The 55,176-nt window shown below is 62.0% G+C and carries 59 protein-coding genes and 2 pseudogenes (2 of these 61 running past the window's edge); 24 read left to right on the forward strand and 37 right to left on the reverse strand.

The window, feature by feature from the left end:
- Positions 1-886: pseudogene (locus tag RhoBH5_RS10345) on the forward strand (DUF222 domain-containing protein); it begins 419 nt to the left of the window's first position.
- 81 nt (positions 887-967) lie between these two features.
- Here RhoBH5_RS10345 and RhoBH5_RS10350 read toward each other — a convergent pair.
- From RhoBH5_RS10350 to RhoBH5_RS10365, 4 genes are all read right to left on the reverse strand, one after another.
- Positions 968-1,666 carry a type 1 glutamine amidotransferase domain-containing protein gene (locus RhoBH5_RS10350; protein WP_030537402.1) on the reverse strand — a complete coding sequence of 233 codons (699 nt, stop codon included), beginning with the start codon at positions 1,664-1,666 and terminating at the stop codon, positions 968-970.
- A gap of 139 nt (positions 1,667-1,805) precedes the next feature.
- Positions 1,806-3,239, reverse strand: a complete 1,434-nt coding sequence (locus RhoBH5_RS10355) for a lipase family protein (RefSeq protein WP_143173062.1) — start codon at positions 3,237-3,239, stop codon at positions 1,806-1,808.
- Positions 3,240-3,384: 145 nt separating this feature from the next.
- Positions 3,385-4,077 carry a TetR/AcrR family transcriptional regulator gene (locus RhoBH5_RS10360; RefSeq protein WP_081377511.1) on the reverse strand — a complete coding sequence of 231 codons (693 nt, stop codon included), beginning with the start codon at positions 4,075-4,077 and terminating at the stop codon, positions 3,385-3,387.
- Between the two features lie 58 nt (positions 4,078-4,135).
- Positions 4,136-4,306, reverse strand: coding sequence for a hypothetical protein (locus RhoBH5_RS10365; RefSeq protein ID WP_007735738.1), 171 nt, complete (start codon positions 4,304-4,306; stop codon positions 4,136-4,138).
- A gap of 153 nt (positions 4,307-4,459) precedes the next feature.
- On the opposite strand from RhoBH5_RS10365, the gene RhoBH5_RS10370 reads away from it, so the two are divergent.
- On the forward strand, positions 4,460-4,873 hold the full coding sequence (locus tag RhoBH5_RS10370) for a hypothetical protein (protein ID WP_003942828.1): 414 nt from the start codon (positions 4,460-4,462) through the stop codon (positions 4,871-4,873).
- A gap of 15 nt (positions 4,874-4,888) precedes the next feature.
- On the opposite strand, the gene RhoBH5_RS10375 is transcribed toward RhoBH5_RS10370, so the two are convergent.
- From RhoBH5_RS10375 to RhoBH5_RS10385, 3 genes are all read right to left on the reverse strand, one after another.
- Positions 4,889-6,163, reverse strand: coding sequence for an RNA polymerase sigma factor (locus RhoBH5_RS10375; RefSeq protein ID WP_042922905.1), 1,275 nt, complete (start codon positions 6,161-6,163; stop codon positions 4,889-4,891).
- A gap of 3 nt (positions 6,164-6,166) precedes the next feature.
- On the reverse strand, positions 6,167-6,595 hold the full coding sequence (locus tag RhoBH5_RS10380; RefSeq protein WP_007735729.1) for a YciI family protein: 429 nt from the start codon (positions 6,593-6,595) through the stop codon (positions 6,167-6,169).
- A 161-nt stretch (positions 6,596-6,756) separates the two neighbouring features.
- Positions 6,757-7,350, reverse strand: coding sequence for a hypothetical protein (locus RhoBH5_RS10385; protein ID WP_270008237.1), 594 nt, complete (start codon positions 7,348-7,350; stop codon positions 6,757-6,759).
- 93 nt (positions 7,351-7,443) lie between these two features.
- Here RhoBH5_RS10385 and RhoBH5_RS10390 point away from each other — a divergent pair, with 93 nt between their 5' ends.
- On the forward strand, positions 7,444-8,415 hold the full coding sequence (locus tag RhoBH5_RS10390; RefSeq protein WP_030537407.1) for an alpha/beta hydrolase: 972 nt from the start codon (positions 7,444-7,446) through the stop codon (positions 8,413-8,415).
- A gap of 9 nt (positions 8,416-8,424) precedes the next feature.
- A complete protein-coding gene (locus tag RhoBH5_RS10395; RefSeq protein ID WP_270008238.1) occupies positions 8,425-9,504 on the forward strand; it encodes a helix-turn-helix domain-containing protein in 1,080 nt (359 codons plus the stop codon).
- A 22-nt stretch (positions 9,505-9,526) separates the two neighbouring features.
- Here the strand turns inward: RhoBH5_RS10395 and RhoBH5_RS10400 are convergent, their stop codons facing one another.
- Positions 9,527-10,426 (reverse strand): LysR family transcriptional regulator, encoded by a 900-nt coding sequence (locus RhoBH5_RS10400; RefSeq protein ID WP_270008239.1) that lies wholly within the window; start codon positions 10,424-10,426, stop codon positions 9,527-9,529.
- Between the two features lie 140 nt (positions 10,427-10,566).
- On the opposite strand from RhoBH5_RS10400, the gene RhoBH5_RS10405 reads away from it, so the two are divergent.
- From RhoBH5_RS10405 to RhoBH5_RS10415, 3 genes are all read left to right on the forward strand, one after another.
- Positions 10,567-11,973 (forward strand): FAD-binding oxidoreductase, encoded by a 1,407-nt coding sequence (locus RhoBH5_RS10405; RefSeq protein ID WP_270008240.1) that lies wholly within the window; start codon positions 10,567-10,569, stop codon positions 11,971-11,973.
- Between the two features lie 14 nt (positions 11,974-11,987).
- Positions 11,988-12,635 (forward strand): histidine phosphatase family protein, encoded by a 648-nt coding sequence (locus RhoBH5_RS10410; protein WP_270008241.1) that lies wholly within the window; start codon positions 11,988-11,990, stop codon positions 12,633-12,635.
- A gap of 62 nt (positions 12,636-12,697) precedes the next feature.
- On the forward strand, positions 12,698-13,828 hold the full coding sequence (locus RhoBH5_RS10415; RefSeq protein WP_245361509.1) for a winged helix DNA-binding domain-containing protein: 1,131 nt from the start codon (positions 12,698-12,700) through the stop codon (positions 13,826-13,828).
- A gap of 5 nt (positions 13,829-13,833) precedes the next feature.
- Here RhoBH5_RS10415 and RhoBH5_RS10420 read toward each other — a convergent pair whose 3' ends face one another.
- The 5 genes from RhoBH5_RS10420 to fepB are packed head-to-tail and all read right to left on the reverse strand — an operon-like array spanning position 13,834 to position 18,687.
- Positions 13,834-14,676 carry a siderophore-interacting protein gene (locus tag RhoBH5_RS10420; protein ID WP_042448187.1) on the reverse strand — a complete coding sequence of 281 codons (843 nt, stop codon included), beginning with the start codon at positions 14,674-14,676 and terminating at the stop codon, positions 13,834-13,836.
- A gap of 21 nt (positions 14,677-14,697) precedes the next feature.
- Positions 14,698-15,522, reverse strand: a complete 825-nt coding sequence (locus RhoBH5_RS10425) for an ABC transporter ATP-binding protein (protein WP_007735712.1) — start codon at positions 15,520-15,522, stop codon at positions 14,698-14,700.
- Positions 15,523-15,546: 24 nt separating this feature from the next.
- Positions 15,547-16,602 (reverse strand): FecCD family ABC transporter permease, encoded by a 1,056-nt coding sequence (locus RhoBH5_RS10430; RefSeq protein ID WP_270008242.1) that lies wholly within the window; start codon positions 16,600-16,602, stop codon positions 15,547-15,549.
- Positions 16,599-17,681: a FecCD family ABC transporter permease gene (locus tag RhoBH5_RS10435; protein WP_442972455.1), complete on the reverse strand. Its 1,083-nt coding sequence runs from the start codon at positions 17,679-17,681 to the stop codon at positions 16,599-16,601. The genes RhoBH5_RS10430 and RhoBH5_RS10435 overlap by 4 nt, the downstream gene beginning before the upstream one ends.
- Entirely contained in the window at positions 17,674-18,687 is a 1,014-nt protein-coding gene (gene fepB, locus RhoBH5_RS10440) for a Fe2+-enterobactin ABC transporter substrate-binding protein (protein WP_270008244.1), read from the reverse strand. Before fepB ends, RhoBH5_RS10435 begins: the two co-directional genes overlap by 8 nt.
- A 105-nt stretch (positions 18,688-18,792) precedes the next feature.
- Here fepB and RhoBH5_RS10445 point away from each other — a divergent pair, with 105 nt between their 5' ends.
- Entirely contained in the window at positions 18,793-20,409 is a 1,617-nt protein-coding gene (locus tag RhoBH5_RS10445) for an AraC family transcriptional regulator (protein WP_270008245.1), read from the forward strand.
- On the opposite strand, the gene RhoBH5_RS10450 is transcribed toward RhoBH5_RS10445, so the two are convergent.
- On the reverse strand, positions 20,397-20,774 hold the full coding sequence (locus RhoBH5_RS10450) for a VOC family protein (protein WP_003943112.1): 378 nt from the start codon (positions 20,772-20,774) through the stop codon (positions 20,397-20,399). The genes RhoBH5_RS10445 and RhoBH5_RS10450 overlap by 13 nt on opposite strands.
- Positions 20,775-20,874: 100 nt before the next feature.
- Here RhoBH5_RS10450 and RhoBH5_RS10455 point away from each other — a divergent pair, with 100 nt between their 5' ends.
- The 3 genes from RhoBH5_RS10455 (at position 20,875) to RhoBH5_RS10465 (ending at position 22,485) form a co-directional block, all read left to right on the forward strand.
- Complete coding sequence (locus RhoBH5_RS10455) at positions 20,875-21,600, forward strand: TetR/AcrR family transcriptional regulator (protein ID WP_007735703.1); 726 nt, start codon at positions 20,875-20,877, stop codon at positions 21,598-21,600.
- On the forward strand, positions 21,597-22,034 hold the full coding sequence (locus RhoBH5_RS10460) for a hypothetical protein (protein ID WP_058226793.1): 438 nt from the start codon (positions 21,597-21,599) through the stop codon (positions 22,032-22,034). The genes RhoBH5_RS10455 and RhoBH5_RS10460 overlap by 4 nt, the downstream gene beginning before the upstream one ends.
- 88 nt (positions 22,035-22,122) lie before the next feature.
- Positions 22,123-22,485, forward strand: a complete 363-nt coding sequence (locus RhoBH5_RS10465; RefSeq protein ID WP_225320185.1) for a hypothetical protein — start codon at positions 22,123-22,125, stop codon at positions 22,483-22,485.
- A gap of 7 nt (positions 22,486-22,492) precedes the next feature.
- Here RhoBH5_RS10465 and RhoBH5_RS10470 read toward each other — a convergent pair whose 3' ends face one another.
- The 3 genes from RhoBH5_RS10470 to RhoBH5_RS10480 are packed head-to-tail and all read right to left on the reverse strand — an operon-like array spanning position 22,493 to position 25,994.
- Positions 22,493-24,148, reverse strand: a complete 1,656-nt coding sequence (locus RhoBH5_RS10470; protein WP_231915209.1) for an AMP-binding protein — start codon at positions 24,146-24,148, stop codon at positions 22,493-22,495.
- Positions 24,145-24,609, reverse strand: a complete 465-nt coding sequence (locus RhoBH5_RS10475) for a MaoC family dehydratase (RefSeq protein WP_270008246.1) — start codon at positions 24,607-24,609, stop codon at positions 24,145-24,147. The genes RhoBH5_RS10470 and RhoBH5_RS10475 overlap by 4 nt, the downstream gene beginning before the upstream one ends.
- 14 nt (positions 24,610-24,623) lie before the next feature.
- Complete coding sequence (locus tag RhoBH5_RS10480; RefSeq protein WP_270008247.1) at positions 24,624-25,994, reverse strand: MFS transporter; 1,371 nt, start codon at positions 25,992-25,994, stop codon at positions 24,624-24,626.
- 219 nt (positions 25,995-26,213) lie between these two features.
- On the opposite strand from RhoBH5_RS10480, the gene RhoBH5_RS10485 reads away from it, so the two are divergent.
- Positions 26,214-26,912, forward strand: coding sequence for a TetR/AcrR family transcriptional regulator (locus RhoBH5_RS10485; RefSeq protein ID WP_225320187.1), 699 nt, complete (start codon positions 26,214-26,216; stop codon positions 26,910-26,912).
- A gap of 38 nt (positions 26,913-26,950) precedes the next feature.
- Entirely contained in the window at positions 26,951-27,802 is an 852-nt protein-coding gene (locus RhoBH5_RS10490) for a PHP domain-containing protein (protein WP_073512494.1), read from the forward strand.
- A gap of 298 nt (positions 27,803-28,100) precedes the next feature.
- Here RhoBH5_RS10490 and RhoBH5_RS10495 read toward each other — a convergent pair whose 3' ends face one another.
- Positions 28,101-28,628, reverse strand: coding sequence for a CinA family protein (locus tag RhoBH5_RS10495; protein WP_054781115.1), 528 nt, complete (start codon positions 28,626-28,628; stop codon positions 28,101-28,103).
- Between the two features lie 77 nt (positions 28,629-28,705).
- Positions 28,706-29,854, reverse strand: coding sequence for a glutamate--cysteine ligase 2 (locus RhoBH5_RS10500; protein WP_007735690.1), 1,149 nt, complete (start codon positions 29,852-29,854; stop codon positions 28,706-28,708).
- Positions 29,855-30,014: 160 nt separating this feature from the next.
- Between RhoBH5_RS10500 and RhoBH5_RS10505 the strand changes: the two genes are divergently transcribed.
- The gene (locus tag RhoBH5_RS10505; protein ID WP_007735689.1) at positions 30,015-30,320 is read left to right on the forward strand and encodes a hypothetical protein; all 306 of its coding nucleotides are present in this window, start codon (positions 30,015-30,017) and stop codon (positions 30,318-30,320) included.
- Positions 30,321-30,377: 57 nt separating this feature from the next.
- Here RhoBH5_RS10505 and RhoBH5_RS10510 read toward each other — a convergent pair whose 3' ends face one another.
- From RhoBH5_RS10510 to RhoBH5_RS10525, 4 genes are all read right to left on the reverse strand, one after another.
- Positions 30,378-30,647 carry a DUF7218 family protein gene (locus tag RhoBH5_RS10510; protein WP_118605858.1) on the reverse strand — a complete coding sequence of 90 codons (270 nt, stop codon included), beginning with the start codon at positions 30,645-30,647 and terminating at the stop codon, positions 30,378-30,380.
- An 87-nt stretch (positions 30,648-30,734) separates the two neighbouring features.
- Positions 30,735-32,903: a catalase gene (locus tag RhoBH5_RS10515; protein ID WP_270008248.1), complete on the reverse strand. Its 2,169-nt coding sequence runs from the start codon at positions 32,901-32,903 to the stop codon at positions 30,735-30,737.
- 142 nt (positions 32,904-33,045) lie between these two features.
- Positions 33,046-33,282, reverse strand: coding sequence for a microaggregate-binding protein 1 (gene mbp1 / locus RhoBH5_RS10520; RefSeq protein WP_003943084.1), 237 nt, complete (start codon positions 33,280-33,282; stop codon positions 33,046-33,048).
- 302 nt (positions 33,283-33,584) lie between these two features.
- Positions 33,585-34,049, reverse strand: coding sequence for a hypothetical protein (locus RhoBH5_RS10525; RefSeq protein ID WP_225320190.1), 465 nt, complete (start codon positions 34,047-34,049; stop codon positions 33,585-33,587).
- A gap of 281 nt (positions 34,050-34,330) precedes the next feature.
- Between RhoBH5_RS10525 and helR the strand changes: the two genes are divergently transcribed.
- Positions 34,331-36,553 carry an RNA polymerase recycling motor ATPase HelR gene (gene helR / locus RhoBH5_RS10530; protein ID WP_270008249.1) on the forward strand — a complete coding sequence of 741 codons (2,223 nt, stop codon included), beginning with the start codon at positions 34,331-34,333 and terminating at the stop codon, positions 36,551-36,553.
- Here the strand turns inward: helR and RhoBH5_RS10535 are convergent.
- Entirely contained in the window at positions 36,515-37,276 is a 762-nt protein-coding gene (locus RhoBH5_RS10535) for an IclR family transcriptional regulator (RefSeq protein ID WP_003942865.1), read from the reverse strand. The genes helR and RhoBH5_RS10535 overlap by 39 nt on opposite strands.
- Positions 37,277-37,345: 69 nt before the next feature.
- On the opposite strand from RhoBH5_RS10535, the gene RhoBH5_RS10540 reads away from it, so the two are divergent.
- Genes RhoBH5_RS10540 through dmpG form a run of 3 tightly spaced genes read left to right on the forward strand, consistent with a single transcriptional unit; the run spans position 37,346 to position 40,139 of the window.
- A complete protein-coding gene (locus tag RhoBH5_RS10540) occupies positions 37,346-38,173 on the forward strand; it encodes a 2-keto-4-pentenoate hydratase (protein ID WP_007735684.1) in 828 nt (275 codons plus the stop codon).
- Positions 38,170-39,114 (forward strand): acetaldehyde dehydrogenase (acetylating), encoded by a 945-nt coding sequence (locus RhoBH5_RS10545; protein ID WP_003943168.1) that lies wholly within the window; start codon positions 38,170-38,172, stop codon positions 39,112-39,114. Before RhoBH5_RS10540 ends, RhoBH5_RS10545 begins: the two co-directional genes overlap by 4 nt.
- Positions 39,111-40,139, forward strand: coding sequence for a 4-hydroxy-2-oxovalerate aldolase (dmpG, locus tag RhoBH5_RS10550; RefSeq protein ID WP_007735683.1), 1,029 nt, complete (start codon positions 39,111-39,113; stop codon positions 40,137-40,139). Before RhoBH5_RS10545 ends, dmpG begins: the two co-directional genes overlap by 4 nt.
- A gap of 111 nt (positions 40,140-40,250) precedes the next feature.
- Here the strand turns inward: dmpG and RhoBH5_RS10555 are convergent, their stop codons facing one another.
- Both RhoBH5_RS10555 and RhoBH5_RS10560 read right to left on the reverse strand, forming a co-directional pair.
- Positions 40,251-41,072 (reverse strand): alpha/beta fold hydrolase, encoded by an 822-nt coding sequence (locus RhoBH5_RS10555; protein ID WP_030537432.1) that lies wholly within the window; start codon positions 41,070-41,072, stop codon positions 40,251-40,253.
- A gap of 120 nt (positions 41,073-41,192) precedes the next feature.
- On the reverse strand, positions 41,193-43,019 hold the full coding sequence (locus tag RhoBH5_RS10560; protein WP_030537433.1) for a sensor histidine kinase: 1,827 nt from the start codon (positions 43,017-43,019) through the stop codon (positions 41,193-41,195).
- A 75-nt stretch (positions 43,020-43,094) separates the two neighbouring features.
- On the opposite strand from RhoBH5_RS10560, the gene RhoBH5_RS10565 reads away from it, so the two are divergent.
- Positions 43,095-43,469: a response regulator gene (locus RhoBH5_RS10565; protein WP_223304479.1), complete on the forward strand. Its 375-nt coding sequence runs from the start codon at positions 43,095-43,097 to the stop codon at positions 43,467-43,469.
- A 27-nt stretch (positions 43,470-43,496) separates the two neighbouring features.
- On the opposite strand, the gene RhoBH5_RS10570 is transcribed toward RhoBH5_RS10565, so the two are convergent.
- Entirely contained in the window at positions 43,497-44,153 is a 657-nt protein-coding gene (locus RhoBH5_RS10570) for a response regulator (protein WP_030537435.1), read from the reverse strand.
- Positions 44,154-44,509: 356 nt separating this feature from the next.
- Here RhoBH5_RS10570 and RhoBH5_RS10575 point away from each other — a divergent pair, with 356 nt between their 5' ends.
- The gene (locus RhoBH5_RS10575; RefSeq protein WP_054188324.1) at positions 44,510-44,971 is read left to right on the forward strand and encodes a DUF6389 family protein; all 462 of its coding nucleotides are present in this window, start codon (positions 44,510-44,512) and stop codon (positions 44,969-44,971) included.
- Positions 44,972-45,033: 62 nt separating this feature from the next.
- Here the strand turns inward: RhoBH5_RS10575 and RhoBH5_RS32660 are convergent, their stop codons facing one another.
- The 3 genes and pseudogenes from RhoBH5_RS32660 to RhoBH5_RS10585 form a co-directional block, all read right to left on the reverse strand.
- Positions 45,034-45,126, reverse strand: coding sequence for a mycothiol transferase (locus tag RhoBH5_RS32660; protein ID WP_370852753.1), 93 nt, complete (start codon positions 45,124-45,126; stop codon positions 45,034-45,036).
- Between the two features lie 79 nt (positions 45,127-45,205).
- Positions 45,206-45,364, reverse strand: a pseudogene (locus RhoBH5_RS32665) (mini-circle protein); the annotation flags it as partial.
- Positions 45,365-45,497: 133 nt separating this feature from the next.
- On the reverse strand, positions 45,498-45,974 hold the full coding sequence (locus tag RhoBH5_RS10585) for a hypothetical protein (protein ID WP_030537437.1): 477 nt from the start codon (positions 45,972-45,974) through the stop codon (positions 45,498-45,500).
- 375 nt (positions 45,975-46,349) lie between these two features.
- Between RhoBH5_RS10585 and RhoBH5_RS10590 the strand changes: the two genes are divergently transcribed.
- Positions 46,350-46,721: an SdpI family protein gene (locus tag RhoBH5_RS10590; RefSeq protein ID WP_168798815.1), complete on the forward strand. Its 372-nt coding sequence runs from the start codon at positions 46,350-46,352 to the stop codon at positions 46,719-46,721.
- 44 nt (positions 46,722-46,765) lie between these two features.
- Here the strand turns inward: RhoBH5_RS10590 and RhoBH5_RS10595 are convergent, their stop codons facing one another.
- From RhoBH5_RS10595 to RhoBH5_RS10610, 4 genes are all read right to left on the reverse strand, one after another.
- The gene (locus RhoBH5_RS10595; protein ID WP_054188326.1) at positions 46,766-47,800 is read right to left on the reverse strand and encodes a HEAT repeat domain-containing protein; all 1,035 of its coding nucleotides are present in this window, start codon (positions 47,798-47,800) and stop codon (positions 46,766-46,768) included.
- Positions 47,801-47,813: 13 nt separating this feature from the next.
- Complete coding sequence (locus RhoBH5_RS10600) at positions 47,814-48,479, reverse strand: HEAT repeat domain-containing protein (RefSeq protein ID WP_185744475.1); 666 nt, start codon at positions 48,477-48,479, stop codon at positions 47,814-47,816.
- Positions 48,480-48,561: 82 nt separating this feature from the next.
- Complete coding sequence (locus RhoBH5_RS10605) at positions 48,562-49,032, reverse strand: DUF2269 family protein (protein WP_003943264.1); 471 nt, start codon at positions 49,030-49,032, stop codon at positions 48,562-48,564.
- 34 nt (positions 49,033-49,066) lie between these two features.
- Positions 49,067-49,741: a DJ-1/PfpI family protein gene (locus RhoBH5_RS10610; RefSeq protein ID WP_065351620.1), complete on the reverse strand. Its 675-nt coding sequence runs from the start codon at positions 49,739-49,741 to the stop codon at positions 49,067-49,069.
- Between the two features lie 205 nt (positions 49,742-49,946).
- Here RhoBH5_RS10610 and RhoBH5_RS10615 point away from each other — a divergent pair, with 205 nt between their 5' ends.
- Positions 49,947-50,891: a GlxA family transcriptional regulator gene (locus RhoBH5_RS10615; protein ID WP_003942841.1), complete on the forward strand. Its 945-nt coding sequence runs from the start codon at positions 49,947-49,949 to the stop codon at positions 50,889-50,891.
- An 8-nt stretch (positions 50,892-50,899) separates the two neighbouring features.
- On the opposite strand, the gene RhoBH5_RS10620 is transcribed toward RhoBH5_RS10615, so the two are convergent.
- Complete coding sequence (locus RhoBH5_RS10620; RefSeq protein WP_270008250.1) at positions 50,900-51,952, reverse strand: ABC transporter substrate-binding protein; 1,053 nt, start codon at positions 51,950-51,952, stop codon at positions 50,900-50,902.
- Between the two features lie 162 nt (positions 51,953-52,114).
- On the reverse strand, positions 52,115-52,786 hold the full coding sequence (locus RhoBH5_RS10625; RefSeq protein ID WP_270008251.1) for a DNA alkylation repair protein: 672 nt from the start codon (positions 52,784-52,786) through the stop codon (positions 52,115-52,117).
- Positions 52,787-52,932: 146 nt separating this feature from the next.
- On the opposite strand from RhoBH5_RS10625, the gene RhoBH5_RS10630 reads away from it, so the two are divergent.
- Positions 52,933-54,279 carry an APC family permease gene (locus RhoBH5_RS10630; protein WP_007735660.1) on the forward strand — a complete coding sequence of 449 codons (1,347 nt, stop codon included), beginning with the start codon at positions 52,933-52,935 and terminating at the stop codon, positions 54,277-54,279.
- Between the two features lie 25 nt (positions 54,280-54,304).
- Positions 54,305-54,673: a hypothetical protein gene (locus tag RhoBH5_RS10635; RefSeq protein ID WP_064113535.1), complete on the forward strand. Its 369-nt coding sequence runs from the start codon at positions 54,305-54,307 to the stop codon at positions 54,671-54,673.
- Positions 54,674-54,723: 50 nt separating this feature from the next.
- Here the strand turns inward: RhoBH5_RS10635 and RhoBH5_RS10640 are convergent, their stop codons facing one another.
- Positions 54,724-55,176, reverse strand: the 3' portion of a protein-coding gene (locus RhoBH5_RS10640; protein WP_270008252.1) for an SDR family NAD(P)-dependent oxidoreductase. 252 nt of this gene lie beyond the right edge of the window; 453 of the gene's 705 nt are visible here — the last part of the coding sequence; its start codon lies beyond the right edge, outside the window — the gene reads right to left on this strand; the stop codon is at positions 54,724-54,726.

Here is a 55,176-nt window from a genome sequence, read left to right on the forward strand (position 1 = left end):
GGCTGCGTCGGGTGTGGAGGCGACGACGACGAAGGTGCGGAACGTGATCGCGACGTTGGAGAGGTTGTTCGAGTCGGATGAGATTCCGCCCGCCGAGGATGTCGATCTCAACGAGTTGCGGATCGCGTCGACGCTCAATGGTCGGGTGGTGGTGCGTGGTGATTTCGACGCCCTGACCGGTGAAATGTTGTTGTCGGCGTTGTCGAATCTGACGATGCCGACCCCCGCTCCGGATGGAACCCCGGATTCTCGGTCGGCGGCGAAACGCACTGCGGACGGGTTCACCGAACTGATCCGGCGTTAGCTGGACTGCGCCAAGACCGGTACCGATGGTGGTCAGCGTCCGCACGTGAACGTGCACATCAACGCTCGGGATCTCGCTGAGCATCGGGACTGCGCCGCGACACCCTCCACTGCTGATGGTGAAGAGTCTCTGTCGGATCTCGATGTCGGGCACATGCCCTGGCTCGGGCCACTCTCGGTGTCGCAGACCAGGCTTCTCGGGTGTGATTGTTTCCTCTCCACCGTCCTGCTCGACGATCACGGCGCGCCGCTCGATGCGAAACCAGGGAAGAGGTTGGTCACCGCCGAACAACGCGTCGCCCTCATCGCCCGAGACAAAGGCTGCGCCTTCCCGGGCTGCACATGCGTGCCCGCCTGGACTGATGCGCACCATATCCGGCACTGGGCGAACGGTGGCCCGACGGTGATGAACAACCTGGTCCTGCTGTGCCGTTCACATCACCGGCTGATGCACCGCAAATCCGGGTTCGTCGGGAAATGGGCGATTCGGATCGGTGTCGACAACAAACCGTGGTTCATCCCGCCACCCTCGATCGACCCCGGACAGCAACCCAGGCCGGCGAACACCACCTTCAAAACCTGAGAGGTCAAACCTCTTTGGCGACAACAGAACACGGACCAGCGCCGCATCGAGGAGACCTCGATGCGGCGCCAAAAGACATGCTCAGCCCAAGTCGGCGACAATCCGCTCGGCGAGAGGCCGTGACGACGCCGGATTCTGACCGGTGTAGAGCTTGCGGTCCACCACGACATAAGGCGACCACGCCTCAGCCTTCGAGAATTTGCCGCCCAATTCGCGTAGGCGAGTTTCGAGCAGCCACGGAGCCTTGTCCGCCAGACCAGCCTGCGTCTCCTCCTCGTTGGTGAACGCGGTCAGCTGATAGCCGTCGAACAGCCAGCTTCCATCGGGTCTCTGGGCCGGCAGGAGTGCCGCCGGCGCGTGACACACCGCCGAGACCACCTTGTCCGCGTCCAAGAAGTTCACGAGAAGCTCACCGAAGGATGCCGACACCGCAAGATCCTCCATCGGTCCGTGCCCACCCGGTACAAAGACCACGTCGTAATCGGCAGCATCGGCGTTCTCCAGAATCTCCGGCGAATCGAGCACCGGCTGCAGATCGGCGATGTACTTGCGCATACGGTCGGCGCCTTCTTGCCCGCCGTTCACCTCGGGCGCCAGGCTTCCCTCGTCCACAACGGGAGCTTTACCGCCAGGCGTCGCGATCACGATCTCGTAGCCGGCGTCGACGAAAACGCGATGCGCCTCGACCAGTTCTTCCGCCCAGTACCCGGTCGGGTGGGGTGTTCCGTCCTTCAGCGTCCAGTGATCTGCAGAAGTGACCGCAAACAACAGCTTTGTCATCGCGCAACCTTTCGTCGGTAAAAGGAACCCCTTGGTGACAAGACACCATCTTCAAGGCCCGATCAATGAAATAACGTCCAGTCAGTGCAACACGCTGCCCTTGTGAGAATTCCTCACCACCGCAGAATCACGTCACCCGTCAGGTCCCGATCGGCTTGCCGAACAGTCCCGCGACGAGTTCACCAACCGCATCCACCCAGACTGGCCAGGTCCTCTGATCAAGCGCCATGGATCCAGCGTCGAAGGTGCTGCATCCCTGCTGAGCAGGCACACCAGCGAACCGATCACGAAGCCACAGTAGAGCACTCGGCAATGCGACGACTTCCATGCTGACGTGCTCACTGAAGTGGTCTCTGGTGTAAACGACACTCGCAGAAGGATCTTGGCAATAGGTATCGACAAGTTTGTTCACCGGGCCAACAGGCACCAACCAGTCGGGATTCGACTGATAGATGTACATCGGCACGTCAGGAACCGACTTACCCATGGCAGCTCGGGAGAGCGCAGCTCTCACCGTGGGGTGTTGGACGGGATCTCCCGGGACATCGAGGAAGCCCTTGATATTGAGGAAGGGCACTGCAGCCGACGTCCAGAGCATGCACAGGTTGTCCTTGGCAGCGAAAAGCGCTCGGCCGGCAGGGTTTATGTGCTGATCGATGAAGCCTGCAAGTTCAGGATCTTCTCGGCTCACTCCGATTACACCGGCAGCGACGATCCCGGCCCCTAGAGCGTTGTTGGCATTGTCGAGCAAAGCGCCGAGATCCGCGGCAACACCACCTTCGGCGACTCCGACGATATTCAGTTCCGGCGCGTACTCCTGCCGTATTTCAGCTGCGTGACCGGTAGGAATCGATCCACCCGAGTAGCCGAGCAGCCCTACGCGAGTTGACCGCCCTTGCAGCTCCATGGGTTCGAAGTTCTCAGCAGCACGAATACCGTCGAGCGTGATCCGGGCCGCGACGGGGCCGGAGGCGAAGGAAGAATTGGGTCCCTGATGATCGGGCACCGACAATGCCCAACCCTGCGCCAGTGCCGCCTGCACTTCGAGGAATTGAGCCCCACCGGTCGCAGCGCCCGTCACCAGCCACGGCAACGCGCCTTGCTGCATGACATACGAAGGTGCGCAGTAGTTTCCGAGTGAATCCTCTGCCATCTGAAAGGACAGCAGCGGGCGCGGGCCCCCATCGCGAGTGTCGCCACGCGGCTTGATAACTGTGGTGACAGCAGGAATCGCCTCGCCCGCAGCATTATTGGATCGATACGAGATCTGCCACGCATCCACGTTGGTCGGAATCAGGTTGAGAGTACCGAGATTCACCGCACGAGCGGCGATGATCTCACCCGGTTCCCTGGATTCGACGACCTCGACAGGCGGTTCATAGAAGGCCTGGTCCAGTTCAGGCAAAGGCGGTGCGACTGCAGGCGGCAGGGCAGGCTGGACCTGAATTTGGGCGGGAACACCTTCATCCGGGGCCGCTGAGGCAGGTGCCGAAAGTCCGATCTGCCCGATTACTGCAATCACGGCAATTGCGAGGCCCCCGCGTTGTCGGTCAGTTGTCCAGCGTCGTCCCATACCAATTCCTCCCCGGAAAAGCACAGATTGCCTTGTGTTGCCGCAGTTCTCATCACGAGCACACAAGTTAGATGCGAGTGTCTAACACATTGAGGACGAGAGTAGAGCGTTGTGGGCTGGATTACAATCCCCTGGTGTTCGTGACCTATTCGTCGGTGTGAAGGGGCGCGTCGTCGATCAACGCATTCAAGAGCACCGTCATCAGATCGACCAGTACCGACACGGGAGGACGAGGCTCCGCAGTGCTCCACTGGTGCACCAGCGCGGTAAGCGCGCCGATGAAGGCGGTGGACGCCCACCGGTAACCACCTGGCGGTTCGTAATCTTCGCCCACGATCCCTTTGATGATCGACTCGAAAAATGTTGCCCAGACCGAACGTTGGTCCACACGATGCTTTTCCACCCGGGGACTGACACCTACGACGTCGATGAAGGCAACGTGTGCGCGTCGTGGGTCACTTCCGACCGACTCGACGAAGGCGGCCATGGCCGTCGCTGCCTTGTCACGGAGATTGACCGAAGGCTCTGCATCGAGTGCGTCGACCATTGCAATTCTGGCGTCGAGTTGGATCTGGTCATACAGCGCGAGGAGTAGATCCTCGCGACTACCGAACTCGTCGTAGAACTGCCTTCTGGCCAGACTCGCGGACGCGCAGATATCCGCCACCGAACTTCCGGCATACCCCTGGTCTGCAAACACGCTGAGAGCAGCATTCAAAAAGAGGGAACGGCGTTCGGCCTTGCGAGCCGCGACCGACCTTCCGCCGTAATTTCTGTCTGTTTCAGCGATTGCCACGTCTGCCAGAGTATGCGGCATCGCGCCGCACACAAAACGCATCTGACCTGCTGCGAAGTTCCTTCACCACCACTACCGGCGCATCGGCACTGCAGCACGATCAGGCCAATACGAAGGCCACGGCAAAAAGTGTCCAGGCGGCAGCGAGAACCGTTGACGCCGCAGTAACTGCCCCGGTCACGGCAGGTCGAGTGCTGCGGTTGCGCGCGGCGATGATCCCGACCGTCATCAAAGTCAATGCCACCAGGAACGACAAAACCACGATTTTCACCAGCAACCCCTTCGACGACGGTCAACAGAACCGGAGACTATTTAGATAGTACACAAATAAATCGTGCATTAATTAAACTCAAAGTCTGTCAGGGATTCTTGACAGAATTCAACAGCGCCTGTCAGGCTAGTCCTGACGAAAGGAGAACTTCTCATGGAAGACCTGATCGAACGCGCCCTGACTGCGAAGATCGAGACCGCCGCGATCACCACGGTCAACGCCGCGATCACCGAGGCCGGCACTCAGGCAGACAAGATTGTCGGAACAGATCCTTTACCTGGCAGCCCTGAGTGGGAGGCAGAACAGGACACCGACATCCCGGCGCAGCGTCAGATGGCGTGGCAGTTGGCCTGTTTCCGGATTCAGCTCGCCGCAGGTATCGATTCGACGGCAAGCGTCATGAGCCTGCGTAGATTCGGCGCAACATGGTCAACCATCGGCCGCGCAGCGGGAATGACCCGTCAGTCCGCGCATGAACGGTGGGGTCGACGTGTATCGGACATGCTCGATCCCTACGGAGTCGGGATGCCGCCTATGGTGCCGAATGATGATCCGACTCAGCCCTGACTAACAATCGCGTGACTACCGATCCGGCAGCAGCGCATCGGCTTTCGCGACCAGCACAGCGCGCTCACGCTCGTTCCCGGCCAGCCGAGCCGCTTCGAGGAGTTCGGTTCTAGCCTCCTCGGATCGGCCGAGCTGACTGAGCAACTCCCCCCGAACGCTGGGAAGCAGGTGGTAGTCGGCCAGTTCACCTGAAGCGACAAGCTTGTCGACGAATTCGAGCGCGGGGCCAGGACCGTATGCCATGGATACCGCCGCCGCATGATTGAGGTCGACCACGGGCGATGGCGCCAGTTGCGCCAGAGCCTCGTAGAGGATCACTATCTTCTTCCAATCGGTGTCTTCGAAAGTTGCTGCTCGCGCATGACATTCGGCAATCGCCGCCTGCAGGCCGTACGGGCCTCGTCCACGCCCGACGGCGTCAGCTCGTTCCAGCGCGGCAAGCCCACGCGAGATCTGTAGGCGATCCCACCTCGTCCGATCCTGGTCAGCCAGCAGGATGGGTTCACCGGTCGAGGTTGTCCGAGCGCCGAATCTCGAGGCTGTCAGCTCCATCAAAGCGACAAGGCCGTGTACCTCGGACTCCCTGGGGACCAATTCGGCGAGTATTCGCGCGAGCCGCAGAGCCTCAGCACTGAGCTCCGCCCGCATCCACTCGTCCCCGGAACTGGCTGCATAGCCTTCGTTGAACACCAGGTACAGCACTCCGAGGACCGCGCTCAATCTGCTCGAAAACTCTTCTCGCCCTGGAACTTCGAAAACCGCTTTCGAGGCGGTCAGCGCCTTCTTCGCGCGGACTATCCGCTGCTGCACCGTCGCCGTCGGCGTGAGGAACGCTTTCGCAATCTCTTCCGTGGTCAAACCGCCCACCACTCGAAGCGTCAACGCCACCTGCGCTTTTCGATTCAACACGGGATGGCAGGCGATGAACATCAGGCGAAGGACATCGTCGTCGATGCGGTCCGGATCCCAGCTGACGTCGTCGAAATGTGAAGCGTCGTTCTCGAGTTCACGCGCAAAGTGGGCGTAGCGCTCGTCCAACCTCTCACGTCGTCGCCACCCGTCGATTGCTCGTCGTGTCGCCACAGATGTCAGCCAGGCAGCGGGGTTTCTCGGAACCCCCGTCGCGGGCCACTGCTCGACGGCTTCGAGCAGAGCCTGCGCGGCCAGATCCTCGGCGAGATCAAGATCTCCGACGGTGCGAGTCAACGTGGCGACAATCTTCGCGGATTCGATACGCCAGACCGCGTCGACAGCCTTTCTCGTTTCTTCTCGCACCGCCTCGTCGGTCATGGTTCAGCCTGCGACCGGACGATCGGTACCGAGCTCTTCACGCCAGCCGGCCTCTTTCTGGATGTACTCGTTGTCCTGATCGAAGTCCGACATCTCGCTCACGCGGCGTACCTCGAGCTTGCTTCCCGGCCCGAGCGGGCAGCGCTTCGCCCATTCCAAGGCTTCGTCTTTGGTCGACGTCTGAATGATCCAGAATCCCGAGAACAACTCCTTCGTCTCCCCGTACGGGCCGTCGGAGACCAGCGGAGGATCGGACTCGAAATCGACGATGAATCCCTCCTCCATCGCCAGTCCCTCACCGGCCAGCAAGACACCTGCCTTGATCAGGGACTCGTTGTACTGCCCCATCGCCGCGATGATCTCGTCGAAGTCCATGTCCTTGGATGCTTCGATGGCCTCATCGGTGGAACGCATGATCAGCATGTACTTCATGAGAATCTCCTTCGTTCGTGGACCGCTCTGTTCGGTCCCTCTGCTTACACGTCGAACGGCGCACTCACCGATCGACAAACTTCCGCAACAATTTTTCCGAGTACATAACCGCCGGTCGCGATACGCTGCCCACGGTATCGGCGGACGGGCCGTCGGGCCGGTCAGAAGTCGAGAAATCCCGGTACAACTTCGCGAACGAGCCCGGTCGCGTCAGTGCTCCCGTAGAAATACACCGACCCGTAACCGAATAGGTACTCCTCTACGAAATCGGGGTGGGACTCGGCAACCACCGGCCACCCCTCTTCGTTGATCTGGAACAGGAAGCTGTGTCCATCCGCCTCAACGGCATCGGCGTAGGACGGTTCGTTCTGAATGAGCACCGGTTGCGGAGCTATCAACACCAACGGCATCACCTCGTCGTCCGATGGAATCCTGATCAACGCCGCGCTGCCAAGGCCCGCATGGCTGCCCGCCGATTCCGCACTTCGTGACGACGGCAAGTGCAGGACTGCCCTAACCCCGATGTCCGGGTATTCGAGGTCGTCGTCGCCGATGGAGAAACCTCGACGGATGAAGATCGAAAGCTCTCGCACGCCGAGCCACGGCGCCGTGTGTGCCTCGAGCGTCAGAAGGTACTCGTGCGACCGCAGAATCGCCTGACCAGCGAAAACCTGCGGAGGTCGTCCACCAATCCGTGCCCCACTATTCGAATCGCTCGAACCCACCCCGAGATGTACCCTGTCCACCGGCGTCATCCTAGGGAGATCCGACGGGTGTCGGAGGGAGACTCTCCGATTTCCTACAATCCGCTGGTGACGTAGGCCACAATCAGGCTCGATGATGGGTGCATGACAACATTCCCGACTCTCGACCCCGAACTTGCCGCGGCACTCACCATGCTCCCGAAGGTGGACTTCGCTGACCTCCCCAACGCACGGGCCACCTACGACGCTCTGGTCGGCACCATGTTGGCCGACCTGTCATTCGACGGAGTCACGCTTCGTGAACTGTCGGCACCCGGCCTGGACGGCGATCCGGAGGTCACGATTCGTTTCTTCACCCCGGACAACACTGCCGGCCCTGTCCCCGTTCTGCTCTGGATCCATGGCGGCGGATTCGCAATCGGCACCGCAGAATCCAGCGATCCATTTTGCGTCGAGGTGGCGCGGGAACTCGGATTCGCCGTTGCGAACGTGGAGTACCGCCTCGCCCCCGAAACCCCCTTCCCCGGCCCCGTCGACGACTGCTACGCCGCACTCCTCTACATCCACGCCCATGCCGAGGAGCTGGGGGTCGATCCACGCCGCATCGCAGTGGGAGGGCAGAGCGCAGGCGGTGGACTGGCCGCAGGCACTGTCCTCAAAGCCCGTGACGAGGGCGTTGTGCCCGTGGCCTTCCAATTCCTCGAAATCCCTGAACTCGACGACCGCCTAGCGACGGTCTCGATGACGAACTTCGTCGACACCCCCTTGTGGCACCGCCCTAACGCCATCCTGTCGTGGAAGTACTATCTCGGCGGGTCGTATTCCGGTCCCGAAGATCCTGACGTGTCCATTTACGCTGCGCCGTCCCGGGCTACCGACCTCACCGGTCTGCCGCCGACCTACCTGTCCACCATGGAACTCGACCCGCTCCGCGACGAAGGAATCGAATACGCCCTTCGGCTGCTGCAAGCGGGAGTCAGCGTCGAATTGCATTCCTTCCCCGGAACCTTTCACGGGTCGGCACTGGTCGCGACCGCCGCGGTCAGCGAAAGAGGTGCCGCCGAAGCCCTCACTGCGCTCAGGAGAGGGTTGCGTTCGCTCTCGCCGGTCTCGTAGCGTTGCGAGATGCAAGGACTGATGTACCGGCTTGCCGAGCTCGATGCAGACTCGGCAGGCCTGGTACGTGTCATCGATTACTTCGACGCCCTCGTGCGGCACGGCTCCGACACCGCGTCTTTGCTTCGTGCGAGCGCGCAGTTGGCGGACTGCGTCGTGGGTATCGAGATCGTCGAGCGCGGCAGAAGCAAGAAGAATTTGCGCCGTTGCGATCCGCGCGGCCGATGGTCACCCGATCCTCAGCTCCCACCGAGCATGACCAGAAACATTGCCGTAGACGACGAGGTTCTCGGAACGGTATGGATCGAACGACCCGGGGCCAGCTTGCCACTCGACGAAATGCTCGTCGACCGGATGGCCCTGACCGCAGCGATAATTCTGCAACCGCGACGCCTGCCTACCGAAGCCGAGCACACTCGAAATCTGTTGTTCCCGATGGATGAACTCGCGGTGCTCACCTCCTGCGCCGGTCTCGGTGTCGAACCCCATACCCCAGTCCGCGTAATGGCAACCAAGGCAGTCTCAGGCACGGCCGAAGGTGCTGCACACCTTGTCATTTCGCCAGATTGCACACCTGGCAAAGCCGTTGGGATAGACGCTGACGGCGAGTATCTGAATCTCGTGACGGGTTCGTTCGCACCCACACCCGAGCTGTCCGAGGCCGCGCTGTCGTCATTCATTCGCGCCGGAATATCTTTGACTGCTCCCGCTTCCGAAGTGAGCACAATACTGAGCACTGCACGATTCGCTCGAGCACAGGCGTCGGCAACAACACCGATCGTGAACGCCGACAATCTCGGCGCCCTCAACCTCCTGGCGCCGGGACCACACATCGATCACTCGCGAATACCGGATCTGGTTCGTGCCGAAGAGATCGGCGACACCAAACAGGGATTAGAACTACTCGAAACCTTGAGGTCATACCTGCAGTCCGGAACCTTGAGGGCCGCAGCCGATTCCATGCATCTTCACCACAGCAGCGTCGCGCACCGATTGGCGAAACTGTCCCAGCACGTCGGATTCCACGTCGACGCCATCGAGAACCGAGCACGCGCAACGGCCATGATGCTGGTCCTCGATGGCGGATAGGACCCACCGCGCATCACAGGCACTACGCAGTGGTTGACGATCTTTCGCGTTGAGCGAGCGCAACAAACGGCGCAAGCGCCGGATTCGGATTATCCGGGCGGTAGGTCACTGCCACGTCGAGAGTTGGTTGCTCACCGGCGATCTCACATAGATGGACACCCGGGATGCGGAGCATCCGCGCTCTGCCCTGGGGGATCGGCGCAATACCCACCCCGTCCGAGACGGCATGCAGCACCTGCTCGTCGTCGGCCTCGAATCGAACGATGCTGGGCGCCCCGTTTGGCCAAAGTTGTTCGAGCGTACGCAAATACATCCCCGGGGCGTTGGCCTCCGGCCAGAACACAACGGGGACGTCCACCAGATCTCCGAGTTCGAGCGTCGCTCGATCTCCGAACGGATGATCCACGGGAACAGCGACCAGGATAGGTTCGGTATCGAGGACGATCAGGGGAAGTTCTCGATCATCTTCATCGAGCGGCGGGCGAACAACCGCGATGTCGACGGCTCCGTTTCGGACGAGGTCGACAGTCTGCGCCGAAGTGCCACGATGAACGACAACTTCGACGCCCGGGTAGAGCCTTCGATAGGTGCTGACCAGATCCGCGACTGCGCCGCCCGCCCACGAACGGGTGTACGCGATGCGCAGTTCTCCGTCCACACCGCGCGCGGCCAACCGAATTCGTTCGACAGCCCGGTCCGCACACCCGATCAAAAAGCGCGCCTCTCGTACCGCCACCTTGCCGGCTTCCGTGAAGGTGAACTGCGGACCCCGACGATCCACCAGCGGAACTCCGAGTTCGCGCTCGAGAACCTTGATCTGTTGACTGAGGGCCGATTGCGCGACGTGGACGTTCGCAGCGGCTCGAGTGAAGCTCCCATGATCCGACAGAGCGATCAGATAACGGGCACGCTGCAGGTTCATACGGCGATTATAAGAAAAACAGATGGTGGTGTCACTACTTGGTCTTGGACACGGCATCACCTGAGGTCGGAGGATCGAGTTCACGTTGATCCACCGTCTGTCTCCCGAAAATTGTCACCCGAACGATCACAAGGTTGCACATGAATCCCCGAGCACTCACTGAACCTGCAACAGACGCGAGGCTTATCGACGCCCTCGCAGAGGTCGTCGGCCACACGCATGTGCTTACCGATCCCGAACTGATCGAGGGCTACACACGTGACTGGACGGGACGTTGGATCGGCGACGCGATCGCGGTCATCCGCCCCGGCAACACCTCCGAAGTGTCTGCGGTTCTTCGAGCATGCTTCGACGCGGGGGTTCCCGTCACACCGCAAGGCGGCAACACCGGACTGGTCGGTGGTGGAATCGCCTCGACTGGGTCCGTGGTGCTGAGTACCAGACGTCTGGAGACGATCGAAGCCGTCGACCCCATCGGTCGGACAATCGCAGCCGGCGCCGGCGTGACCGTTGCTCGCGCCGACCTGGCCGCATCGGCACACGGTCTCCGCTTCGGAATCGATTTGGCATCAAAGGAATCCGCGACACTCGGCGGCATCGTCGCAACCAACGCCGGTGGGACGCGCATGGTCCGATACGGAAATACGCGCGCACAGATACTCGGTATCGAAGCCGTGCTCGCGGACGGTTCGGTGCTGAGTAGATGGACTCCACTCGTCAAAGACAATGTCGGATACGATATTCCAGGGCTTCTTGCCGGCAGCGAGGGAACGCTCGCAGTCATCACCAAGGTCCTGATGAAGCTGGTCACCCCGGCGACCGACACCCAGGTCGTGCTCGCAGGTGTGCGCGACGTCGATCAAGCGCTTCATTTGTGTAATCGCGTGCGTCAGAGCGGATTGACCGTCGAAGCCGCCGAAATCATGACTGACGACGGCATCTCCCTTGTCTGCGCACACACCGATGCCCGTCGCCCGTTCGGCACCCCTTCACCGATGTACACACTCATCGAGGTGTCATCACCGCGCGAGACGGAAGAGTCGCTCCTCGAAGTACTCTCCGACTCTGCCGACCTCATCGAGGACGCGACGGTCGAGCCTGGGCCCGCTCGAAAACTGTGGACTCTGCGGGAAAGCCATACCGAAAGCATCAGCGCGTCGTCGACGACGCCGGTAGTCAAGCTCGACATCTCCGTCCCCTTGTCCGTGATGGGAATGTTCATCGACAACCTCCGAGAAAGCCTGGCACAACGATTCCCCCTCGTGCGACCAATCCTGTTCGGGCACTTCGCCGACGGAAACATTCATGTGAACCTTCTGGATGCCGAGCCGAGGGTCGCACACGAACTGACCGATATGGTGTTCCGACTCGTCGCCGCCCACCATGGAAGCATCAGCGCCGAGCACGGGATAGGCCGCGCGAAGTCGCCGTGGATATCGCTGGGGCGCACTGAAACCGACATCGCCGCAATGCAGTTGATCAAATCGTCCTGGGATCCCCGTGGAATCCTCAACCCTGGAATACTGTTGCCGGAAAAAGTCGGGTAAGCAAAAGGGGTCTCGTGCAGGATCTTTACGTCGTCACTCATCCTCATGCCGAACACACAGCGCAGGACGTAGTCGGCGGTTGGCACAATTCGGTTCTCACCCCCGCTGGTCGGCGCGATGCAGGTTTGATCGCCGAAGCGCTGAAACGACGACGCACCGGAACTTCGCGCGCGGTCCGCATCACCTCGTCCGACCTCGAACGGTGCACCGAGACATCCACGATCATCGCCCGGACACTCGATGCTCCGGCGACAACAGACACTCGATTGCGCGAAATCAGCTTCGGAGAAGCCGAAGGACGCCCGAACTCGTGGCTGGCCCAGCGGCAGGTCCCGGCCCCTGACAACAACCGCCTCGATCACCGTGGCCCCGTTGCCGGTGCCGAGACCCGCCGCGACATCGCAGCAAGGGTTCACGAATGCATGCGCGAACTGATGGACGATCTCGATCACGATCACGATCACATCGTCGTAACCCACGGCTTTGCACACACATTCGTCGTCTCCGCCTGGCTACAGATTCCCGTCGACGCCGCAGGATTTGCGACCTTCGCGACCACCCCGGGTGCAATCACACATCTCCGACACGACGACTACTGGCGCAACCGAACCCTCGTGCAACTAGCTGATACGACGCACCTGGACTGTGGCACGATGGCCTGATGCGCCATGTCTCCGACGACGAACGCCGTGCTCGCATAGGAGTACGTCATGCGCTGGAGCCAATGTTTCACGTCGATTCGCCGGAAGCTGCCACGCGGGCGATGACGGTACTGCACGCCACCGAGTCAGCGACGGTCTATCTGTCTTGCTGGGCGAGGGTTCGGTCCGTGGACGCCGCCGACGTCGACCGCGCCCTGTACGACCAACGCAGTCTCGTGAAGCAATTGGCAATGCGCCGCACACTCTTCACCTTTCCCCGCGACTTGCTGCCGGCCGCGTGGTCGAGTGCGTCCGCCCGCGTCGCGAACACCGAGCGGGCACGAATGGCCAAGGATGTCGTCAAGGCCGGACTCGCCGTCGACGGCAACGACTGGCTCGATCGCGCACGGACGGAAGTGCTGAAGTTGCTCACCGATAGGCCTGAAGGGCTTTCAGCGGTAGAGATTCGTCAGGCCGTGCCGATGATCGACGTCAAGGTCGAGGGTTCGGCAGGTGAAATCTGGTCGGCACCCAGGGTTCTCACGCATCTCGGGGCGACCGCAGACATCATGCGCGGCACCAACACCGCCCGCTTCCCCGTCTCACGCCCACTGTGGACTCTCACTCGACACTGGCTCGACGACGCCCCCTTCGATCTCGAATCTGCAGACGGCTATCGAGAAATGGTCCGCCGTTGGCTCTACACCTTCGGACCGGGCACGGAAGACGACATCGTCTGGTGGCTGGGCTCGACGAAGACGGTCGTCCGGGCCGCCCTCGCCGAACTCGACGCCGTTGCAGTCTCACTCGACGGAGGCGACACCGGCTGGTTGCTACCCGATGACGTCGCCACGGTGCCTGATCCAGGTCCTTGGGTGGCACTCCTACCGGTGCTCGACCCGACGGTCATGGGGTGGAAGAACCGTGACTTCTACCTCGGCCCGCACCGCAACCAACTCTTCGACACCCGCGGTAATGCCGGCGCCACCGCTTGGGTCGACGGTCGCGTCGTGGGGTGCTGGATCCAAGACGAAACCGGTGTGGTGCACGTCCGATTGCTCGAGACCGTGTCAGCGTCTGCGCGACGTTCTCTCGATGCCGAGGCGGCGCGCCTCACCGAGTGGCTGGGCGGCGTCAGAATCGGCACGGGGTACGTCTCACAGGCGATGAGGCACGACGTTCCCGAACCTCCCGCCGGCACTAGTTCCCGGTGATAGCGTCAGATACCGATTGCCAGATCGTCGATGTCTGCGAGCGTGCCGCCGTTTTCGAGGATGCTCGTGTAGTTCCGAAGTCGGTTCTGATCTATCTCGGTAGTGCTGACCCCTCGCTTCCAGTACCCGAAGACAACTACATCGTCCTTCGCCAGGCCGACTGTCTTGCGGAAATGCGCTCGAATGGCTCGCATCTCGTCCCGTTCCCCGGCACCCCACACCGCGTAGTCTCCTGGGTTTTCGAGTTCGACGGCGTACTCGGCGAGGCCATCTTCGACATGGTGCAGCTCGAGGCCGGGGATCACGGGTAGTTCCGCGAAAGCCTCGGCGTCACCGGTGGCGACCCAGCCGACGCCGGTCAGTCCCTCGGGCCACTGAAGCAGAATCGAATAGAGGGCAGGTATCGCGGTGTCGTCGGCGAACAGTGCGACGCGGCGCCCGGCGATCTCGGGAACGAGGAAGTGCGGGCGAGGACCGGTGAGTGAGAACGTGTCACCCACACGCAGGTCGGCGGCCCACCTCATCATCGGGCTGGTGTGGCCGTGCAGCACTACGTCGAAGGTCATCGAACTGCTCGGCGCGTTGCAGGTGCGCACCGTGTAGACGCGAGAGACGTCGCCGTACTGTGGACCGAGCTGGATGCGAAATGCGACGTTGGGCCGCAACCAATTCGGGTCGTCCGCCGACGAAGTCAACTGGACGGCGATGCGCAAGATGCTCTCGGTCGGCCGTTCGACGCGTTCGACGACGGCAACCACGTCGTTGAGACCGCGGTCGTGGTCTTCTCCGCGTGGCGCCTTTGCCGACGCAGACGTTTCAGTTTCTTCAGGTCGAGATGCGGTAGTCATTGATATCTCCTGATCGGTGGTTCAGTTGTGGACGGGTAGCTGACTGACAGGTCTTCGATCACGCGGAACAACAAGTGGCCGTCCGGTTTCCGGGTCTTCGAGAACCAGCGCCTCGAGGTCGAAGACTTCGCGCAGTAACTCAGGGGTGAAGACGTCCGAGGCACTGCCCTGCATGACAATTTTTCCGGACCGCATGGCAACTACGTGCGTGGCATATCTGGCCGCGAGGTTCAGGTCGTGCAGGACCGCGACCAATGTTCGACCGGACTGGTGGAGTTGGGAACAGAGGTCGAGAACCTCGATCTGGTGTGCGATGTCGAGAAAGGTGGTCGGTTCGTCGAGCAACAACACCGGGGTGCGCTGCGCAAGCGTCATGGCGATCCATACCCGCTGACGTTGTCCCCCACTCAGCTCGTCCACCAATTGGTCTGCTGCATATCGCATTCCGACTTCATTCAGGGCCTCGGAGACAACATGCTCGTCTTCGGGTGACCACTGGCGCAGCATGCTCTGATACGGATATCGGCCGCGGGATACGAGGTCTGCGACACTGATCGCTCCAGGAGAGAGCGGGGACTGTGGCAACAGGGCGATTCGCCGGGCGACTTCTTTGGTTCGATAGGACCGAATATCGTTACCGTCGAGCACAACACGACCCGATCGAGGTGCGAGCATTCTGCCGAGCGCACGCAACAATGTCGACTTGCCACACCCGTTCGGTCCGACGACGACGGTGAACCCTCCATCGGGGATCTCGAGACTCAACTCGTCCACGATGGTTCGATCGGCGTACCGTAGTTCGATCTTCTCGGCACGCAGCCGCGATGTTGGGGTGGCAGTAGTCATGAATCTCTTTCGTAGCGAGTTTTTTCAGGCCTGACGAGCGAGCAGCCAGATCAGATAGGCACCACCGAGCAGACTGGTGACGAGACCGACCGGAGTGCGGAGACCGACCTCGACCGCTTGCGCGATCAAGTCGGCGCCCGCCAGCAGAACTGCGCCGAGCAGGAAGGAAGTCGCGACAAGAACACCGCTGCGCCGTGCCAACCGTCGTGCGATCTGGGGAGCGGCGAGCGCCACAAATGCGATGGGGCCGGTGGCCGCGGTCGCCGCGCCGGTGAGCGCGACCGCAAGCAGAATGCCGGCAAATCGGTATCGCTCCACGGAGATCCCGAGCGAGGACGCAGCGTCGTCGCCCATCTCCATCATGGTGACGCGCCGGGACACCACGACGAGAGCAGGAACGAGAACACCGACGGCGATCGCAACACTGACCGCGTGTGGCCAACCGCGCCCGGTCAGCGAGCCGGCCGTCCACTGCTGCACAACGGTGGCGTCGTCGATATCCGCACGCACCACCAGGAACGACATCACGGCGCTCAGCATCGCGCCCACGCTGATACCGACCAAGACAAGTCGAAGACCGCCGCTGACGCCGTCTTTGCGTGCCAGCGCGTACACCAGAAGCGCCGTCAGCATGCCGCCGAGAACAGCGGCGCCCGCGGTCTGCAGTACCCCGCCTCCGAAGAAGACGATCTGAACCACGGCTGCAGTCGCAGCGCCGGTGGTGAAACCGATGATGTCCGGCGAGCCGAGAACATTGCGCGAGAGCGTCTGGAAAACCGCGCCGGCCACACCGAGGCTTCCGCCCACGCCGATCGCCGTGATCAGCCGCGGCAGCCTGCGATTCTGGACGGACCGAACCGCCGCTGGGGCGCCTTCGCCGTGCAGGGCACGCCATACTTCACCCAAGGACAGATCCAGGGTTCCATACATCAGCGTGGCAAACGAGAGCGCCGCCAATGCCGCACTGATTGCCACGGCTACGAACAGCACTCGCGGAACTATCCGCCACGAGTACGACCCGATTCGAACCACCCAACCGCGGAACAGCGGTGGAACCGGCTGCGCTGCAATCGCATTCACAGCGACGCCACCCGCCGCGAGCGAACAAGCGCAACAAACAAGGGGCCACCGAGCACCGCCACGGCGATCCCCGTCTGCAGATCTCCCGGCGCTGTGGCAACGCGACCGAGAACGTCGGCCAAGAGCAGAAATGCCGGGGCGACAACGAGCACGCACGGCAGAAGAAATCGCAGATCCGGCCCGACGACGCCGCGCACGATGTGCGGCGCAGCCAGGCCCACGAATCCGAGCGGTCCAGCCGCCGCAGTTGCGGCCCCTGCCAGCAGGATGACTGCGACAGCGGATCCGACCCGTGCGGGTCCGGTGCTGGCACCGAGCCCTTTGGCGACATCCTCGCCGAGCGCGATTGCGTTGAGTGGACGAATCAGCAACAACGACAACACGATACCGACGATGACGAAGGGCAGAACAGTGACGATCACGTCTCCGCCGCGGCCTTGCAACGAACCCACTGCCCAAAATCGGAACTGATTGAATGCGGCCTCGTTGCTTATGAGAACCATGCTGGTGAGAGCCGTGATCGCCGTCGCAACAGCGGCACCGGCAAGCGCCATGCGCGCTGGGGTCGCGGCGCTGCGATGCGCCGACCCCAACATGTACACACCTACCGAGGCAACGGCCGCGCCGGCAAGCGCGAACCACAGATAGCCGCCGACCGAAGTCACCCCCAGATAGGCAATCGCAATGACGACTGCTGCTGATGCTCCGGCGTTCACACCGAGTAGTCCCGGATCGGCTAGAGGGTTGCGGGTGATCGACTGCATCAGCGCGCCGGCCAGTCCGAGCGCGGCCCCGACCACAAGCCCGAGAATTGTTCGAGGCAAACGTGATTCGATCACAATCAGGTGCTCGTTGTTACCGGCGTCGTAGGAAAGAACTGCATCGAGGACAGTGGAGACGGGGATGTTGCGTGAGCCGATGACGAGTCCGCCGACGGATGCCAGCACGATTACAACGATGGAGACGAGGACCAACAACCCCGCACGCGCGGCCGTCCCGGACCTCAGTGGCGCTTCGGTCCGGGACTGCAGTGGCGCTTCGGTCCGGGACTGCACAGAAACACCCACGCGGTCATCCACCGAACGTGGACACCAGCGACTCGACCGTCTGCTTTGCACTGAAGTAGTCGAGACGGAAGGCTGCCGTTCCCATCGCGTATACCCGATCACCCTTGACCGCAGGTTGATTCGCAAGGAGCGGGTCGGCCGCGAGTTGCTTCTCCACGTCCTTGGGCCCCATCGAGACGGCAAACAGCGTCTGCGCCCCGTCTAGTGCGGCAGACATGTTTTCGGAGCTGACGATCGCGACGCCGGAGGCACCCCGCTTGTCCGGAGCGACAAACTGCTCGGCGGGCTCGGCATAGGTGAAGCCGAGCGAGGCCAGCAGATTGCCCTGCGGGCTGTCGGCTCGGAACGTCCAGACACCGTCGGCACCCATGTAGACCAGTGCCGTCACCGGCTGCTCGGGAAGTTTGATCTTCGCGGCTTGGGTGGTGACCCAGCTGTCGTATTCGTCGACGGTTTTGGCGGCCTCGCTCTCGAGTCCGGTGACAGTCCCGAGCTGATCAGCGAGCTCCTCCCAGGAGCTGGCGCCGTAGTCGAGAAGAACAGTGGGTGCGATGTCGCTCAGCTGTGAGTAGGCATCGAGTGTCGAGTCGCCGCCGTTGGCGGAGCCGATGATCAGATCGGGCTCGAAGGTCTCGATCGCGTCGAGGTCCAGCTCGAGATTTCGGTAGAGCACCGCGACGCCACGATCAGCCGCCACGCCCGACCACTGGGAGAAAAACCCCTGGTCATCGGTCATTCCCGACGGCGTTGTCGCCGCACTCGCGACCACCGGCGCTCCGATCGCAAGCAGCGTGCCGGTCAACGACGGCGAGGTGGACACGATCCGAGTCGGCTTTGCAGTGATCTCGGTACTGCGGCCGCCGTGATCGACGGTGCGCGGCCAGCCCTCGGTGGCCCCGGAGGTTTCCTGGGCGCCCTCGGTTCCGGTGTCACTACCTGACGAATTCGAGCAGCCGGCAAGAGCGAGGGCGACGACCGCGGCGAGTACTGCCGCCGTCGGGCGTAGAGATCTGCGCATGAGTATGTGGCTTTCTGAAGATACGAGAGTGCGCCGCTGCGAACGCAGTCGGCAGAGGTAAAGTTAGCCATACTTAAGTCCCAAGGGTTGTCCAGGAGCGCCAACGTGTTACCACTATCGGGAAGGTCGGACGCAATCGACTTGGGGCCGATCCGCGCCTGCCGCACCGAGCCAAGCATCGGCCGCTCACCCCTGTTGTTCTGGGTTCTCGCAGGCAGTGGACGCGTCAGGACCGGATCGACCGTCTACGAGGTGCCGGCAGGCGAGTTGTTGTGGATCCCGGCGGGCGTGCGATATTCGATGGAGACGGACTCGGATTCCGTCGCGTTTCCCATCCTGCTTCCGCCCTCGAACGGCGTCAGCGCCGGGCCGGCTACCGTGACGCGTCTGCGCGTTCCGCCCGGATGGGAAGACAGACTGATCCACGAGTTCGTTCACAACCTGGGCTATCTGCGCGGCGACGCTGCACACCCGTCGTCCTTGTTCGAAATGATTACCCGGGCCGACGACGGGGCCACCTCGCTGCCGCAATTGCCGCAATCACGGGAAGCGTTCGAGATCGCGCACGCCCTGTTGCGAACACCTGGCACCGACGACACCGAGGCACAATTCGCGAAGCGTGCCGGGATCAGCATTCGAACGCTCCAGCGGTACTTCGTGGAAGAAACCGGCCTCACCTTCACGCGCTGGCGGCTTCGAGCTCGGATCGCCGCGTCGTTGGAGTACCTGAAGCAGGACCGCGAGATCGGTTGGATTGCAAACGAAGTCGGCTTCGAAACGGGCAGCGGATTCACGCGCGCGTTCCGGTCCCAGATGGGAGAGAGCCCGAGCGACTATCGCCGCCGGGCCCTCTCCGGTCCAACCGATCGCAGCGTGGACACCGACAACGATCAAGCATTGGTCCGCATGCTCGCAGAGCCCAGGCAGCCCGGGGAAACAGCGCCGCCGATACCGGCCAATGCGACGTGGCCGCGCGTCAACGGCGCCCACGTCGCCGTGTGGGTCTACCGAGGCCAAGCCCGGGTGGACGTCGCGGACCGCAGTTGGGAACTGTGCACCGGAAAGGCCATGATTCTTCCTGCAGGCGTCCTCAATACCGTCACGGTTCCGACTGGTTCACTGCTTCTGCCGCTCGGCTTCCGTTCCTCGAACGGGTCGACCGTATCTGCCGACGCCCTCGAGACCGTGCAGTTCTCCCCCGCTGACGAGTTGGCATTGCTGCACACTTTCGTCGCCGCATACACGCCCTTGCGCCCGCACGGCCACGACAGTTCCGCAGCATTCGACATCATCGCCACCGGCCCTCTTGCACAACCGGTTTCGAACACCTCGCCCGCCGATTCGATTGCCACACGACTGGCAGCGACGATCGCCGCCCGGCCGGCCGACCCTCGCACTCTGGACGAGTGGGCGCAAGAGTTCGGTACCGACGCGGCCAGGCTGCGCCGGGAGTTCCGTATCGAAACCGGCACCACGTATCCGCAGTGGCGATCGCTTTCACGGATGACCCAGGCACGCACCCAACTCCAACTCGGGGTTGCACCCGGCACGGTGTCGAGGAACCTGGGTTACGCGCACCTGCCCGCATTCAGCCGAGCGTTTCGCACTGCGCACGGGATCTCACCGCAGCGCTTCCAAGCCCAGTCCGTCGAACGCGCCCTCTGGTTACGTTCTGTGCCGCGCGCCGCGGAGCCGAGCGCTCGGGTTCTTCACACCCACTGAACGAGTTGCCACACGATTCCGTTGGGGTCGACGAACTGGCAGTAACGCTCACCCCACGGTTCAGTCTCCGGTTCGGTGACGACGGAGGCACCTTCAGCAGCGATGCGGGCGAACTCGGCGTCGACATCGTCGACCACGAATGCAATGAGCAAGCCTTGACCGGCCGGACCTGCGACGAAGTCGGGCTTGAACGTCCCGAGCCCGGTGCGCAGGAAGACCACGTTGACCCCGGCATCCGGATGATTCAGGGAAACGAAGCCGTCATCGGCCATGGCCTCGGTGAAACCGAAATGGGTTTTCGCGAAGTCTGCCGATGCGTCGGTGTCGGCGACGTTCAAGGACAGAGCAGTGCTGGTGATTTTCATCGTGGGCCTCCCATGATCGATAAACTTTATGCAGTGCATACAGTATGCACCGTATAAGGTATACCACCGTTGAGGTATTCCCGATTTCTGGAGACGACTGATGGCACGCGAACTGATCGACCTGCTCTGGCGCGATCACCCCCTCGCACCGAAGGGTGGCACCCGCGGCCCGCGAGCGAAGGTCACCACCTCACAGGCGGTCGACGTCGCGATCTCCGTCGCGAATACCGACGGCCTCGACGCCGTGACGGTCCGCCGATTGGCCGCCGAACTCGGAATCTCGGGCATGGCGGTGTACACCCACGTCGGATCCCGCGACGATCTGCTGGTGCTCATGGTCGACGCCGTACACGGACACAGCCCACTCCTGCCGTACGGGAACATGACCTGGCGCCAACGTGTGCGTCGGGTCGCCGAGGAAGAACTTGCCCTCTATACGGAGCATTGGTGGCTCCTGGACATCTCCGATCAGCGCTCCGCGTTGGGTCCGGGAACTATCGCGAAGTACGACCACGAACTTCACGCCTTCGACGGCACGGGACTGAGCGACATCGACCGGGACTCCGCCCTGACATTTGTCGCCGACTTCGCCCGATCCTCGGCGCAAGCGCGGCGCCCTGACCCCCGAGCAGCCGACATGGCCGAGGTGTGGTCGTCCTGGAACCAGCGTCTGGCTGCTTATCTCGGCGACGACTTCCCGCTGGCGCAGCGAGTCGGAGGGGCGGCCGGCGAGGCCAAGAACTCCCCGTACAGCCCCGAGGCGGCCTGGGAGTTCGGGCTGGACCGGGTACTGGACGCCCTGGACGGCCTCATTCACATCGAATGACATTCCTGCAATTCGTGGGAGACAATGTGTCCGTGCAGCGTTTCGGTTGGTCTCGACGGTCCGACGGCGACCCTTCGGTGTTCGAACCGCGAGAGCTGTTGCACGCCTACGAGAATCGATCGACCCGAGAGGTACGAGATTCCGGCGAGCTTCTCATCGAGATTCCGCTGAGCGACGCGAGCATCGTCGAGATCACCGTTCTTGATGCCTCTGCGGGCTGGATCGACTCCCGCGTGCGAGGACTCTGCAGTTCCCTGGACAAGATCGACCGCCGGGCTCAACGCGTACTTCGAGGGGGATTCAGCATCGGCTGGATCGAACTCGAATCGGAGCGCCACGGCGTCATCGACTACTGGGAAAACGGGGTCAACAACGAATACCCCATCTCCATCGTGTGGAACGGAAACTCCTGGGAAGAAGCGGCAAGCACCTAGCCTCGAAATCGGCGGCATATATCTGCGAAGACGGGGTAGACGAGTAGATACCAGCGGCACATCGACTCAACTCCAGGCGTGGTGGACAATGTTTCTCAGCGACCAGTCAATTCGTCACCACACCCGCCGTTTCGGAGCAGCTCTCTCGCCTTCACACAAGTGGCCTCCGCCCACCGAAACACAGCGCATCGCACGCTGGAGTGAGCGGTCTGAGATGCTCGGCGCGCTGTCGGTACTCCTGTTCTGGGCTTTCGGCTTCGGCATCCTGCTGGGCGTCGGCGCGATCACAACAGGAATCTTCGCGCTCCGACGTCACCCGAAGAAGTCTGGCGGGCATCTGCTCTCGAATGCCCGCCAGCTGCCATGGGATGCAATAGTCGGCCTCTTCACCGGATTCATCGGTCTGGCACTGAGCGGCTGGTTCTTCGTGGTGGTCCTACCCAACATGTAGCCCTCTGCTAGCCGAGTCCGTTCGCGGAGGTGGCCAGCACTCGGAGTTCACGTCGGAGGATCTTGCCGGTAGTGGTGAGCGGCAAGCTGTCGATGAACGTGATCTCCCTGGGGTACTGGTAGAAAGCAAGGCGACTTTTCACGTGGGTCTGCAACTCCTGACGGAGCTCCTCCGAGGAGTTCGACCCCTCGGACAGTACGACAAAAGCGTGAACCGCTTCGCCGCGCAACGGATCCGGAACACCGATGACACCTGCCATGGCTACCTCGTCGTGCGAGAGCAGGCACTCTTCGATCTCTCCGGGGCCGATTCGGTACCCCGCGGACGAAATGACGTCATCGGCACGTCCCTGGTACCAGAAGTTCCCGGCGTCATCAGTCCGACCCAGATCACCGGTGTGAATCCAACCGTCGTACACCTTTTCATCGGTCTTCGACGGCTGGTTCCAATATCCGAGGAACTGTCCGGGATTGCCTGCCTTTACACAGATCTCGCCTACCTCACCAATCTCGACCGGCTCGCCGAGCGGATCGAGTAGGGCGATTTCGAAGCCGGGAAAGGCCCGACCCATCGAACCGCTGGCGGGGTTCCACTTCGAACGCGAAGTCCCGATGGTCAGATTCATTTCCGTCTGCCCGTAGAACTCGTTGACAGCTACGCCGAGAGTGCTCGCAACCCAGGCTTGCAGCGCGTCACCGAGTGCCTCACCACCGGTTCCCAATGCCCGCAGCTGAATACCACGCGCAGCAGTCTTGTCGATGCCGATGCTTCGCATCTGCTTGAGGGCAGTGGGAGGAATGAAGGCGCCCGTCACCTTGTGACGGCTCAGAATCTCGACCGCACGCGAAGGCGTGAATTTGTCGGGCGTCGCAACTACGGGGCACCCCAACGCAAGTGCGGGGAACAGTACGTCGAACAAACCACCGATCCAGGCCCAGTCTGCCGGCGTCCAGAAGACGTCTCCCAGCTGCGGAGCATTGTCGAACGCCGTCCGCATACCGGGCATGTGCGCCAGGAGAATTCGGTGCCCGTGGAGCGCGCCTTTCGGATTCCCGGTCGTCCCTGAGGTGTAGATGATGATGGCATGTGAATCGGGGCCCGTGGCTACCAGTTCACTACTTTCTGCGGCATCGTCGACGAGGCTGTGGAAATCGAGGATTTGCACGGGCGTCGAATCGGAGAGCCGATCGAGCCTTCCGACCACGATTACGGCTTCGAGACCCGGTATCTCACCGATTCCGTCGGCAACTCTTTCATAGCAGTCCTTCTCGACCACAAGAACTTTCGCGCCGGAGTCACGCATCCGATGTACTAACGCATCCGATCCGAACTTGACCGAAAGTGGAACGGTGACCATTCCGGATCGGAAGGCGCCCAGATGTGTCGCCAGAACCTCGATTCCCTGTGGGACCATCACACCGACGCGATCGCCCGAGACCAGGCCGAGATCCGCGAGCACGGTCGCGAACTTTCGGCTCATCGTGGCGACTTCACCGAATGTGTACCGCGCCCAGTGCCCACCGGTGTCTACGACGAGGGCCAGATCATCGGGATTCTGTACATCGACACATGCGTGCGCAATGTTGAAGTGCTCTGGCACAGCCCATTCGAAGTGTTCTGCTTCGAGGTCCTGCCACCATGACATATGCCGCCGAGAACTCACCGAGCACCCACTTCGAGGTCGAGGGAATGGGTCTCGCCTACCAGGAATGAGAATTCGCCGGATAAGACAAGGTCTCCGTCTTGGTTGACGAGTGAGCCTTTCGACGTCACGATCGCGGTCTCACCGTCCGAGCGAGGGCGCACCGACAGCACTTCCGACACCGCATGCACCGAGTCGCCGAGGTAAGTCGGCCGGTGGAATCTGACCTGATCGAGCCCGTAGAAGCACTGCAGGTAGCGGGGGTCCAACTCCACCAGACCGAGCAAGGTGGACAACATGAGAGCACCGTGGGCGATCTGGCGACCGAAGCGCGTCTGCTGCGCGTAGTCGGGGTCGAGGTGAAGAGGATGGCGGTCCCAGGTGAGGTCGGCGAAACTTCGCACATAGTCTTCGGTGACGACCCGCGGGTCCGTCACCGCAATGTCTCCGACAGAGATCTCTTCGAAACTCTTTGTGATCATTGAAGTTTCCTCTATTAGTTGACAACCGTGGAGCGTTGATCGACCGGCGGCAGATACGCCCCGTTGTCATCGATGTACATGTCGCGACTTCCTTCGTCGAGGTCGGTGTCACGGACGAAGTAGACGCTGATCAGCGAAATAACCGACAGGGCAGCGATATACACAGCGACCGCAAACGATCCGCCGGTTGCGCGAACCAACATGGCGGCAACCATCGGCGCGATTGCACCACCCAAGAGCACCCCGATCTGAAAAGCGATGGACGCTGCGCTGTACCGCACCCGTGCGTCGAACAGTTCCGCGATGAACGTCGCCTGCGGCCCGTACGAGATGCTGAGCATGAATGCGCCGACTGCCAATGCGCCGGTGGTGATCCAGAAGTTGCCGGTATCTATCGCGGCGAATGCAACGAAGACCCACACTCCCATGCCGGTGATGCCGACCATCAGGATCCGGCGTCGGCCGAATCTTTCGGACAGTTGACCGAAGATCGGAATGAAGATGACTGCAACGAGCGCGGACACCATGACCGCTCCGAGCATGAGGTTTCCGGACAGCAGATCGAACTGATCGGCGTAGGTCAGGCTGTAGGTGTTGAGGATGTAGAAGTAAGCGCCCGTGCTGATCATCGAACCTGCGGCAAGAATGATTTGACGAGGGTAGTTCTTGAACGCGTCGACCATCGGAATCTTGACCGCAGTGTTCTGCTGCTTCACGCGAGCGAATGCGGGAGTCTCTTCCAACGCGGTGCGAATGTAAAGCCCGACGGCGACCAACGCGATACTCAGCAGGAAGGGAATTCTCCACCCCCACACCAGGAATTGGTCCCCGGTGAGCGCCTTGGTGCCGAACATGACGGCCGTCGCCAGCAGAAGGCCAGCAGGCACACCGACCTGCGGCATACTGCCGTAGAAACCGCGGCGGTTCTTGGGTGCGTATTCCACAGCAGTCAGAACTGCACCGCCCCACTCACCCCCGACGCCGAAGCCCTGAATCAGTCTCAGCAATACGAGAAGAATCGGGGCCCACACACCGATCTGGGCGGAGGTCGGAAGGACGCCGACCAGGAACGTCGCTGCTCCCATCAAGAGAAGTGCGAGCACCAAGACCTTCTTGCGTCCGATGCGGTCGCCGAAGTGGCCCATCACAACACCGCCGAGTGGCCGCGCCAGGAAGCCGACAGCGAAGGTGGCGAAGGAAAGAATTGTCGCCAGCGCGGGGTCTGCGCCCGAAAAGAACAGCGGCGCAAAGACCAACGCGGCGGAGGCGCCGTAGACCTGAAAGTCGTACCACTCGATCGTGGTGCCGACCAGAACCGATCCGGCCACACGCCGCAGGGCAGGCCTGTCGACAGTTGCGGGAGATGGGGGATTCGCGTCGTTCATGTCATTGCTCCTTGTATGGAGTGCCCTGTTAGCTCTCGCACCGAGAGGGAGGCTCGACAAGGAGACTATGCAGTGACCCAGGGCACAGTCAAGCGTATTTCAATCGATCGATTGATTAGTTGAGATGCAATTTGCCAGTACACAAACAGCTATCAATCGACTGATTGACAGCCGGTCGATTTCGGCGGCGATGCTAGCATGATTGGGCAACCAACCGAAATGAGGATCATGGACCTGGGGCGCGTTCAACGGGCGGCAGTCACGCTGTTCGCGACGAAAGGATTCGCCGCCACCGGCATTCGTGAGCTCGGAGCCGAAGCCGGCATCAACTCGGCAACGCTCTACCACTACGTCGGCAGCAAAGAGTCACTGTTGGCCTCGATCATTCGGTCTTGCCTCGACGAGCTGACGCAGTCGGGAGAGCGGGCAATGCGCCGAAGCGCCGATCCCGTAGTCCAGCTCGCCGGCCTGGTGTCGTCACACGTCGGCATTACCGCCGTCAACCAACTGACTGCCCGCGTCGCCGAGTACGAGATGCGCGGGTTGACCGGAGACAACCGCATCGAGTTGCAGACCCTGCGCGACGAGTACGAGCAACTTTTCGGACAGATCCTCGAACGCGGACAACGCGTGGGCGCCTTCGACATCGAAGATCTGGCATTGAGCCGACTCGCGATACTCGAGATGTGTACCGGGGTCGCGCATTGGTACCGGCCCGGTGGGCGTCTCGAGTTGGAAGATGTCCAGCGATTCTTCGTCAGCACCACGTGCAAGCTTCTGTCGGTTCCGTCCGACGAACTGCACGGTGTGGAGTTCATTCACGACGTCCGAAAGCTGGACAGCGAGCCCGAGACTCAGTCCTCCGAGATCTGGGGAACCACTGCACAGAGCGAATTCGCGCGACAGTCCGAGCTTTAACCGCCCCTCGAAACTCCCGGCTCTGGTACGAACTGAACATGCAACTACCCGCGGACAGTCATGTTCACAGCGAGTGGTCGTGGGACACCGGCGGACCGCTGTCGCACGCATCCGGACGAATGCAACAGACTTGCGCGCGTGCCGAAGCAATCGGATTGCCGGCGTTGGTGTTCACCGAGCATCTCGACTTCGATGCTCGGTGGCGCACAACCGCCGCAGATCTGATGCCCCATCAACATCACCTGCTGAGCACCGACGGCTATGTCCGCGCACCGATCCTCGACGTCGACGGCTATCTCGACAGCATCGAACGATGCCGACACCGTTTTCCTGAATTGCGGATACTCACCGGCGTCGAGTTCGGACAACCGCACCTGCACGAAGCGCAGGCGTCGCACCTCCTTGATCTCGGTGTCATCGACCGGGTATTGGGTTCCTTGCACACGCTCGAAGTCGGCGACGATCGGAGTGAACCGAACACTCTGTTTCGAAAGTGGAGTGCCGACGAAGTCATGTGGGCATACCTCGATGAGATCCCGCGTATGGTGGCTGGCTCTCGGACCTTCGAGGTGTTCGCCCATATCGACTACGCGGTGCGTGCATGGCCGATCGAAAGTGCCGGACCTTTCGATCCCCGTCGATTCGAAGAGGGATTCCGAAATGCGATGCGCGCCATCGCCGACAGCGACCGGATCCTCGAGATGAACACCCGTCGGCTGTTGCCCTGGATACCCCAATGGTGGGGCGAAGAGGGAGGTAAAGCGGTGACATTCGGCAGCGATGCACATGTGCCCGAAGCTCTGGCAGCCAATTTTCCGGAAGCGACCGCGATGCTCGCGCACTACGGATTCCGTCCGGGTCAACGTCCCGAAGAGTATTGGACCCGCTGATCCGCCTGACTCCCAGACCGATATTTCCGTGAACTCGGGTTGTCGGAGACGGATCAACCCGCAATAGTCGATGTATGGATCGGTACAAAATCACGATGCCCGACGGCTCTTCGACCGAGGAACCTTTCAATTCCGACAAGGAAGCAATCACTTGCGCAGTGGATGCGAACCGAGGAGTCAGCAAGAACCTCGTAGTCGAAAAATACACGGCCGACGGTCATCTGGTTCCAACCGCGCAGGCGCCTGCGAAACACACAGGTCGTCACAAGAAGAACCGTTCGAAGAGTTGAAAACTCGACTAGTTCACAACTCTCGAACTCGGTGTGTGGCGACCGGATGCGTGACGCAGAAGTAGTTGGATCGCGTGCTCGACAGTTGCACCGAGGACAGCTTCGGGGTCGCCCGAGAAAACCTGCTTCTCCGTTTCGGCGGTCCCATGGTCGACGACTCCGAACCACACAGTTCCGGGTCGAACGTTCTCCTGGGTATCAGGACCGGCTTCACCGGTGACGGCCAGCGTTAGCGACGCACCCATCAGTGTGGCGGTGCTGTGCGCCATGACCCTGGCTGCCTCTTCGCAGACCACTGGCCCGTCCGGAACATGAAGTACGGAATGTTTCACCTCGCGGGTGTACGCGACGATCCCACCACAAAACCACGATCCGGCGTCCGGCGCCTTTCCCAGATGTGCGGCGATGTTCCCGGCAGTCAACGATTCCGCCGTCGCCACCGACAGACCGTGTTCCTCTACTGCCGCAGCCAATTGCCTGCACATATCGTCGAGATCCTTGTCCGACGGAAGCTCGGGTCGTGGATCGCCATTCATATGTTCCTCCTCCTGCAGTCCGATCGGTGACTGCGACAAGACACTGAAAGTTCTCGAATGCCCATTCCAACCGTGCCTTACAGCTCACTGCCCCCTTGCGAACTGCACCCTTCGAAAGTGCGTCGAGCGCACTCGTCGATCACATCAGCTACACGTGACCGACGCGTGAGTTGACGGCGCTGCACGATCGCCCCGTTTCCGTTGCTGAACACCTTGTCCAAGGAGGCCGTGACCTGCTCGAATTCTCCGAATGCAGTCAACGCAGGTTCGACGTGATCCACCAATTGCCGAACCGCCTGGTGTGCAGTCAGCAAGCGCACGGATTCCACGTCCAGCGACCTCCCGTCGAGTCCGTCACGCGCCGCCCGCCAGCAAGCCGCGCGGAGTAGCTCGTGATCGACAGCAGGCGCTGCTTCACCTTTCGTGATCGCGGCGGATGCGGTACCGACGAGTGCCTGCACCAGTGTGGCCAGAGTCATCGTCTCCTCCACGGTGGCGGGCACGTCGCTGATCCGAATCTCCACGGTGGGAAGGTGATCCGACATGCGCACATCCCAATAGACCATGTGTGGATCGAGAATGACCCCTGTCTCCAGCATTGCTGCAACAGCATCTTCGTAGTGCGCCACGGACTCGAAGTAGGGCGGCGGACCCGAACTGGGCCATCGGCCGAACAGAACGTAACGCCAACTCGCATAACCGGTATCGCGACCGGCGCTGATCGGAGAGTTCGCCGTCAGTGCCAACAAGGTCGGTAACCATGGGCGCAGATGGTTGATGATCTGGACCGATCGTTCTCGATCTTCCACACCGACATGAATGTGGCAACCACACATAACACCTTCGGTGATCGCTCTGAATTGACCGGCCATTCGCTGGTATCGCGACGTTTGAGTGATCTCGTCCACCGGCGGATCGTAGAACGGCGTCCCGACTGCGATGAGTTGACAACCCACACGGGCAGCGGCGTCGGCGGTGACGGCACGCGACTCACAGAGTTGATCACGAAGATCACGAATATGGTTTCCGATCGACGTAGACGTCTCCACCTGACAGCGCGTGAGTTCGAGTTGCAGCGAGATACCGAGTTCCCGCCCGGCGGCAGCAACCTCGGAGTTGCGCAGAGTGGGATGTCCAGTCTGCGGATCGCAGAGCAAGAACTCCTCTTCGACACCGAGAGTCGGTGTACCTACCGAGAATATGTCGGGAGTCGGCTTCGCGTTCATAGGGCTTCCTCGCACCGGTTTTCATCCACATCCGATTCTTCGAGCGTACGACCTTCTACCCCTTTCGGCACTACTCCAACCGTTTCATCCAGTCACCGATCGGGTAGTTGCCCTGTGAACCGACGACGAGCGAAGAATCGCAAGTCTTCATGAGCTCAGGATGGAGTGTGCCGTGACAAACGCGAGCGAAAGTTCACCGGTAGATGACGAACACACAAATCGATCGCACGTAGGGGAGGCAATCAGCGACGGTCGCAACTATCCCGGATACCTGCTGATCGGGCTGGGCCTGGCAACACTCGGATTGACCTTGGTGGCAGCAGGTTACGGATTTCGTGGTTGGGCAGTCATTGCCGGCGTCGTGTGTGTGGTGTCCTTCATCGTCGGAACACTGGCCATCTTGATGGAACACCGACGGGTCAAACGACTGGAAGGTCAGGAACTCTTCGATCAAGAAGGGCACTGAACCGACCGCTCGAGTCGTATTCTGCTCAAGCAGAATACGACTCGAGCAGAACACAGCTCAGTGAGTGCGGAGCTGCTCGATCAGCTCACCCTTGTTCAGCTTCGAATAGCCGTGCAGATCGAGTTCCTCGGCACGTTTCTTCAGCTCGTCGACTGTCCACTCCTCGTATGGCGAGGATTGTCCGCCGGACTTGGCGACATTCGACCGCCCTCGATTGGCGGCCGCATTGGAGATTCGGGCCGCCTTCTCCTTGGAATCGCCCTTCTCGCGTAGCTCTTCGTAGAGTTCTTGATCCTTGAGTTGAGGTTGTGAGTCCTTGCGAGCCACTGTTTCGTCCCTTCACTCGTCTTCACTCCGACGGTGTGGCCGAACTGGCAATTCGGCCACACCGCAGGTTCGAACGTACGTCGGCACTCAGGATGTAGGCGGCACCTCGAAACGCCCCCACACACGGTGCGTCTTCAGAAGCTGAGCCAGCGAGGCGAGCGCTCCTTCCGCGTCTGCATCGACGACGACTCCCAATGCAGACTCGTCGATACCGGCCGCAGCCAGCGCACTCATGCTCTCTCCCCAACCACCAATTGCCTTGCTGTGACGATACATTTCGTTCAGCAGAGTCTCCACCCGTGGATCCAACTTGCCCTCACCGATCCGAGAAACGTCGCCGCTCAGCAGGATTGCATCGAATTCGATCGAACGAGCTGTGAGGTACGTTCGCTGCACCGTCACCGCGTCGTCACCGTCCCCGATGGTTCCGCCGTGCGGGCCGAGGATCAGCGGCACCATGCCGGCGTCGAAGATCTTGTCTCGAACGGCGACAACCGTTTCGAGATCGGAGTTCTCATCGACCAGTAGTGCGATGATCCTTCCGTCTACCGGCCATTCCGCACCAACCTGGGACAGTGCAGGGCTGAGCTCCGGATCACTCAACGGCTCGGTCGGTTCGGGAACCGGAAGGCCAAGCCCCCCTGCGACGATCGACACGAGACCCGCGTCGATATTCGCCAAGATGCCCAGATTCCGGGTCTTGATGTTCTCCTCGTAGCACTTACCCAATTCGAAGGTATACGCCTGCGCGACGTGCTCCTGCTCAACAGAGGAGAGACTGCGATAGAAGAGTCGAGCTTGCGAGAAGTGATCGTCGAACGATGCCGGCGCCTGCCTCACCTTTCGCCCTGAAACTTCTTCGGGCACCTCGATATAGGCCGCGCTCTCCGCCGAGGCCAAGAACGGGCACCCACCGTCCAACGAATTGGGATGGTACGGCGCAACTCCGGTATGTACACCGTCCTGATGAAAGCCGTCGCGAAGCATGTCGTTGACAGGCGCGTGAGGCCGGTTGATCGGGATCTGATCGAAATTGGGGCCACCGAGTCGCGTGATCTGGGTGTCGAGGTACGAGAACAAACGTGCCTGCAGGAGACGATCGTTGGTGATGTCGACACCCGGAACCAAGTGACCCGGATGGAATGCAACCTGCTCGGTCTCGGCGAAGAAGTTCGTCGGATTGGCGTCGAGTGTCATCGTTCCGATGACCTGAACCGGCGCGAGTTCTTCGGGCACGATCTTGGTGGGATCCAATAGATCTATGCCTTCGAACATTTCGTCTTCGGTATCAGGGAACACCTGCACGCCCAGATCCCAGGACGGATATGCGCCCGCCTCGATGGCGTCGGCAAGATCGCGTCGATGGAAATCCGGATCCACACCGCCGGCGATCTGCGCTTCCTCCCACACGAGTGAATGCACTCCGGCGGCCGGCTTCCAGTGGAATTTCACCAGATTCGTCTCGCCGTCGGCATTCACGAGCCTGAACGTGTGAATACCGAAGCCCTCCATCATGCGATAGGAGCGCGGGATGCCGCGATCGGACATGTTCCACAATGTGTGCGCCGTGGCCTCGGTGTGCAGCGACACGAAATCCCAGAATGTGTCGTGCGCGCTCTGCGCCTGCGGGATCTCGCGGTCCGGGTGGGGCTTCGCGGCATGGATGATGTCCGGGAATTTGATGCCGTCCTGGATGAAGAACACCGGGATGTTGTTGCCCACCAGGTCGAAGACACCTTCGTCGGTGTAGAACTTGGTGGCGAAACCGCGTGTGTCGCGTACGGTGTCCGCCGAACCTCGTGAACCCAGCACCGTCGAGAACCGCACGAACACCGGGGTTCGAGCACCGGAAGCGAACACCGATGCTTTACAGATGTTTTCGGCCGCGCCATTCGCCAGGAACGTTCCGTGTGCAGCCGCCCCGCGGGCGTGGACGACGCGCTCCGGAATTCGCTCGTGATCGAAGTGTGTGATCTTCTCACGCAGGTGGTGGTCTTGAAGAAGAGTCGGGCCGCGCTCGCCGGCAGTGAGTGAGTGGTCGGTCTCGTAGAGACGTGTACCGGTTGCGGTGGTGAGGTACTCCCCCCGCTGGCCGCGACCATTTCCCTTCACCTTCTCCTCGGCACCCGCGACGGTACGCACCTCCGGCTGCCGCTGGTCATCCTTGGGCGGCAACGGCTGTCGAGGCTTGACCGGCTCTTTCAGGTCCGGCGCTTTCGGGGCCGGTGCACCTGGGACGGACTGAGATGAAGGCATCGAACAGCTCCTCTTGATCGTCATGCTGGGCGCAAGAATCTTGTTACGCCTTATGTAAGTAGAGATTTCAAACTGAACGCGGAGCCACGACTCACCCCCGGCTGGGATCAATCCCAGGCCGAGGGTGACGAGTGCGTCAGGGCTATTGCTCGGACTTCTGTCGCGCTTCGTCCGCGGCCGCTTCTGCGCGAGCCTTCTCGGCTTCTGCCTCTTTCTTCGCGACTTCTCGCTGGCTTTCGGCCTTGTCCTGCTGGGCGCGGCCCTCTCGGGTCAAACTGTCGTTTCCGGAAACCGCACCCACGGCTTCCTTGGCCTTACCCTTGACGTCCTCTACGACGCCTTTGATTCCCTCGCTGGGACCGCTCTTGTCATCTGGCACGTTGACCCTCCAATACGTTTCGGATTGTTGCTCAGGAATCCCACACAGGTAGGAATCCCCCACAGAAGGCCCTACCCCATCGAAATTCGCATAAACATCCGTGCACCGACACGCCGCAACGCGTACAAGAAGCGGCCACCGAGGGGAGTGCCGTTCACTCTCGTGTGTTATTCAGTGCTCATGAGCCAGCTACAGACCGATCCCCCCGTGGGCGGAACGCTGTCCACGATTCGCGCGCTTGCGCCCAACCTGGCTCCGATCGAGCGATGCGTCTCGAACATCTCAAATAGCAAACAGCATTCTCAGAAACTGTTTACCGGGCACAGGAATTGGCGGGACTCGTTCCAGAAGGGGAAGAGGTCGGTGGTGGTGGCCGTGGGGTGGTCGATCTCGGCGAGAGTGTAGAAATCGAGAATCGTCCGCCCGGCGGTTGCGCTGACCTCGCATGCCTGCAAGCTCAGTTTCGCCTCCGCCACGAAGCCGATACTGCGGGCGAAAGGTCCGAGGGTCCCGGCATTGACAAAACCCTCGAGGTTTTGTCCCCACTGGTTGTAGTCCGACTGCAAAGCAAAGCTGCATGTTTCACCGAACAACTCGGTGCAGGTTGTCGGCTTCCCACCGATCGTGTGAACCGTATCGGCGAGCTCGTGCGAAGTACCTTCGCGCGGTGATCCGGAAAGGAGAAGCAAGACGGCGACGGCCAAGGCAACCACCAGAAGGATGCTCGCGGCCGTTGCCAGTATCGCCTTCACAATCCCTCGATCCACGTAAGTTCATGAGGGGAACCGATTTTGGAACACCGGTCACTGGATTTGTACCCGTGGCACTCGGGGTCCAAACATCGACCAGGCTGGGAGCCGTGCATCAGGCTGGGGGGTCGCGAGAGGATCTGTGGGAAAAAGCCGGGGGAGGATCGACACTCCCTTCCACTATCAATGTATATCGCACCGGGGGCCTTGCGGCAAGGCCCGGGTAGTGCCGCAAAATGGCTCTTCCGATCCCGCACGACCCACTACGGGATCGGAACAGCCAGCGGAAGTGAGGGCACGTGCCAACCCAGGGATACGAAGAAGAACTGCGATCCGAGCGGAACTATGTGGAGGCGCTCTACGCACGCCTCGATGCGCAGCGCGCCCGAGTCAAGGGCAGGTACAGCACCGCTCTGCGCGGAAACGGCGAAGCACTCATGGAACGCGATGCAGAGGTGCGCGCGCTCGCCAAAGAGGTGAAGAGGCTGGACGTAGCCGACAACGGCCTGTGCTTCGGCCGGTTGGACTCACTGTCGGGTGAGACTTCGTACATCGGCCGAATCGGCCTTCTCGATGCGGACAACGACTACGAACCGGTGCTGCTCGATTGGCGGGCGCCGGCATCTCGCCCGTTCTACGTTGCCACCGCTGCAAACCCGGAGAACATGCGTCGACGCCGTCAGTTCCACACACGCAGTCGACACGTGGTCGATTTCACCGACGAGGTACTCGGGCGCCCTGACGGCGCAGAACACGACACCCACAGCGACTCCGCCTTGCTCGCTGCGGTTAACGCACCGCGAGGTGAGGGCATGCGCGACATCGTGGCCACGATCCAGGCCGAGCAGGACGACATCGTCCGACTCGAACACCCCGGGGTGCTGGTGATCGAAGGTGGCCCCGGTACCGGGAAAACCGTCGTCGCCTTGCACCGCGTCGCCTACCTGCTCTACACGCAGCGAGAGCGAATGGAACGTCACGGCGTTCTCGTGGTCGGGCCGAACCCGGCGTTCCTGAACCACATCGGCCGCGTGCTGCCCTCGCTGGGCGAGTCCGACGTGGTGTTCATGACCACCGGTGATCTCGTTCCCGGTCTACGCGTCACTGCCGAGGACACTCCGGAGGCCGCTGGGCTCAAAGGCTCGCTGAAGATCCTGGACGTTCTCGGCGCAGCGATTGCCGATCATCAGCGCTTGCCCGAGAACCCGTTGTTGATCGAATTGGCGGACGTCACAGTGCGAATCGACGCCGAAACTGCGGAATGGGCCCGAGAAGAAGCTCGTTCGAGCGGACTCCCCCATAACGACGCTCGGACTGTGTTCACCGAAATCGTCACCTGGGCACTGACCGAGCGGGCGATAGCGCAGATCGGCAAGGGATGGTTGACACGCAGTGACCGTGAAGCCTGGGAACAAGTGCGCGCAGATCTGACCGCAGAGTTGGCGGAGAATGACGCGTTTGCCGCCGCACTCGACGCACTCTGGCCGATCTTGACACCGAAAGAGCTACTGACACAGCTGTTTACTTCGCCGGAACGCCTACGCAAGGCAGGCGCAGACGAGACACTGTTGCGCCGAGAGGGCGATGCCTGGACGGTGTCCGACGTTCCGCTTCTCGACGAATTGGTGGACATGCTCGGCCGGGACAAGCCCGTCGACCAGAGTGCCGAACGTGAACGCCGCGACGAGGCTGCGTATGCAGCGGGCGTGCTGGACATGATGATCAGTCGTGAAGACTTGATGGACGACGAGGATCATCTCCTCGCCCAAGACATGCTGTACGCCGAGGACCTGGCGGATCGTTTCGTCGAACGCGATACCCGGGAGCTCGCCGAACGCGCTGCTGCTGACCGAGACTGGACGTACAGGCATATCGTGGTCGACGAGGCACAAGAGCTGTCCGAGATGGACTGGCGAGTCCTGATGCGCCGTTGCCCGGACCGGTCTTTCACGGTGGTAGGTGATCTCGCGCAACGACGTTCACCCGCAGGTGCCCGATCGTGGGCGACGATGATGGAGCCGTACGTTCCCGGCCGCTGGATCTACCGATCCCTGTCGGTGAACTATCGCACCCCCGCCGAGATCATGAGCGTCGCCGCCGCCTTGCTCGCCGAGTTCGCGCCAGACGTCCAGCCACCCGAGTCCGTCCGCGCCTGCGGGATCGCGCCGTGGTCCAGACAAATATCCGCCGACGAACTAGCCTCCGCCATCGACGAATTCAATCAGGACGAGGCCGGACGCGAGGGTACGAGCGTCGTCATCGGACCTGCGAGTGTGCCCGGCGCTGTGCCGGTTTCGGAAACGAAGGGCCTGGAGTTCGATGCCGTGCTCGTCGTGGAACCGGAGCGAATCATCGCCGACGGCCCACGCGGTGCGTCTGAACTCTATGTCGCCCTCACCCGCGCGACCCAACGTCTCGGCGTCTTACACGAGGGGCCATTGCCGCACGCATTGACCGGGCTCGTCCGGGTCGGGACGGCCAGATCACCGCAATCGTTCGCGGCGAGCGATCGTGCTGTGTAGGCCTTCGGCAGCAGCGCGCACGTAGGACACCTGGCTCTCGGGGACGAAGCGACTGGTGGGACCGGTGACACTGATGGCCGCGACGGGTTTGTCATTGGTTCCGAATACCGGCGCCGCAACGCACGCGAGACCCGGCGCTGATTCCTCGCGCTCGAACGCAATACCGGTCTCGACCACTCGGTTCAATTGAGTATTGAGAATGCCGGGCGCAACAATTGTGTGCGGGGTTCGGCGCGTCATCGGTTCCGACAACACTTCGCGGCGAAATTCGTTGTCGGAGAATGCAAGGAGCGCCTTTCCGATTGCGGTGCAATACAGCGGTATCCGGCCGCCGGTCCGAGACGGGGAGTTGGCTTGTCGATGGCCGCCGATCTTCGCGACGTATACGACGTCGTGGCCGTCACGGACCCCCAGGTGGACTGTCTCGTGGGTCCGCTCGTACAGGTCCTGGAGGAACGGCATCGCCATCTCCAGGAGGCTACGTTCGAGAGAGGCGAGCATGCCGAGTTCGAAGAGGCCGCCGCTGAGCCGGTAGCCACCGTCGATACGGTCGAGTAGCCGGTTCGCGACCAGTTCGTTGGCCAGGCGGTGCACCGTCGCCTTGTGCAGGCCCGTCCGCTGGACCAGGGTGGCCAGAGGCAACACGTGGTCGTCGGCCCGGAAGGCGCGCAGGATCGTCACCGCCTTGCCGAGCACGGTGTCGAGGTTTGCGCTGCCAGTCACCTCCCCAGCGTATCGCTGAGTGAGACAGTTCCCTGGCGCAATCTCGGTGCCGCGGCGAAAGTAGTGGCCATGAGCCAGCCCACGAATACCAGTACAGCTAGCGAGACCGACATCGCAGCTGCTGCGGACCGCCTCGCAGCCGCCATCGCGAGCGGCACTCCCTGCGCGCCCGTGCGCGATCTGATCGGCGCCGACGACCTCGTCGCCGCCTACGCCGTCCAGCGCCGCGTCGACGAAATCCGTCGGCAGGCGGGGGCCGTGGTCGTAGGCCGCAAGATCGGCCTGACCTCGGTGGCAGTCCAGCAGCAGCTCGGTGTCGACCAGCCCGACCTCGGCGTGCTGTACGCCGACATGGAGTTCCCCGCCGGCGGCGCCATCCCCATGAGCCGTTTGATCCAGCCCAAGGTCGAAGCGGAAGTTGCCTTCGTGCTCGGTGCCGACCTCGTGGACGGACCGCTGGACAGTGCGCAGGTGCGCGGTGCGATCGACTACGCCGTCGCCGCGATCGAGATCTGCGACAGCCGCATCGAGTCGTGGGACATCAAGTTCGGTGACACCGTCGCCGACAATGCGTCCTCGGGCGTGTACGTCCTGGGAACCGAACGACGCACCCTCGACGAGGTGGAACCCGCCGGCGTCGTCATGTCGATGTCCGTCGACGGCACCGAGGTGTCCACCGGCGTCGGAACCGCCTGCCTGGGCGATCCGATCGAAGCCGTCGTCTGGCTCGCCCGCACTGCACGTGAGTTGGGGCAGCCGCTGACCGCAGGGCAGGTGATCCTGTCCGGCGCTCTCGGCCCCATGGCACCGGTCACCGCAGGCAACGTAGTCACCGTGACCGTCTCCGGGCTCGGTTCCGTCACCACCAGTTTCTCCAGCGAAGAGGACAACGCATGAGCAAGGTCAAGGTCGCGATCATCGGATCGGGCAACATCGGCACGGATCTGATGATCAAGGTGCTGCGTAACTCCGACTACCTGGAGATGGGCGCGATGGTCGGTATCGACCCCGCGTCCGACGGCCTCGCTCGCGCCGCGCGTCTGAACGTGCCGATCACGGCAGAAGGCGTCGAAGGCCTTGTCGGTCTGCCGAACTTCGACGAGATCGAGATCGTCTTCGACGCCACCTCGGCAAAGGCTCACGTGGCCAACAACGCGCGGCTGGCTCCCCTCGGCAAGCGCATGATCGACCTGACGCCTGCCGCGATCGGACCGTACGTCGTACCGGCCGTCAACGCGGACGAGCACTTGGACGCACCCAACGTCAACATGGTGACGTGTGGCGGCCAGGCCACCATCCCGATGGTTGCCGCTGTTTCTCGGGTCGTCCCGGTGGCGTATGCGGAGATCGTCGCGTCCATCGCCTCCAAGTCGGCCGGTCCCGGAACGCGCGCCAACATCGACGAGTTCACCGAGACCACGTCCGAGGCGATCGTGGCAGTCGGCGGCGCTCGTCGCGGCAAGGCCATCATCATCCTCAACCCCGCTGAGCCGCCGCTCATCATGCGCGACACGGTCTTCTGCCTCGTCGACGCACCGGACCCGGCTGTTCACGACGAGATCCGTCAGTCGATCGAGAAGATGGTCGGCGACGTGTCCGCGTATGTCCCCGGCTACCGGCTCAAGCAGGAAGTCCAGATCACCGAGATCCCGGCCGACCAGCCCGTCGAGACGTTGCTCGTCGACGGCAATCGCCCCACCCACCAGGTGTCGGTGTTCCTCGAGGTCGAGGGCGCGGCACACTACCTGCCTGCGTACGCCGGCAATCTCGACATCATGACGTCCGCCGGAATGCAGATCGCGGAGCGCATCGCCCAGCAGAAGGAAGCAACCAAGTGAGCAACCGCAAGATCTTCGTCCAGGACGTCACCCTTCGTGACGGCATGCACGCTGTCCGCCACCGCATTTCGCCCGCCGACGTCAAGCGGATCGTCACAGCTCTCGACGCTGCCGGCGTCGACGCGATCGAAGTAGCACACGGTGACGGCCTCGCCGGCGGCTCGCTCAACTACGGCCCCGGCTCGAACACCGACTGGGAATGGATCGAAGCAGCGGCCGAGGTACTCGAGCACGCTCGTCTCACCACGCTGCTACTTCCGGGTGTCGGCACGATCAGTGAACTCAAGCATGCCTACGACCTCGGTGTTCGCTCGGTTCGCGTTGCCACGCACTGCACCGAGGCCGACGTCTCCGCGCAGCACATCGAAACCGCCCGCGAGATCGGCATGGACGTCTCGGGCTTCCTGATGATGAGCCACATGGCGCCTGCCGAGGAACTGGCCAAGCAGGCCAAGTTGATGGAATCGTATGGCGCGCACTGCGTCTACGTCACCGACTCGGGTGGACGTCTGGTGATGAACGACGTCGCGGATCGTGTTCGTGCATACCGCGACATCCTCGACGAGGGCACCGAAATCGGTATCCACGCCCATGAGAATCTCTCGCTCTCGGTTGCCAATTCCGTTGTTGCAGTGCAGAACGGCGTCACCCGCGTCGATGCTTCGCTTGCCGGTCACGGCGCCGGTGCCGGCAACTGCCCCCTCGAGGCCTTCATCGCCGTCGCCAACATCGAGGAGTGGGAGCACGGCTGCGACCTGTTCGCCCTGCAGGATGCCGCCGACGACATCGTCCGACCGCTGCAGGACCGGCCGGTCCGCGTCGATCGCGAAACCCTCACTCTCGGCTACGCCGGCGTGTACTCGAGCTTCCTGCGCCACGCCGAAGCTGCGTCGGAGCGCTACGGAATCGACGTTCGCACACTGCTGCTCGAAGCTGGACGCCGCCGTCTGGTGGGTGGTCAGGAGGACATGATCGTCGACATCGCGCTCACCCTCGCAGCGCAGGCGACAAAGGAAGCAGTCTGACGCGCTGCCGAGTTCGCTGACACCCGAGTCCCGTCTCCGGACGAGGGCGGGACTCTGTCACGTAAAGGCCGGTGGTGACCATACGGTCACCACCGGCCTGGGCTGAATGGCTTACTTGGCGATAAAGTCGAGAATGTCTGCGTCCAAAGCCTTCTGGTAGTCGCCGTAGATTCCGTGCGGCGCACCCTTGTAGATCTTCAATGTGCCGTCATTGACCAATTCGATTGCCTTGAGGGCGGCTGCGCCAATGGGAACGATCTGGTCGTCGTCACCCTGCGCAATGAAGACGGGAACGGTCAACGCCTTCAAGTCCTCGCTGAAGTCCGTCTCCGAGAACGCCTTGACACAGTCGTAGGCAGCTGCCAGATTGACCAGCATTCCCTGGCGCCAGAAATCGTCCTTCGCCCCCTGGGACACGTTCGACCCCTCGCGATTTGCGCCGAAGAACGGCTCGGCGATGTCGCGATAGAACTGCGAACGGTCGGTGAGAACTCCGGACCGGATGTCGTCGAACGCTTCGATCGGTGTGCCCTCCGGGTTGTTCTCCGACTTCACCATGATCGGCGGAACGGCGCCGGCGGTGATCACCTTGGCAACACGCCCTGCGCCGTGTTGCGCTGCGTACCGAACGACCTCGCCGCCTCCGGTCGAGTGACCGACGAGCGTCAGATCGTGGAGGTCGAGCGCTTCGACGAGTTCAGCCAGATCACGGGCATAGGTATCCATGTCGTTGCCCTGATAGGTCTTCGAGGACCGGCCGTGGCCGCGACGGTCGTGTGCGATGGCACGGTAACCGGCGTCGGCGAGCACCTTGAGTTCCAACTGCCAGGCGTCCGAGGAGAGGGGCCAACCGTGGCTGAGCAGCACAGGCCTCCCGGCGCCCTGTTCGGTGTAGTAGATCTCGGTTCCGTCGGAAGTGGTGATGTACGGCATGATGTCCTCCTGGGCGAAAGGTTCTCGTTGGGTAACAAGAACATTCGTCCACTTCAGGAGCGATGTCGTCGCTGCTGGCTTCCATTGTGGGGGAGCGCTACCCGGGGAACCCACTACCGGCTAACTGGTAGAGGGATCGATGCGAACGGTGATGGTGGTGCCACCACCGACCGGGCTCGAGATCGTCAGAGTTCCTCCAACCGCGGCAACGCGGTCCTGCAGCCCGATCAGACCCGAACCGCTTTCGGCGTCTGCTCCCCCCTTGCCATCGTCACTGATGGTGAGGTCCAGACGACCCTCTTGCGAGACGGCCGCGATCGTAACCACGGACGCGTCGGCATATTTCGCGGTGTTGGTGAGCGCTTCAGCGACAACGTAGTACGCCGCGACTTCCACAGAATCGGTTAGTCGAGTGACGATCTCGGCTGTGAGCGCGACCGGGATCGGACTGCGGCGAGCCAAAGTCTTCAGCGCCGGCGCGAGACCCCCGCGGGACAGGATCGCCGGGTGAATCCCTCGCGAGAGTTCACGAAGATCGGTATTGACTTGAGCCAGTGTCTCAACGGTGCGGGCCAAGCTGATTCGCAGCTCATCGAATCCGTCGGGAACTGCGGCCTGCGCGCCGCGTAACTCCATCCCGAGAGTGACGATCCGCTGTTGCGCCCCGTCGTGCAGGTCACGTTCGATGGTTCGGCGGGCTTTGTCGGCTGCAGCCACGACGCGCGCCCTGGACCGTGTGAGCTCGCGCCTGGTTTCACCGTTGTAGACCGCGGTTGCGAGCAGGTCTGCGAAGTCGGTCAACCGGTCCTCGACGTCACTCGCGAGAACACGTCCCGTACCGCCGATGATTACAGCTCCCCACGTCCGACCGTCGACGTTGATCGGTACCCCGATTCCCGTACGCAACCCGCGTCCGCGCAGCCTCCCCGCGATCGCCCCTGTCGCAGTGGTGAAGTCGATGGCAATCGGCGCACCCGAAGTCTCGACGATCGTGCAGACGTTGTATCCACCGACAGGGAAGCGTTCACCCGGGATCAATCGTTCTCCGGTTGTAGTATCGTCCCGCGCAGCGAGAATTGTGAAGTAGTCGTCGTCGTCGTAACGCACGACCGACACGTGTTCGATGTCCAGTCCGTCGGCCAACTCCGCGGCGACAGCATGATGGACATCGTCGGGTTCGGCTCTCGAGGCAACAAGTGTCGCTACGCGTCGCAGTGAAGCCTGCTGACGCGCCAACGCGAGAGTCTGTTCGAGAAGTACCCCGCGATCTCGCACAGCGGCAAGCAGGGCCTCGAGCGACGGTACGATTCGTTGAACGCGGCGAGCATCGGCCTGGGTCAACTCTGCCGGTACAAGTAGCGAACCCGCGACACAGGCTCCATCCCGTAGAACGATCCGCCTCTGCCCGCGCCCCACCGGGGCATCCGCGGGCCCTAACTTCGCATACGGCGCGGGCAGGTCGAGCACGGCGGACAATCGCACGCTCGCGTCGTCAAGCATCTCCACTACATTCGACGTCCGAAGCATCGTCCGAGCCAGCGCAGCCAACAGATCCGCCTCACGACGACGCTGATCCGATTCCATGGCGCGAAGACGTGACTGACCGACGAGAACGTTGGTCAGCAAGGCCAGGACGAGAAAAACCACCACTGCCGGTACAAGGCTTTCACGGCTTTCGACGACGTGGATGTAGGCGTACGCGGCAGTGCTGGCAACCGCCGTCGCAATTGACAGCCGAAATCCCCAGCCTGCCGAAACGACGAGGACACCGAAAAGAAAAACCGCGCCGAACGCATTCTCGGGTGCAATCCGCTTCAACATCAGAACGAGAAGAATCTCCACGACAATCAATCCCGTAGCCAGGGCGATGCCCCAACCGAGGGGAGGAGCGCTCGGACGCAGCACGGACGTGACGAGACGGCCGCGCAACGGAACTGACGAAGTCATCGGACGCCCGGGTTCCCCGAGAAATTACGGGTAGCGGTAATGCCGGGTGCGCCGACGTCTGACAGCCTTGACAGGGTGAAGTCTTCCGACCGGAGCTGCCTCATCGTCGACGACAGCGATGCATTCTGCACCGCTGCACGACGAGTGCTCGAGGCCGCGGGTATGACGGTTGTCGGAACCGCATCCAGCCTCGGCACGGCCATCACAGTGGCCGAAGCTACCCACCCCGACCTGGTCCTGGTGGACATCGACCTCGGTTTCGAAAGCGGATTCGACGTGGTGGAGGTTCTCCACGCCGCCGGTTTGGCGCCGACGCCGGCCATCATCCTTGTGTCGACACACGACGAAGAAGACTTCGCCGATCTTGTCGAATCGAGTTCAGCCATCGGATTCCTCTCGAAGTTCGAACTGTCCGCAGACTCGATTGCGCGGATTCTTTCGCAAGGATGAGTATGCCGATTCAAACGCAGACACCCGTCAGCTGACGGCATCGAGATACATGATGACTGCGCGCACGCGGCGATGGTCGTCGGCGGTACTCTCCAGATCGAGCTTGGTGAGGATGCTCCGCACGTGCTTTTCGACGGTGCCCTCGGTGATCCACAGCCGACGCCCTATCCCCACGTTCGACAGGCCTTCTGCCATCAGCGTCAGCACTTCTCGCTCGCGGACGCTAAGTGCCGCCAACGGGTCGTCACGTCGCCTGGCCGCCACCAATTCGTAGACCAGAGCGGGATCGATGACCGAGGCGCCGGCTGCGATCCTGTCGAGCGTCGCGACGAAATCGTCTACGTCGGTCACTCGACTCTTGAGGAGGTACCCGATCCCCTTCCCTCCGTCGAGAAGCTCCAACGCATGATCGACCTCGACATGTGCTGACAGTAAAAGCATTGCAACGGAGGGGAACTCTCTTCTTATACGCAGCGCTGCGTCGAGCCCTTCCGAAGTGTGTGACGGTGGCATCCGGATGTCGATGATGGCCAGTTGCGGATTTTGCCCGTCGACCAGTGTCAGCAGTTCGTCCGCATCCCCTGCCTGTCCGACGATTTCCAGGCCTGCCCGAGTGAGCAGGCTGGCCACCCCCTCCCGTAGGAGCACGTCGTCGTCGGCGATGACCACTCGCAGGGCCGTCACAAGACTCGGCTCGATACCTGTTGCACGAGGGCCGCCTTCCACTTGCAGTCCGCACTCGCAAGTGCGTGGCGGCCGGAGATGGGACCACCGCTTAAAAGATAACGGACATATGCCACCTTCACCGCTCTGATCTCGAGGAGCGAAACCGTCGTGCGCAGATTCCGCACTCAACGCTGCGAGTCTCCCCACATCAATACAAGCCAAACCCTATCGATTTCCGAAAATGCTTGCAGGCGAACGGTTATCCTTTGACACGAAGATGCACTGCGAGTCCCCCAGGTCTCGTCATCGCTCCACATTTCGGCCAAGACCCGATACCACCATGCTCGAAGCCACGAGTTCTATATTCTGAGTCCGTGGAAGCTACCGAATACCGTGACTCGCTGAGGTCCGTCCTCGACACCACATCGTCGGTAGTCGAAAGCCGGCTGGCGGCGATGCGCGCCGCGGCGACAGCACATGCCGAAGGCATTGTCATCGACGTCTCCGTGGACCAGGACGGCGAGGGCACTTTCGGCGTCTGGGCGCGATTCGACGATCCGGATGCGTTCAGTTTGAATCAGCAGATCGGCGACGAGCGGGAGCTTTTCAGCGTGATCTGGGGTGAGGAAGGCTGGGAGCCACCGGTTCCCACTCGTCCGCGAGAGTGGTCACGCACGGAACTCGAGAAAGTTATCGTCGGTGTCGTTGCCGAGTGGATCGGCGCGCTCGTTCCCCCGACTGCATCCGAACTGCACTGGGAAGTAACAACTCCCGACGGAGCGACCGACCCGATACCTGTGGGCCCCGATTTCGGTAGTGGACATTCGCCTCAATGAAGCGCGGAAGCTGTCGGCGAGACGGACGACTTCGAACCACTGTTGTGATCGATGTTGCGATGTCACCGACCGGTCGAACCGTCGATAAGTTCGCGGAGGATGTCAGCGTGCCCGGCATGGCGCCCGGTCTCTTCGCTGAAACGTCGCTTTCCAATCCGTCACGTTTTCGGCGAGAAACATCGATCGTTCGACAAAGGTCAAATGATTGACCAGCCCGAGCAAGGTTGTTCCCGACCGAACAATTGTGGTGCGCACCTGAGGTTCCGGAGCACCTTCAACCTCGGCAGCGATCGAATCACGCAGGTAGTCGAGAAACGCGCGCAGCGTATCGGTCTCGCTAATCCCTGTCCGGGGCGGTGGGACATCACGGCGGCTCCGACGCGACGTTGCCATGGTGGATCTCCTTCCTCGGTGAAGAACGACGAAGAGGCTTCATTCCTGGATAGGCAGTACCGATCCTTCCGAACTCACGCCGATCCCGCATCAAATTTTGCCGTTGCGGCAAAGGCCGGCTTAATTGCCGGTATCACCGCGCCGAATGCAGGTCGCGCACAAGTTGAGGCGTCCGCCACTTGCCGACCTCGAACGGCCACCGCCGCAGCGGATAAGCGAGACGGGCCACGAAGTAATTGACGTATTCGACGACGCCGAAAGCCCACACCACCATGATGGCCGCCGCAGTGACGAAATGATCTGGTAGCCAAATGAGCACGCCGAGGAGACCGACCGCCAAGACGACAATGTCGAGGACCCGAAACACACGGTAGAGCGCCGCGAGGCGGGCAGGCATCGGCGCCTGCTCGACCCAGCCTCGGGCAAGCAGCCAATAGACACCCGCTTGCACGAGAACCACGAGCATTGGGGCCAGCGCCGACCACAGCGCCGCGGAGTCTTTCGGACCTTCGAGCCGAGGCATCACGACGCTGACAGCCACGGCGGCAAACACTCCCGCGGCGGCCAGTTCGCCAAGACCGAGGCTCAGGTACCTGCGTCGCAAACTCATTCGCCGTTGATCCACCACGTGAGAGACCATATCCGTTGATCACCGCGCAGCGGGTGCGCAGCAGCTTCGAGGCTTTGCCTGAGATGGATCAGGCTCACAGCCAAAGGAATACGGTTCACCTCGACTTGATTCGGGCGGATCATCCGGCACGTGTTGGCGGATCCGGCGGGAAACCTTTTCTGCCTAGGCAATCCACACTAGGGCTTGTCTGAAAACTAGTCCGAGATCGAGTCCACTGCTCATCCGACAAAGCCTGAAAGTGCGTCACCCGATCAGCAGTACATACATTCGTTCGCATACAGTCGGATGTGTCCCAGCGGCACCCCAGACTGGAATGTCCGCTGTGTCAAATCTGCCGACAGGGGGGCTGGACGGGTGGGATCGCCTGACTTACTGGGTCTGACGGCCTCGCTGTCGTCGTCGACGCTTGTCCTCGCGTTCGTTGCCGGGATTCTTCCGCGAGTCGTCGGTGATGAACCGAATCCCGTTGTCGGCATACGCACGAAGGCGACGATCTCGAGCCCCGAGGCGTGGCAATTGGCCCATCGGATTGCGTGGCCCCTTCTACGCCGGACGGTGTGGACAGCCGTAGTGGGACTGTGCATGCAGGTCGTCATCGGTGTCGTGACAGGTTTCGGATCTGTGGTGTCGGCTGTCGCCTCAACAGTCGTGTTTCTAGCGGTGCTCCTTGTCCTGCTCTGTGCAGCGTTGAAGGGCAACGCTGCGGCAAAATCGTTGCGGCGCTGACCACCCGGGCCCGCATTTGTCAGAGGTGCCCTAGTTCTCCGATTTCAGTTCCCGATACGCGGTCGTTCGCGCCGGCGTGGTCCACGGTCCCGCATCTCGAGGATCGCCGCTGCCGTGGACGCGACCGTCTTGTCGTCGTCGCGTGTCAGCCGGGCGAGCGCTTCCCGGGCCGCCGCGCCGGGAATCTCAGCGAGTGCCTGCGTGATTCGCAACCTCGTCGGGGCGTCGTCAGTGCCGTCGAGTCTTGCCTGCACGGCATCGACGACCTCACCGCTTGTCGGTGAGTGCTCCGCGAGAAGACCGAGCACCTCTCCGGCCTCGACGTCGCGTCGCCCGTCGGCGACCATCTCGAGGAGAGCGGGCATCGAAACGGTCTCTCCGCGAGATCCGAGGGTGAGAGCAGCGTCGGCGCGGACTATCGCGTCCGAATCATCGAGAGCTCGCTTCAGCGCCCGAGTTGCTTCCTCGGTGTGGATCCCGGAGATGGCCGACGTCGCGCGGCGTCGAACCTCGACGTCCTCCGATTCGAGCCCCTTCGTGAGACCTGCAAGGCCCGCACCTTCGGTCCTCGCCAACGCCCACTGCAACGCTCCGGCCACGTTGGCATCCTTCTCCGACAGGATGGCCTCGACGAGTGCGTCGACGGGCAACGCCGCATTCAGCTCCTGCGACAGGATCGCTTGCTGACGATGAGCAGCGAACTCGGATTCGAGTGCACGCAACAGCGAGACCATGCGCAGGACGTCGTCCCACTCCGAAGGGGCGCTGGCATCGACCCTTTCGAGTTTGGTCAGCAATTCCTCCTCCGCCGCGATCCGTTGCCGAGTGTGTTGCATGAGTTCACCCACCAAATCGGCCGGCGCGAAGTCGGGTTCGTCCAGTGCACGCTTGGCCTCGTTCAACGAGAGCCCCAACGTCCTCAAGCTCTCGACGTGGAAGAGTCGACGGATGTCGTCGGCGGAGTACTCCCGGTAACCGCTGGATGTGCGGCCCGTCGGCTTCACCAGTCCCAAGGTGTCGTAGTGACGCAGCATCCGTGTGCTGACACCACAACGCCGCGAGACCTCGCCGATCAACATCCGTCTCCCCTTCCTACGCGTCCGGGCCGATTGCCGCGACGCGCTTCGCCAACTCGTGTGAGAGTGCGAACCCACCGTCGGGGTCGTGCCAGAGTTGCTTTGTAGCATCAGCATGCGCCCGGGCACGCGGATTCGGGCTCATTCCGGCCGCGTCGAGCACCGGGAGTACAGCCTCGCCGAGCCCGGTCAGAGCACGGCTCAGACTGAGCTGCATCTGCAGTTCGCCCCGCCCGAGTTCGGTCGCCAGATCCGCTGCGAGTGCACCCTCGACTCCTGCCGGCACGAGTGCCACTGCGGCGCGCCACGCACTGCGCGCGACCTCGTCGTCCTGGTCGTGCACCAGCGCAGAGACCTCGGGCCACGCGATCGGATCGCCGATCTTGGACAAGGTGTGGAGCGCCTGACTGCGGGCTTGCGAACCATCGGACCCGAGCTCACGGATCAGCCTCGGCACCGTAATTTCGGCCGGCAAGCGGCACAATGCCCAGGTCAGCATGTCGCGGACGAAGAAGTCCGGCTCGACGGCGCACCGATCGATCAGGGCATCCGTCAGCTCAGGGTCCGGGCGCGTGCCGACAGCGAGCGCGGCGCGCAGCCGAACCGAGGGATCAGCCGCGGCCAATGCGTCGACGAGGTGAGCATTCTGCCCACCATGGTTGGTTGTGTTCACGACAACCACCTCCTTCGTCGACCATTGGAGTCCTTGTCACTGTGTCAAGGTCAAGCGTCGCTGTCTCCGACACGGGAAATATCGCCTCGGATCACACGCCGGTTGTCGATCCTGGCCGAAAGATCATCAGCACGACGACAACGACCCAGAGCAGATTGAAGATCCCCGTCGCTGTGCCCAGTCGACGGGTGAGCCGCGTTGCGACATCCACAACGGACCCGGTTCCTTCGATCGCCGCCATTGTCAGCCGTTGGGCGGGAAGCACGACCGCGGTGAGTATCACGGCGGCAACGACGGTGAGTGCGATCGAGGTGAGGATCCACAGGTCACCGAGCACTCCGAGATTGACGGCGGTGGCGACACCGAGCATCGGAACGACAACTCCGATCGTGGCATACACCCGAACGATGCGATGCAGCATGCCCGTCGTCGCAACACTGGCGCTGTCCGGATCGGCGAGCGCGGCGCGACTCGCCACCGGGAACATACTCGCCGCCACAGCGACGGGGCCGATGGCAAGAATGGCCGCAATCACGTGGAGGGACAGCAGGATTCCGGTCATGAGATTTCTCGCGTTTCGGTACGCACAAGCGTATTCACGCAGCGTCCGGGGCGAAGGTGATTACAGGCTCGGCGCCCTTGGCCGACCACACCGTTCCACGACGCTCGTAGTCGAAGAGCGCTTCGACCTCGAGACTTATCCGGGGCCCGAGGCATCGTTCCAACAGGTACAGGCCAAGGTCGAGACCGGATGTCACACCGCCGGCGGTGATCAGGTCACCATCGTCGACGATTCGCGCCTGGATCGGAATAACGCCGCCGGCCGCCAGTGCGTCCACGGCAAGATGGTGTGTCACGGCGCGGCGCCCTTCGAGAAGCCCCGCCATCGCCAGCGCCAAAGATCCTCCACAGACGGTCGCAACAAGAACACCAGGATCGTCGAGTGCACGCCGCATCATGACAGGCAGTTCGGTTTCCGTTGTGGCCGCGAGCCTTTCCGGCAAACTGGTGCCCGGCTGGTCCGCATCGGGTTCGAAGAGACCCGATGCTCCGGGAACGATGATCAGATCCGCGTGTTCGACATCGAGGGTTGCAGTGGCGGTCATAGCGAGTTCACCACTTCCGCTCAGGACGGTCCCAGGCCCCTCCGCACTGACGAGTTCGACACTCAACGCCCCACCGCTGGCGAGACCCCCGGCGTAGAGCACCTCGTACGGACCCACGACATCCATGGGATCGAATCCGTCGAACAACACGATCTGCGCGTGCACTGCAACCTCCGATTTTGTGCGACGCGCTCCTGTGCGCGTCGCTGTTCCTACGACAGTAGGAGGAAGTTGACCTCAGCGGCGACGGCTGAAAGCCAACCTTCGACGGCTTTCAGCCAACCTCACATATTCTACGAAATACCAGTTGAGAGGATATTTCACGACACGAGATCACAGAATCTCGCGCCACATGCGCTACGTTTCAGACATGCATGACGTTGCAGTTCTCGCGTTGCCCGGAGTGGTGCCGATGGACCTGGCAGCACCCCTCGAAGTCTTCGGACGATGCAGGCTTCCCTCAGGCGCACCGGCCTACCGGACCGCCGTGTGCGCGCTCACCGAGGAGGTGGAGACCGGAACGTTCACGATGCGCGTACCGCACGGACTGTCACGTCTCGCCCAGGCCAGCACGATCATCATCCCGGGCACCGCCGATCTCGATGTGCCGATCGACCCCGAGATCATCGAAGCCCTCAGAACTGCCGCGGATCGCGGCACGCGCATCGCCTCACTGTGCGTCGGCGCATTCACCCTCGCCGATACAGGCCTGCTCGACGGACTTCGCGCGACGACGCACTGGGCGGCTGCGTCGGAGTTGGCGCGTCGGCACCCGGCCATCGACGTCGATGCCGCCGTTCTCTACGTAGACAACGGGCACGTCCTGACTTCCGCCGGCGCCGCGGCCGCACTCGACCTGTGTCTGTACATGGTCCGTCAGGACTACGGGTCCGCGGTCGCCGCCGACACGGCGCGGCTGAGTGTGATGCCGCTCGAACGTGCCGGAGGGCAAGCACAATTCATCGTTCACGAGCCTCCCGTACCCAGCGGGACAACCCTTCGACCACTACTGAACTGGATGGAAGAGAACCTCGGGGAGCAACTCGACATCACGACAATCGCGGCCAAGGCAACGATGAGCACTCGCACGCTCAACCGCCGATTCCAGGAACAAATCGGTACGACGCCGTTGCAGTGGCTCCATCACGCGCGGCTCCGCCAAGCGCAATTTCTGCTCGAGACTACCGACCACTCGATCGAACGTGTTGCGGGACAAGTCGGATTCAATGCCGTCACCACGTTCCGCGAACGCTTCCGAGACCTGGTCGGCACCAGCCCACAGCGGTACCGGACACAGTTTCGAACTTCCCGCTAGCGGGCCGGTCAGCCCTTGACGTTGCCGGCAGCGGTGTTCAGAACTGTGGCGACGTCGTCGAGGATGTACGGGATGGTCAGGACCGTCAGTCCGCCGAACGCGAAGTTCTTGTCGACGCTGAAGTCCTTGGTGGATGCCGTACGCCCATCGACGATCACCGGCTGAGCTGCCACCAGTGGCTCGGCGAGGAACGCGTTCAGAGAGTCCTTGTCGTAGGCCACCACGAACAGCACGTCAGACGCAATCAGCGGCGCCTGCTCGGTGCTCAGCTCGAAGTACACGGCCTCGGGATCCTTGGCGGGATCGGCCTGCTGGATCGTCGGCTCGTTCTTCAGACCCAGCTGCTCGAGGAACTCGACACGCACGTCGGCGTTCTTACTCACCGCGAAGGTGCTCGGACTGTTCGGGAGTCCGATGGTGACGGTCTTACCTTGCAACGCAGGGTTCTTCGCAGCCGTCGCGCTGATCGCGGCGTTGGTCTTGTCGATGAGCGTGCCGGCCTCGGCCTGTTTACCCAGCGCCTGACCAGCGATGGTCACCTGGTCCTGCCACGACGCGGTCCACGGCTCGTCCTGGAAGGAAACCACCGGCGCGATCTTCGACAGTGCGTCGAATTCCTGCTGAGTGAGCCCGGAGTACGGGGCGAAGATGAGATCTGGTTCAGCCTTGGCGAACTGCTCGACAGGCGCTTCGCCCGTTCCGTCACCCGACAACAAGATCGGCTGCTCGCCACCGAGCTTGTCGAGTGCCTCGGCGTCCCACTTCAGAATGCCCTGCGCGTCGGCCCCGTACTGAGGTCCGGAGAAAGTGGGCATCGCGACCGGGACGACACCGAGCGCCAGGAGGGCGTCCTGATTGGACCATCCCCAGGTAGCAACCCGCTTGGGCTCGTCCTTGATCTCGGCCGTGCCGAGAGCCGACGTGATCGTCACCGGAAACGCGGCGTCGACTGCGGATGAAGTCCGGGTGCTGTCTTTGTCGTCGGTGCTGTCTTTGTCGCCGTTGCTGCTGCAGGCCGCCATTCCGGCCGCCAGCCCGCACGCCGCCACGACGGCTACCATCCGGCGGACACGGCTGCCACCACTTCGTCGCTCTGACAGCCCTCGTCCCAAAATTCTCGCCACGCCAGGACCTCCCGGTCGATCGACCTGCTCAGACACCCCGAGCGGGTGACGGCGCCTAACGTAGCACGAAGGTAACCCTATCCTCAGTTGTCGTGCGCTCTACTTTGCCCTCTGTCGTCGCACCATCTCCGCGATCCAGATGGGCGCAAACGGCGAGGTGCAGTTCGGTGGAGTCGGGTAATCCTCGAGCACCCGCAGTCGCTCACCGATCTCGATTGCCCGGGCGCGGTACTCGGCATGTTCGATCCCGATCTGAGCCAGGCAGTGATTCATCGCCCATTGCAGGCGGTCAGGAGCATCGTTCATCTCCGCCTCGATGACGTCGAGTAGCCCTGAAAGGTCAAGTCCCTCGGGCTTCTTCGCGACACGTTCGGTGGTCAGAGCCCACCCGGCGCTAGTGACCACAGGATCAGGGTCAGCGGTCCAGGCCACCCGCAACTCCTCGGCATGCGGGTTCTTCTTCACCACGTAATTGACGAGCCAGTCCTGCACCTTCGGAGTGCGGGCCTCTCGCAACATGACATCCAACTCGTCACGCTCGAACGCCTTCGGGCGGCAGATCAAAAGGGCCAACAATCGCGCCGCGGTATCGCCCGTCGCCCAAAGCTGTTGTGCGAGTTCCTGCTGAGTCTTCAATCGCTTCGCAACAGCGCGCAGTTCTGTGAGGTTCACACCGTGATCGTCACCGTGCTTCTCGTTCACCGCACGCGCCTTCGGATCTTCGAGAGCAGCCAACTCGTCCATCACCGCGGCAACCGTCGTTTCGGCCACTTCGTCCTCCAGTCACTACTTCTGCGATTCCCCTACAAGCAAAGCACGGGAAGGCGGGCGACCTACGTTTGAAACCTCGGCCAATGGGTACATGACTGCTCCTGAGGTGGCGGCACGTCACCATGAAGACAGGATGAACCTTGCACATGCGACGCGCCGCGAGGGCCGAGAACGTGGACGAAACCGCACGCCGCGACGAAGGCGGCGGTACGAACACTCTGACCCGGGCGATAACCGGCCCACTCCTTTTCGTGTTCATCCTCGGAGATGTTCTGGGCGCCGGTATCTACGCGTTGGTGGGCGTCATCGCCGGTGAAGTTGGTGGAGCCGTCTGGGTACCACTGCTCGTAGCGCTCGTCATGGCATTGCTGACAGCAACGTCGTATGCCGAACTGGTCACCAAATATCCGCGAGCGGGCGGCGCAGCCGTCTTCGCCCAACGGGCGTATCGGAAACCACTGATCTCGTTCCTTGTCGGCTTCTCGATGCTGGCGGCCGGCGTAACCAGTGCGGCGGGACTCGCCCTCGCATTCTCGGGCGACTATCTCAAAGCCTTCATCGACGTCCCAACCGTTCCAGCGGCGCTCGTCTTCCTGCTCCTGGTGGGACTTCTCAATGCCAGAGGCATCAAGGAGTCGATGCGCGCCAACGTCGTCATGACAGTCGTGGAGGTCACCGGGCTCGTCCTCGTTGTCGTCCTCGCTTGCATAGTTCTCGGGCGCGGCGACGGAACCCTGAGCCGCGTCGTGGAGTTCGACGACAGCCGATCGCCTGCACTCGCGGTGCTGGCTGCGGCACTCCTCGCGTACTACTCTTTTGTCGGCTTCGAAACGTCCGCGAACGTCGCCGAAGAAGTGAAGAACGTGAGCAAGGTCTACCCACGCGCACTGTTCGGAGCATTGCTGACAGCCGGCGCCGCCTATGTCCTTGTCGGCCTGGCTGTCTCGGTGGTCCTGCCCGCCGACGAACTTGCCGCATCCTCCGGGCCACTGCTCGAAGTTGTGTCAGCCGCCGACGTCGGCGTTCCGCCTCGCCTGTTCAGCCTGATCGCGTTGGTCGCAGTCGCCAACGGCGCACTGCTGACAATGATCATGGCGAGCAGGCTGACATACGGGATGGCATCGGAAGGCTTGCTCCCGAGCGTCTTCGCTCGGGTACTGCCGCAGCGACGGACCCCCTGGGTGGCGATTATCGCGACCACCGCCGTCGCCATGGCTCTCTGCGTCACCGGATCGCTGTCAGCCCTGGCGGAGACGGTGGTACTCCTGCTGCTTTTCGTATTCATCAGCACCAACATCGCCGTCCTGGTTCTGCGCCGTGACGCAGTGCAACACAAACACTTCCGAACGCCGATCATCTTCCCGATCCTCGCTCTCGGTACGTGCGTTGCGTTGCTCACCCAGCAGAGCGCTGCGACGTGGTTACGCGCATCATTACTCTTGGCCGTCGGAGTAGTGCTGTACGCCCTCTCCCACCGCCGATCCACGAAGTGAGGTGCGATGTACAGGAGCCGGTGTGATGACCGACAGTTCTGACGCGTCAGATGTAATTCAGCGTCGAGAGCGAAAGATCAACAGGCGAACCCTGACGTACGGCGTGTCAGTCGTTCTGGCTACCACGGTTTTGGTTATCGCGATCGTGTGGTTGGGCTCCCGGCGGGGCGAATGCTTCGGTACCGACACCTTGCTGTGCTCACAGAAGGATCGCCGACTGGCGGTCTTCGTCCCGAGCCTGATGTTGCTGCTCGGGACCGTGGGCGCGTTCTTGCGAGCCTCCCTGCGATTGCACCGCCTGCGGCGCCTCTACATCCGGCCGTACATGGCGTGGGCCTTGGCGGGCCTCACCCTGACGTATCTGACCGGAGCTTACTTCTTGATCGGGGTCTAGATTCTCTGAATACGTCTGTTCAGCAACCAGATTGAGTCGACAGCCGCAAATCAGAATCGCGGATCGTCGATCGCAGTGAGGACTACTTCCCGCACTGACGTCGAAGACGACAAACTCGAGATCGAGCGCACCGTATCCACAACGTCATGTACCGGGACCAGAGATCCCTCTCCCCTGGCGGCAGCGACGTCTCGGGGCACGTCGAGTCCGTCTTCTGTATTGAGATATCCGAGATGAAGGACAGTCACGGCGAGTCTGTCCTTCCGGTAGCCCTCTCTCAACGCGTCGGCAATGCCGTTGATCGCGAACTTCGATGCACCGAACGCAACCTCCGGCCTACCGCTTCGCGGGAGTCCCGAGGTGGACCCGGTCAAGATGATCCGAGGTCGAGGACGGCCGATCATTCTCGGGATCAGGCGCTTGAGCAGGAGAATTGTGGCCGTGATGTTGGCGTTGATCATTTCGAGCATTTCCATGTCCGATTGTTCTGCGAATGCATAGTC

The sequence above is a fragment of the Rhodococcus sp. BH5 genome (assembly GCF_027583855.1).
Lineage (GTDB): Bacteria > Actinomycetota > Actinomycetes > Mycobacteriales > Mycobacteriaceae > Rhodococcus_F > Rhodococcus_F qingshengii.

What these genes read in the sequence shown, in the direction of transcription:
- RhoBH5_RS10620 (WP_270008250.1), bottom strand. Translation starts at nt 51,952, where the DNA reads ATGGTAGCCGTCGTGGCGGCGTGCGGGCTGGCGGCCGGAATGGCGGCC.
- RhoBH5_RS10505 (WP_007735689.1), top strand. Translation starts at nt 30,015, where the DNA reads ATGGAGTGTGCCGTGACAAACGCGAGCGAAAGTTCACCGGTAGATGAC.
- RhoBH5_RS10390 (WP_030537407.1), top strand. Translation starts at nt 7,444, where the DNA reads ATGACAACATTCCCGACTCTCGACCCCGAACTTGCCGCGGCACTCACC.
- RhoBH5_RS10485 (WP_225320187.1), top strand. Translation starts at nt 26,214, where the DNA reads ATGAGGATCATGGACCTGGGGCGCGTTCAACGGGCGGCAGTCACGCTG.
- RhoBH5_RS10460 (WP_058226793.1), top strand. Translation starts at nt 21,597, where the DNA reads ATGACATTCCTGCAATTCGTGGGAGACAATGTGTCCGTGCAGCGTTTC.
- RhoBH5_RS10450 (WP_003943112.1), bottom strand. Translation starts at nt 20,774, where the DNA reads ATGAAAATCACCAGCACTGCTCTGTCCTTGAACGTCGCCGACACCGAC.
- RhoBH5_RS10355 (WP_143173062.1), bottom strand. Translation starts at nt 3,239, where the DNA reads ATGGGACGACGCTGGACAACTGACCGACAACGCGGGGGCCTCGCAATT.
- RhoBH5_RS10420 (WP_042448187.1), bottom strand. Translation starts at nt 14,676, where the DNA reads ATGACTACCGCATCTCGACCTGAAGAAACTGAAACGTCTGCGTCGGCA.
- RhoBH5_RS10360 (WP_081377511.1), bottom strand. Translation starts at nt 4,077, where the DNA reads ATGCGTTTTGTGTGCGGCGCGATGCCGCATACTCTGGCAGACGTGGCA.
- RhoBH5_RS10615 (WP_003942841.1), top strand. Translation starts at nt 49,947, where the DNA reads ATGCATGACGTTGCAGTTCTCGCGTTGCCCGGAGTGGTGCCGATGGAC.
- RhoBH5_RS10395 (WP_270008238.1), top strand. Translation starts at nt 8,425, where the DNA reads ATGCAAGGACTGATGTACCGGCTTGCCGAGCTCGATGCAGACTCGGCA.
- RhoBH5_RS10475 (WP_270008246.1), bottom strand. Translation starts at nt 24,609, where the DNA reads ATGATCACAAAGAGTTTCGAAGAGATCTCTGTCGGAGACATTGCGGTG.
- RhoBH5_RS10380 (WP_007735729.1), bottom strand. Translation starts at nt 6,595, where the DNA reads ATGAAGTACATGCTGATCATGCGTTCCACCGATGAGGCCATCGAAGCA.
- RhoBH5_RS10630 (WP_007735660.1), top strand. Translation starts at nt 52,933, where the DNA reads ATGCGACGCGCCGCGAGGGCCGAGAACGTGGACGAAACCGCACGCCGC.
- RhoBH5_RS10465 (WP_225320185.1), top strand. Translation starts at nt 22,123, where the DNA reads ATGTTTCTCAGCGACCAGTCAATTCGTCACCACACCCGCCGTTTCGGA.
- RhoBH5_RS10560 (WP_030537433.1), bottom strand. Translation starts at nt 43,019, where the DNA reads ATGACTTCGTCAGTTCCGTTGCGCGGCCGTCTCGTCACGTCCGTGCTG.
- RhoBH5_RS10545 (WP_003943168.1), top strand. Translation starts at nt 38,170, where the DNA reads ATGAGCAAGGTCAAGGTCGCGATCATCGGATCGGGCAACATCGGCACG.
- RhoBH5_RS10455 (WP_007735703.1), top strand. Translation starts at nt 20,875, where the DNA reads ATGGCACGCGAACTGATCGACCTGCTCTGGCGCGATCACCCCCTCGCA.
- RhoBH5_RS10375 (WP_042922905.1), bottom strand. Translation starts at nt 6,163, where the DNA reads ATGACCGACGAGGCGGTGCGAGAAGAAACGAGAAAGGCTGTCGACGCG.
- RhoBH5_RS10585 (WP_030537437.1), bottom strand. Translation starts at nt 45,974, where the DNA reads ATGAGTTTGCGACGCAGGTACCTGAGCCTCGGTCTTGGCGAACTGGCC.
- RhoBH5_RS10415 (WP_245361509.1), top strand. Translation starts at nt 12,698, where the DNA reads ATGTTTCACGTCGATTCGCCGGAAGCTGCCACGCGGGCGATGACGGTA.
- RhoBH5_RS10350 (WP_030537402.1), bottom strand. Translation starts at nt 1,666, where the DNA reads ATGACAAAGCTGTTGTTTGCGGTCACTTCTGCAGATCACTGGACGCTG.
- RhoBH5_RS10540 (WP_007735684.1), top strand. Translation starts at nt 37,346, where the DNA reads ATGAGCCAGCCCACGAATACCAGTACAGCTAGCGAGACCGACATCGCA.
- RhoBH5_RS10515 (WP_270008248.1), bottom strand. Translation starts at nt 32,903, where the DNA reads ATGCCTTCATCTCAGTCCGTCCCAGGTGCACCGGCCCCGAAAGCGCCG.
- RhoBH5_RS10400 (WP_270008239.1), bottom strand. Translation starts at nt 10,426, where the DNA reads ATGAACCTGCAGCGTGCCCGTTATCTGATCGCTCTGTCGGATCATGGG.
- RhoBH5_RS10385 (WP_270008237.1), bottom strand. Translation starts at nt 7,350, where the DNA reads ATGACGCCGGTGGACAGGGTACATCTCGGGGTGGGTTCGAGCGATTCG.
- RhoBH5_RS10495 (WP_054781115.1), bottom strand. Translation starts at nt 28,628, where the DNA reads ATGAATGGCGATCCACGACCCGAGCTTCCGTCGGACAAGGATCTCGAC.
- RhoBH5_RS10405 (WP_270008240.1), top strand. Translation starts at nt 10,567, where the DNA reads ATGAATCCCCGAGCACTCACTGAACCTGCAACAGACGCGAGGCTTATC.
- RhoBH5_RS10480 (WP_270008247.1), bottom strand. Translation starts at nt 25,994, where the DNA reads ATGAACGACGCGAATCCCCCATCTCCCGCAACTGTCGACAGGCCTGCC.
- RhoBH5_RS10370 (WP_003942828.1), top strand. Translation starts at nt 4,460, where the DNA reads ATGGAAGACCTGATCGAACGCGCCCTGACTGCGAAGATCGAGACCGCC.
- RhoBH5_RS10500 (WP_007735690.1), bottom strand. Translation starts at nt 29,854, where the DNA reads ATGAACGCGAAGCCGACTCCCGACATATTCTCGGTAGGTACACCGACT.
- fepB (WP_270008244.1), bottom strand. Translation starts at nt 18,687, where the DNA reads ATGCGCAGATCTCTACGCCCGACGGCGGCAGTACTCGCCGCGGTCGTC.
- RhoBH5_RS10490 (WP_073512494.1), top strand. Translation starts at nt 26,951, where the DNA reads ATGCAACTACCCGCGGACAGTCATGTTCACAGCGAGTGGTCGTGGGAC.
- RhoBH5_RS10425 (WP_007735712.1), bottom strand. Translation starts at nt 15,522, where the DNA reads ATGACTACTGCCACCCCAACATCGCGGCTGCGTGCCGAGAAGATCGAA.
- RhoBH5_RS10555 (WP_030537432.1), bottom strand. Translation starts at nt 41,072, where the DNA reads ATGCCGTACATCACCACTTCCGACGGAACCGAGATCTACTACACCGAA.
- RhoBH5_RS10595 (WP_054188326.1), bottom strand. Translation starts at nt 47,800, where the DNA reads ATGTTGATCGGCGAGGTCTCGCGGCGTTGTGGTGTCAGCACACGGATG.
- RhoBH5_RS10635 (WP_064113535.1), top strand. Translation starts at nt 54,305, where the DNA reads ATGACCGACAGTTCTGACGCGTCAGATGTAATTCAGCGTCGAGAGCGA.
- RhoBH5_RS10605 (WP_003943264.1), bottom strand. Translation starts at nt 49,032, where the DNA reads ATGACCGGAATCCTGCTGTCCCTCCACGTGATTGCGGCCATTCTTGCC.